Origin of the sequence: Rhodococcus sp. DK176, from assembly GCF_038447315.2 — a bacterium.
In the GTDB taxonomy this organism is placed as follows: Bacteria; Actinomycetota; Actinomycetes; order Mycobacteriales; family Mycobacteriaceae; genus Rhodococcus_F; species Rhodococcus_F jostii_A.
This window is the reverse complement of record NZ_CP118323.2, coordinates 57,672-115,342: the sequence shown is the minus strand read 5'-3', so window position 1 is coordinate 115,342 and position 57,671 is coordinate 57,672. Positions and strand designations below refer to the sequence as shown.

General features: G+C 62.9%; 44 protein-coding genes and 3 pseudogenes (2 of these 47 cut by a window edge). 15 read left to right on the top strand and 32 right to left on the bottom strand.

What is annotated here, in order from left to right; translation table 11 throughout:
• On the bottom strand, positions 1-8,585 hold the 5' portion of the coding sequence (locus tag PSR88_RS39285) for a non-ribosomal peptide synthase/polyketide synthase (RefSeq protein WP_037196450.1). Its footprint begins 16,378 nt before the window's first position; 8,585 of the gene's 24,963 nt are visible here — the first part of the coding sequence; it begins with the start codon at positions 8,583-8,585; its stop codon lies beyond the left edge, outside the window.
• A 234-nt stretch (positions 8,586-8,819) separates the two neighbouring features.
• Here PSR88_RS39285 and PSR88_RS39280 point away from each other — a divergent pair, with 234 nt between their 5' ends.
• Positions 8,820-10,679: a DUF4012 domain-containing protein gene (locus PSR88_RS39280; RefSeq protein ID WP_016881332.1), complete on the top strand. Its 1,860-nt coding sequence runs from the start codon at positions 8,820-8,822 to the stop codon at positions 10,677-10,679.
• 628 nt (positions 10,680-11,307) lie between these two features.
• Positions 11,308-12,702, top strand: a complete 1,395-nt coding sequence (locus PSR88_RS39275; protein WP_342338071.1) for an IS1380 family transposase — start codon at positions 11,308-11,310, stop codon at positions 12,700-12,702.
• A 323-nt stretch (positions 12,703-13,025) separates the two neighbouring features.
• On the opposite strand, the gene PSR88_RS39270 is transcribed toward PSR88_RS39275, so the two are convergent.
• From PSR88_RS39270 to PSR88_RS39240, 7 genes are all read right to left on the bottom strand, one after another.
• Positions 13,026-14,348: a UDP-glucose dehydrogenase family protein gene (locus PSR88_RS39270; protein WP_016881329.1), complete on the bottom strand. Its 1,323-nt coding sequence runs from the start codon at positions 14,346-14,348 to the stop codon at positions 13,026-13,028.
• Between the two features lie 101 nt (positions 14,349-14,449).
• Positions 14,450-15,493 carry a polysaccharide pyruvyl transferase family protein gene (locus PSR88_RS39265; RefSeq protein WP_083853048.1) on the bottom strand — a complete coding sequence of 348 codons (1,044 nt, stop codon included), beginning with the start codon at positions 15,491-15,493 and terminating at the stop codon, positions 14,450-14,452.
• The gene (locus PSR88_RS39260; protein ID WP_083853047.1) at positions 15,493-16,707 is read right to left on the bottom strand and encodes a lipopolysaccharide biosynthesis protein; all 1,215 of its coding nucleotides are present in this window, start codon (positions 16,705-16,707) and stop codon (positions 15,493-15,495) included. Before PSR88_RS39260 ends, PSR88_RS39265 begins: the two co-directional genes overlap by 1 nt.
• Before the next feature lie 856 nt (positions 16,708-17,563).
• On the bottom strand, positions 17,564-18,538 hold the full coding sequence (locus tag PSR88_RS39255) for a GDP-L-fucose synthase family protein (protein WP_016881326.1): 975 nt from the start codon (positions 18,536-18,538) through the stop codon (positions 17,564-17,566).
• Positions 18,535-19,566 (bottom strand): GDP-mannose 4,6-dehydratase, encoded by a 1,032-nt coding sequence (gene gmd / locus PSR88_RS39250; RefSeq protein WP_016881325.1) that lies wholly within the window; start codon positions 19,564-19,566, stop codon positions 18,535-18,537. Before gmd ends, PSR88_RS39255 begins: the two co-directional genes overlap by 4 nt.
• Positions 19,567-19,586: 20 nt before the next feature.
• A complete protein-coding gene (locus PSR88_RS39245; protein WP_237723944.1) occupies positions 19,587-20,843 on the bottom strand; it encodes a WcaI family glycosyltransferase in 1,257 nt (418 codons plus the stop codon).
• Between the two features lie 59 nt (positions 20,844-20,902).
• Complete coding sequence (locus PSR88_RS39240; protein WP_237723947.1) at positions 20,903-21,145, bottom strand: DapH/DapD/GlmU-related protein; 243 nt, start codon at positions 21,143-21,145, stop codon at positions 20,903-20,905.
• A 60-nt stretch (positions 21,146-21,205) separates the two neighbouring features.
• On the opposite strand from PSR88_RS39240, the gene PSR88_RS39235 reads away from it, so the two are divergent.
• Positions 21,206-21,451 carry a hypothetical protein gene (locus tag PSR88_RS39235; RefSeq protein WP_192815055.1) on the top strand — a complete coding sequence of 82 codons (246 nt, stop codon included), beginning with the start codon at positions 21,206-21,208 and terminating at the stop codon, positions 21,449-21,451.
• Position 21,452: 1 nt separating this feature from the next.
• Here the strand turns inward: PSR88_RS39235 and PSR88_RS39230 are convergent, their stop codons facing one another.
• From PSR88_RS39230 to PSR88_RS39190, 9 genes and pseudogenes are all read right to left on the bottom strand, one after another.
• A complete protein-coding gene (locus PSR88_RS39230) occupies positions 21,453-22,580 on the bottom strand; it encodes a glycosyltransferase (protein ID WP_083853045.1) in 1,128 nt (375 codons plus the stop codon).
• 136 nt (positions 22,581-22,716) lie between these two features.
• A complete protein-coding gene (locus PSR88_RS39225) occupies positions 22,717-24,240 on the bottom strand; it encodes a sugar transferase (RefSeq protein ID WP_016881323.1) in 1,524 nt (507 codons plus the stop codon).
• Between the two features lie 393 nt (positions 24,241-24,633).
• Positions 24,634-25,536 (bottom strand): UTP--glucose-1-phosphate uridylyltransferase, encoded by a 903-nt coding sequence (locus tag PSR88_RS39220; RefSeq protein ID WP_029538558.1) that lies wholly within the window; start codon positions 25,534-25,536, stop codon positions 24,634-24,636.
• A 138-nt stretch (positions 25,537-25,674) separates the two neighbouring features.
• A complete protein-coding gene (manA, locus tag PSR88_RS39215; RefSeq protein WP_016881321.1) occupies positions 25,675-26,919 on the bottom strand; it encodes a mannose-6-phosphate isomerase, class I in 1,245 nt (414 codons plus the stop codon).
• Positions 26,920-26,922: 3 nt separating this feature from the next.
• On the bottom strand, positions 26,923-28,002 hold the full coding sequence (locus PSR88_RS39210; RefSeq protein WP_016881320.1) for a sugar phosphate nucleotidyltransferase: 1,080 nt from the start codon (positions 28,000-28,002) through the stop codon (positions 26,923-26,925).
• 186 nt (positions 28,003-28,188) lie between these two features.
• The gene (locus PSR88_RS39205) at positions 28,189-28,359 is read right to left on the bottom strand and encodes a sugar transferase (protein WP_411755688.1); all 171 of its coding nucleotides are present in this window, start codon (positions 28,357-28,359) and stop codon (positions 28,189-28,191) included.
• Between the two features lie 106 nt (positions 28,360-28,465).
• Positions 28,466-28,717, bottom strand: a pseudogene (locus PSR88_RS39200) (sugar transferase); the annotation flags it as partial.
• A 290-nt stretch (positions 28,718-29,007) separates the two neighbouring features.
• Positions 29,008-29,589: a nucleoside-diphosphate sugar epimerase/dehydratase gene (locus PSR88_RS39195; protein ID WP_411755687.1), complete on the bottom strand. Its 582-nt coding sequence runs from the start codon at positions 29,587-29,589 to the stop codon at positions 29,008-29,010.
• A gap of 1,605 nt (positions 29,590-31,194) precedes the next feature.
• Positions 31,195-31,872: a hypothetical protein gene (locus tag PSR88_RS39190; RefSeq protein WP_016881317.1), complete on the bottom strand. Its 678-nt coding sequence runs from the start codon at positions 31,870-31,872 to the stop codon at positions 31,195-31,197.
• Between the two features lie 569 nt (positions 31,873-32,441).
• Between PSR88_RS39190 and PSR88_RS39185 the strand changes: the two genes are divergently transcribed.
• The 5 genes from PSR88_RS39185 (at position 32,442) to PSR88_RS39165 (ending at position 36,780) form a co-directional block, all read left to right on the top strand.
• The gene (locus PSR88_RS39185) at positions 32,442-33,221 is read left to right on the top strand and encodes an SGNH/GDSL hydrolase family protein (RefSeq protein WP_083853044.1); all 780 of its coding nucleotides are present in this window, start codon (positions 32,442-32,444) and stop codon (positions 33,219-33,221) included.
• A gap of 433 nt (positions 33,222-33,654) precedes the next feature.
• A complete protein-coding gene (locus PSR88_RS39180; RefSeq protein WP_157180100.1) occupies positions 33,655-34,014 on the top strand; it encodes a thiol-disulfide oxidoreductase DCC family protein in 360 nt (119 codons plus the stop codon).
• Positions 33,996-34,502, top strand: coding sequence for a hypothetical protein (locus PSR88_RS39175; RefSeq protein ID WP_157180099.1), 507 nt, complete (start codon positions 33,996-33,998; stop codon positions 34,500-34,502). The genes PSR88_RS39180 and PSR88_RS39175 overlap by 19 nt, the downstream gene beginning before the upstream one ends.
• Positions 34,499-35,485 carry an HTTM domain-containing protein gene (locus PSR88_RS39170; RefSeq protein WP_157180098.1) on the top strand — a complete coding sequence of 329 codons (987 nt, stop codon included), beginning with the start codon at positions 34,499-34,501 and terminating at the stop codon, positions 35,483-35,485. Before PSR88_RS39175 ends, PSR88_RS39170 begins: the two co-directional genes overlap by 4 nt.
• Before the next feature lie 89 nt (positions 35,486-35,574).
• Positions 35,575-36,780, top strand: coding sequence for an O-antigen ligase family protein (locus tag PSR88_RS39165; RefSeq protein ID WP_157180097.1), 1,206 nt, complete (start codon positions 35,575-35,577; stop codon positions 36,778-36,780).
• Positions 36,781-37,534: 754 nt separating this feature from the next.
• On the opposite strand, the gene PSR88_RS39160 is transcribed toward PSR88_RS39165, so the two are convergent.
• Positions 37,535-37,792: a hypothetical protein gene (locus PSR88_RS39160; protein ID WP_037196438.1), complete on the bottom strand. Its 258-nt coding sequence runs from the start codon at positions 37,790-37,792 to the stop codon at positions 37,535-37,537.
• A gap of 182 nt (positions 37,793-37,974) precedes the next feature.
• Positions 37,975-38,250 carry a response regulator transcription factor gene (locus PSR88_RS39155; RefSeq protein WP_029538555.1) on the bottom strand — a complete coding sequence of 92 codons (276 nt, stop codon included), beginning with the start codon at positions 38,248-38,250 and terminating at the stop codon, positions 37,975-37,977.
• Positions 38,251-38,509: 259 nt separating this feature from the next.
• Between PSR88_RS39155 and PSR88_RS39150 the strand changes: the two are divergent.
• A pseudogene (locus tag PSR88_RS39150) lies at positions 38,510-39,331 on the top strand (RNB domain-containing ribonuclease); the annotation flags it as partial.
• Positions 39,332-40,470: 1,139 nt separating this feature from the next.
• Positions 40,471-41,532 (top strand): annotated as a pseudogene (locus PSR88_RS39145) (RNB domain-containing ribonuclease); the annotation flags it as partial.
• Positions 41,533-41,788: 256 nt separating this feature from the next.
• On the opposite strand, the gene PSR88_RS39140 reads toward PSR88_RS39145, so the two are convergent.
• The 3 genes from PSR88_RS39140 to PSR88_RS39130 form a co-directional block, all read right to left on the bottom strand.
• Entirely contained in the window at positions 41,789-41,959 is a 171-nt protein-coding gene (locus PSR88_RS39140; RefSeq protein ID WP_016881311.1) for a hypothetical protein, read from the bottom strand.
• 129 nt (positions 41,960-42,088) lie between these two features.
• Entirely contained in the window at positions 42,089-42,316 is a 228-nt protein-coding gene (locus tag PSR88_RS39135; RefSeq protein WP_016881310.1) for a hypothetical protein, read from the bottom strand.
• 599 nt (positions 42,317-42,915) lie between these two features.
• A complete protein-coding gene (locus PSR88_RS39130) occupies positions 42,916-43,263 on the bottom strand; it encodes a histone-like nucleoid-structuring protein Lsr2 (protein ID WP_016881309.1) in 348 nt (115 codons plus the stop codon).
• Positions 43,264-43,763: 500 nt separating this feature from the next.
• Between PSR88_RS39130 and PSR88_RS39125 the strand changes: the two genes are divergently transcribed.
• Together PSR88_RS39125 and PSR88_RS39120 are read left to right on the top strand one after the other, a co-directional pair.
• Complete coding sequence (locus PSR88_RS39125; RefSeq protein ID WP_016881308.1) at positions 43,764-44,708, top strand: phospholipase D family protein; 945 nt, start codon at positions 43,764-43,766, stop codon at positions 44,706-44,708.
• A 361-nt stretch (positions 44,709-45,069) separates the two neighbouring features.
• On the top strand, positions 45,070-45,561 hold the full coding sequence (locus PSR88_RS39120) for a hypothetical protein (RefSeq protein WP_016881307.1): 492 nt from the start codon (positions 45,070-45,072) through the stop codon (positions 45,559-45,561).
• Between the two features lie 104 nt (positions 45,562-45,665).
• Here the strand turns inward: PSR88_RS39120 and PSR88_RS39115 are convergent, their stop codons facing one another.
• On the bottom strand, positions 45,666-45,851 hold the full coding sequence (locus PSR88_RS39115) for a hypothetical protein (RefSeq protein ID WP_037196419.1): 186 nt from the start codon (positions 45,849-45,851) through the stop codon (positions 45,666-45,668).
• Positions 45,852-47,172: 1,321 nt separating this feature from the next.
• Here PSR88_RS39115 and PSR88_RS39110 point away from each other — a divergent pair.
• A complete protein-coding gene (locus PSR88_RS39110) occupies positions 47,173-47,484 on the top strand; it encodes a hypothetical protein (protein WP_016881303.1) in 312 nt (103 codons plus the stop codon).
• A gap of 65 nt (positions 47,485-47,549) precedes the next feature.
• Here PSR88_RS39110 and PSR88_RS39105 read toward each other — a convergent pair whose 3' ends face one another.
• Positions 47,550-47,873 carry a hypothetical protein gene (locus PSR88_RS39105; protein WP_016881302.1) on the bottom strand — a complete coding sequence of 108 codons (324 nt, stop codon included), beginning with the start codon at positions 47,871-47,873 and terminating at the stop codon, positions 47,550-47,552.
• A gap of 204 nt (positions 47,874-48,077) precedes the next feature.
• Between PSR88_RS39105 and PSR88_RS39100 the strand changes: the two genes are divergently transcribed.
• Together PSR88_RS39100 and PSR88_RS39095 are read left to right on the top strand one after the other, a co-directional pair.
• Positions 48,078-48,518, top strand: coding sequence for a MerR family transcriptional regulator (locus PSR88_RS39100; protein ID WP_237723943.1), 441 nt, complete (start codon positions 48,078-48,080; stop codon positions 48,516-48,518).
• Between the two features lie 972 nt (positions 48,519-49,490).
• The gene (locus PSR88_RS39095; protein ID WP_020476760.1) at positions 49,491-49,637 is read left to right on the top strand and encodes a hypothetical protein; all 147 of its coding nucleotides are present in this window, start codon (positions 49,491-49,493) and stop codon (positions 49,635-49,637) included.
• Between the two features lie 226 nt (positions 49,638-49,863).
• Here the strand turns inward: PSR88_RS39095 and PSR88_RS39090 are convergent, their stop codons facing one another.
• From PSR88_RS39090 to PSR88_RS39055, 8 genes are all read right to left on the bottom strand, one after another.
• Positions 49,864-50,157, bottom strand: coding sequence for a hypothetical protein (locus PSR88_RS39090; protein ID WP_016881300.1), 294 nt, complete (start codon positions 50,155-50,157; stop codon positions 49,864-49,866).
• Positions 50,158-50,186: 29 nt separating this feature from the next.
• Positions 50,187-50,978, bottom strand: a complete 792-nt coding sequence (locus PSR88_RS39085; RefSeq protein ID WP_016881299.1) for a membrane protein — start codon at positions 50,976-50,978, stop codon at positions 50,187-50,189.
• A gap of 180 nt (positions 50,979-51,158) precedes the next feature.
• Entirely contained in the window at positions 51,159-52,244 is a 1,086-nt protein-coding gene (locus PSR88_RS39080; RefSeq protein ID WP_016881298.1) for a 5-methylcytosine restriction system specificity protein McrC, read from the bottom strand.
• Positions 52,241-54,004 (bottom strand): McrB family protein, encoded by a 1,764-nt coding sequence (locus PSR88_RS39075; protein ID WP_016881297.1) that lies wholly within the window; start codon positions 54,002-54,004, stop codon positions 52,241-52,243. Before PSR88_RS39075 ends, PSR88_RS39080 begins: the two co-directional genes overlap by 4 nt.
• A gap of 529 nt (positions 54,005-54,533) precedes the next feature.
• A complete protein-coding gene (locus PSR88_RS39070) occupies positions 54,534-54,875 on the bottom strand; it encodes a hypothetical protein (protein ID WP_237723941.1) in 342 nt (113 codons plus the stop codon).
• Between the two features lie 5 nt (positions 54,876-54,880).
• Positions 54,881-55,132 (bottom strand): hypothetical protein, encoded by a 252-nt coding sequence (locus PSR88_RS39065; protein WP_016881295.1) that lies wholly within the window; start codon positions 55,130-55,132, stop codon positions 54,881-54,883.
• Between the two features lie 77 nt (positions 55,133-55,209).
• A complete protein-coding gene (locus PSR88_RS39060; RefSeq protein ID WP_016881294.1) occupies positions 55,210-57,207 on the bottom strand; it encodes a cutinase family protein in 1,998 nt (665 codons plus the stop codon).
• A 202-nt stretch (positions 57,208-57,409) separates the two neighbouring features.
• A protein-coding gene (locus PSR88_RS39055; RefSeq protein WP_016881293.1) for a hypothetical protein crosses the window boundary here: on the bottom strand, positions 57,410-57,671 show its final stretch. It continues 536 nt past the right edge of the window; only the last 262 of its 798 coding nucleotides appear in the window; its start codon lies off the right edge, out of view — the gene reads right to left on this strand; its stop codon occupies positions 57,410-57,412.

Sequence of the window (57,671 nt, the reverse complement as noted above, 5' to 3'; positions counted from 1 at the left end):
CCGCGGATCTTCACCTGGTTGTCGGCGCGCCCGACGATCACGAGTTGGTGCGAGGGTGTCCATCGGGCCAGGTCGCCGGAACGGTACATCCGTGTGCCGTTGCCGGACGGGTAGGCGATGAACCGCTCCGCCGTCAGGCCCGGCCTGCCGTGGTAGCCCCGGCCGAGGCTCTCCCCCGCCAGGTACACCTCGCCGGTGACACCGACCGGAACCGGACGCAGCCGCGAATCCAGCACCAGCACTTCGGTTCCCTCGATGGGGCCGCCGATGGTCAGCGGACCGCCCGGTGTGAGGGGGTCGCTCATGAAGTTGACGATGGTGGTTTCGGTCGGCCCGTACCCGTTGACGACGATGCGTCCGGGCGCCCACCGTTGAGCGAGTTCCCACGGCAGTTCTTCGCCGGCCAGGTCGATCACCCGCAGGTCCGGTACCGACGACGGCTCCAGTGACGCCAGCACGCTCGGTGTCACCATCACGTGGGTGACCTGTTCGCGGCGCAGCACGTCGGCGAGTTCGTCGCCGGCGAGGACCCCGGGCGGCACGATCACCAGGGTCGCACCGGCGGTGAAGGCGAGCAGCATCTCGTTGATGGAGAGGTCGAACGACGGCGACGCTATGTGCGCGACCCGTGCGTCCGAATCGAGCAGTCCGAGCTTGGCGTTGGCGTCGGCGAGTGGCGCCAGTCCCCGGTGGGTGACCGTCGCGCCCTTGGGTTTTCCGGTGGAGCCGGAGGTGTAGAGCACGTATGCGGGATGGTCGACCCGCAGCGGACGGACACGATCTGCGTCGGTCACTGCGGCCGCGTCACCTGGGCCGTCGGCGATGTCGATCCATACGACACCGTCGGGCGCGTGCGCCGCGTCAGCCGCCAGCGCCACCCTGGCACCGGAGTCCTGGAGCATGAAGGCGATCCGCTCCGGCGGATATCCCGGGTCCACCGGGAGGAAGGCGGCGCCGCTGCGGGTGACGGCCCATACGGCGACGATCGACTCGATAGACCGCGGCAGCATCAGGGCCACCAGATCCTCGGGTCCGATCCCGCGCGCGATCAGCCGCCGGGCCAACCTGTTGGCCCGGGCATCCAGCTCGCGGTAGGTGACCTCGACGCCGGCGTATCGCACCGCCACCCCGTCGTGGCTGCCGGCGAGGAGTTCGGGCAGGGTCGCGGCCGGTACGGCGACCGGACCGACGCGCGGGACCAGTGCGGCATGTTCGTCCGGCTCGAGCAGGTCCAGATTCCCGACCGTCACCGACGGATCCGATGTTGCGGCGAGGAGTATTCGCTGCAGCAACGCCATCCACCGGTCGATCGTTTCGGTGTCGAAGAGTTCACGCGGGAAGTTCACGTCCGCGTCCAGCCCGTCCGGGGTGCCGTCCTCCGAGCGTCGCTCTCGGACGGTCAGGTCCAGGTCGAACGGTCGGGCGTGGGTCTGGACGTCCCGGACCCGGGCTGTCAGACCGGGCAGTGTCACCTCGGCTGCGCCGAAGTTCTCGTACGCCAGCATCACCTGGAACAGCGGGTGCTCGAGCTGGCCGGATTCCGTGCCCTGCTGCCGCACAACCTGTTCGAAGGGCACGTCGGCGTTCGCGAAGGCCCCGAGGTCGGCTGTGCGCACCGTCTCGAGGAGTTCTGCGAAGCTCGCGGTGGGGTCGATCGGGGTGCGCAGCGCCAGGGTGCCGACGAACATGCCGACCAGGTCGTCGAGTGCCGGATCCGCGCGACCACCCGTGGACGTGCCGACGGCGATGTCGTCGGTGCCGGTCAGGGCACGCAGCAGAACGGCGAGGGCTGCGTGCAGCACCATGAACGGGGTCACGTCGTGCTCGCGTGCAAACCGGACCAGTGCATGGTGCTGTTCGGCACCGACGGCGAACGTTGTGTGTCCCAGCGTCAGCGCGCCGGCGGGCCGCGGCCGGTCCAGCGGCAACGGCAACACCGCCGGAAGTCCGTCCAATGCCTCTGCCCAATACGCCAGTTGGCGGGCGGCGAGGCTGTCGGGGTCTTCCGCGTCTCCGAGTACTTCTCGCTGCCACAGCACGTAGCTCGCGTACTCCACCGGCAGCGGTGACCAGTCGGGAACGCGGCCGGCGGTGCGCGCGGAGTAGGCGACGGCGAGGTCGCGCAGCAGCGGCCGCAGGGACAGTCCGTCGACGGCGATGTGGTGCAGCAGGATGGCAACGGTGTGCCGGTCGGGGGCGCGCTGCGACAGCGTTACCCGGATCGGAATGTCACGGGTCAGGTCGATACCGCCGATGGCGGCGTCGTCCAGCACGCAGTCCGCCTCGTCGAGCACCAATTGCTCGTGCAAGGAGGGGAACACCGTGCGCAGCATCCGATGCCGGTGCATCAGATCCCGGACAGCGGCCCGCAGTGCCTCCACATCGAGGGTGCCGTCGAGGTCCACCTCGAATCCCATGGCGTACGGATCGGTGGCGGGGTCGCGCTGGTTGACCAGCCACAGTCCCTGCTGCTGCGCCGACAGGGGCACCGGTCCCGACGTTTCGCGTGGGACGAGTGTCGGGCGGTCGGCGGCCCCCGTCACGTGGGCGGCCAGTTCGGCCACGGTGGGGTGGTCGAAGATGTCGCGCACCGAGACCCGGCGTGCCAGCACCGATCCGACACGGGCGGCGAGGCGTGTTGCTCCCAGCGAGTTTCCGCCGAGGTCGAAGAAGCTGTCGTCGAGACCGATGCCGTCGGTCCCGATTTCGGTCGCGAAGGCGGCGGCCACCAGTTCCTGCGTCGCGGTGCGTGCTGTCCGGCTCGATGCTGTCCGGATCGCGGGTTCGGGCAACGCCGCCCGGTCGACCTTCCCGCCGCGCGTCAACGGCAGGTGCTCGAGGACGGTCACGGACTGGGGAATCAGGTGCCGGGGCAGGTGCTGCGTCGCGAAGGCCAGTACGGCGTCGGTGTCCACGTCGGTTCCGTGGACGTAGGAGTGCAGGGCGCCGTCCCGCGCGATCGTTACCGCCGTGTCGACGCCGGGAGCCGCCCCCAGGACCGCATCGATCTCGCCGAGTTCGACGCGGAAACCGCGGATCTTCACCTGATCGTCTGCGCGTCCGGCGAAGTCGAGGTGGTGCGAGGCGGTCCAGCGGACGAGGTCGCCGGTGCGGTACATGCGACCGTCGCCGTGCGGGTTGGCGACAAAGCGTTCCGCCGTCCACCCGGGCTTGCCGACGTATCCGCGGGCGAGGCCCGGTCCGGCGAGGTACAGCTCCCCCACTGTGCCGACGGGGACCGGGCGCAGTGCCGCGTCGAGCACCAGCGCAGACATGCCGTCGATGGGACTGCCGATGGTCACCGGGTCATCTGCGGCCAGTGGTCCGGTGCCGGTGGCCCAGATGGTGGCCTCGGTGGGCCCGTACAGGTTGAGCAGGGTGCGGCCAGGCGCCCACCGCGACACCAGTTCCGGTGGGCACACGTCCCCGGCCACGGCGACGACACGCAGGTGGTCGAGTCCGTCGGGCTTGGTGAGAGCGAGGACGGCCGGGGTGGTGGTCCAGTGGGTGATGCGCTCACGCTGCAGGAGTTCCGTCAGTTCGTCGCCGCCGTAGACGTCGGTGGGCGCGAGGATCAGAGTCGCACCGCACGCCGACAGCAGGTCGTGGACGGAAGCGTCGACGCTCGGCGACGCGAACGCCAGTATCCGCGACCCACTGTCGACGGCGAAGGACTTCTGGAGGGCCGCAGCGTGACTCGACAGGCCTCGATGGGTGACGACGACACCCTTGGGAGTTCCGGTCGATCCGGAGGTGTAGATGACGTACGCGGGATCGTCCACCCGCAGCGGGCGCACCCGGTCGGCGTCGGTGACCGGGGACGGATTGTCGCCGAGGTGCTGCATGTCGTTGTCGGTGAGTACAGCGCGCGCCCCGGAGTCGGCGAGGATGTGCGCCACACGCGCGTCGGGGTAGGTGGGATCGATGGGCACGAATGCCGCACCGGTGCGGCCGACCGCCCACAGTGCGGTCACCCACTTGACGGACCGCGGCAGCAGTACGGCCACCACGTCGCCGGGGCCGAGGCCGCGGTCGATCAGGTGGTGTGCCAGCCGGTTGGCCCGATCGTCGAGTTCCGCGGGGGTGAGCGCGACGGAACCGCTCACGACGGCGATGCCCGTGCCCAGCAGCACGGGCAGGGTGACGGCCGGTGCGGTGGCGGGTCCGTGTTGCGGGACCAGTGCGGCCCGGTCGTCGGGGTCGAGCAGGTCGACCGTTCGCACTGGGGTGTCGGGGCGCGCCACCATGGCCTTCAGCACCCGTTCGAGCAGGCGAGTCCAGCGGTGCACGGTGGTGTCATCGAACAGTGCGCGGGAGTAGGTGACGGTGCCGAGCAGCCCGGCGGCAGAACCGGCCGGTGAATGCTGCTCGGCCAATGCCAGTTCCAGATCGAAGCGTGCGACCGGAGCGGGGACGGCATACGGGCGCACCGTGAGACCGGGGAGGTTCAGTTCGGGTTCGGTGGCGGCGTTCTCGAATGCCAGCGCGACCTGGAACAGCGGATGATGCGGCGCCGACACCCCACCCGTCACGGCGTCGGCCACCTGGTCGAACGGTGTCTCGGAATGCGCGAAGGCGTCCAGGTCGGTGCGGCGAACGTCCGACAGCACGTCGGCAAAGCTCTGGTGCGCGGATACCCGGGTGCGGAGCACGACATTGCTCACGAACATGCCGACCAGCGCGTCGAGCGAGGGATGGGTGCGCCCCGATACCGCTGTCCCGATGGCGATGTCGTCGGTGCCCGCCAGCGCGCTCAAGGTGACGGCCAGTGCGGCGTGCACCACCATGAAGGGCGTCGAATCGTGTGTCCGCGCGAGTTCTTCCACCGATCGGTGCAGGGCGGCGTCGAACGCCAGCGGTACCGTCCCCGCCAGGTGCACCCCGGCCGCGAGGCGGGGGCGGTCGGTGGGCAGCGGCAGCAACTCGGGCGCACCGTCGAGTTGGGTGGTCCAGTAGTCGATGTCGCCGGGGGCGGCGGCGTCCACGATGTCGCGGTGCCATCGGGCGTAGTCGGTGTACTGCACGTCGAGCTCGGGCCAGCTCGGCGCGGTGCCGGAGCGACGTGCCTCGTAGGCGGTGATCACGTCACGGGTGAGCGGCGCGAACGACAAGCCGTCCATCGCGATGTGATGCGCGATCACGACGAGGGCGTGGCGGGTGGGGGCGAGCTGGTAGAGGCGGATGCGCACCGGTGTCTCGGTGGTGACGTCGAAGCCGCGGCCCGCGAGGTCGGCCACGGTGGCATCGAGTGCGTCGGGCTCGAGCCCGACTGGTGTCAGATCCGCGACGGCAGGGGTGACCACCTGCACGGGACCGTTGTCGGTGTCGGGGTAGACGGTGCGCAGCACCGCGTGCCGGTCGAGGACGTCGTGCACCGCCGCAGCCAAAGTCGACGCATCCAGCGCACCGTCGAGTTCGACGACGAACGGCACGTTGTAGGCGGGCGATTCGGGCGCGGCCTGCGCCAGGAGCCACAGTCGCTGTTGCGCCGGCGCGAGTGGCATCGCGCACCCGTCCGCTCCGGCCGGGCGCAGGGGCGGTGTGTCCACCCGGGAATGCGAAGCGCCCATTCTGGCGGCCAGCAGCGCAACGGTGGGTGCCTCGAAGATGTCGCGCACCCCGACCGCGTGTCCCCGGGCCGAGAGCCGGGCAGCGACCTGCGTGGCGGACAGCGAATTTCCGCCCAGCGCGAAGAAGTCGGCGTCGGCTCCGACGGAGTTCAGGCCGAGGACGTCGGCGATCACCGCGGCCAGGAGTTCTTCGACCTCGCCGTGCGGCGCGCGGGACGGCGACACGACCGGTTCGGGGAGGTGTGCGCGGTCGATCTTGCCGCTGGGGGTGAGTGGCATCTGCTCGAGCACGGTCACCGACGCCGGCACCATGTAGTGCGGCAGCCGGGCGGCGGCGAAGTCGAGCACTGCGGCCGGGTCGGCCTGACCGCTGACGTACGACACCACTGTGCCCGAGGACATTCCGGCACCGTGTACCACGGTGACGGCGTGGTCAACGCCGGGCGCGGCGGTGAGGACGGCGTCGATCTCGCCGAGTTCCACTCGGAAGCCGCGGATCTTCACCTGGGTGTCGGTGCGTCCGACGAACTCGAGCTGGTGGTCGGGGGTCCACCTCACCCGGTCACCGGTGCGGTACATCCGCGACCCGGCGCCGTGCGGGTAGGCGACGAATCGCTCGGCTGTCAGTCGGGTGCGCCGGTGGTATCCCCGGGCGAGGCTCTCCCCCGCCAGATACAGCTCCCCGACCACGCCGACGGGGACCGGACGGAGTCGGGTATCGAGCACGAGTGCGTCGGTGCCCGGGACGGGACGGCCGATCGTGATCGGCTCCTCCGGTATCAGCGGTGGGCTGAACAGGGTGGTGACGGTGGCCTCGGTGGGCCCGTAGCCGTTGACCATGATGCGGCGGGGGGCCCACGCCTCGACCAGTGCGCCGGTCAGTGCCTCGCCGCCGACGTCGAGGACGCGGAGGTCGGGTAGCTCCGTCGGCACCAGGGTGGCTACGACCGCGGGGGTGAGGATGGCGTGCGTCACGCGCTCGGTGCGCAGCAGCTCCGTCAGCGTCTCGCCGCCGAAGACGTCGGGCGGCACGATCACCAGCGTGGCTCCGGCGGTGAACGCGAGCAGCAGCTCGTCCAGGGAGATGTCGAACGACGGGGACGCGAAATGCGCGACGCGGGCGGAGCCGTCGACGTCGTAGAGACCGTCACGCGCGTAGGCCAGGCCGGCCAAGCCCTGGTGCGTCACCGACACCCCCTTGGGTGTTCCGGTGGAGCCGGACGTGTAGAGCACGTACGCGGGGTGGTCGACGCGCAGCGGGCGAACCCGATCGGCGTCGGCAACGGGCGACGAGTCGCCGGGTAGGTCTGCCACCTCCATCCAATCGATTCCGGCGGGCACCACCGAGGCGGTTGCGGCCAATGCCACCGTGGCCTCGGAGTCGGCGAGCATGAACGCGATCCGCTCAGCCGGGTAGCTGGGGTCGACGGGCAGGTATGCCGCACCAGCACGGGCGACGCCCCACAGAGCCACCACCGATTCGGGTGAGCGCGGCAGCATCACGGCCACCACGTCTTCGGGGCCGATACCGCGCTCGATCAACCGACGGGCAAGACGATTCGACCACGCGTCCAGCAGTCCGTAGGACAGGTCGACCCCGAGGTGCCGCACCGCGATTGCGTCGAGATCGCGCAGTCCGGCGTCGAACAGTTCGGGCAGCGTCGCCGGCGGAACGGCGGGCGACCCGGCGCAGGGAACGAGTACCGCTTTCTCGGTCTCGTCGAGGATCGGCAGTGCCCCGACCGCGGTGTCGTCCTCCGCGCTAACGAACGTCTCGAGGAAGTTCAGGAACCGGCGGTACTGAATGCGGAGCTCGGCTTCCTCGTAAAGCGTGGGATTGGCCTCGAAGTCGATGCGCGTACCCCGCCCAGTTACCGACGGGTAAAGATTGAGTGCGAGGTCGTCCACCGGACCGCTGGTAAGTGGATGGAAGACGCCGACGACGTCTCCGAGCACGATCTCCTGGTGGTAGATCATCAAGTTCACGGTGGGACCGAAGCCGCCGCGCCGCGCACCGCCGTCGGGGAGATCGCGCCGCATGTCTTCGTAGCGGTAGCGCTGGTGCCGCAGCGCCCCGGTGAGCTCGAGCTGCACCCGTCGCACGAGCTCCGCACCGCTCACGTCGGCGTCCACCTGCACGCGCAGCGGCACGATGTTCGACACCATGCCGGCCGAGCGACGTGTGGCCGCGGTGGTGCGGGCGGAGACGGGCAGGCTCAGCACGATGTCGGTGATGCCGGTCATCCGTGCGAGGTAGGCGGCGAACGCGGCGACGACGACGGGGACGTCGGACGAATTCCAGCGTCGGGCAACGTCGCCGATGCCCTGGGAAATGCCGTCGGCGACGGTACCTCCGACAAGGAGTGACGGTGATACGGGTGGCGCTTCGCGGTCGGTTAGACGGGCGGGGTCGGGCAGGCCGGCGATACGCTCGGCCCAATAGTTTCCGTCCGTCTCGAACCGGCTCGTGGATCGGTAGGCGTCTTCGGCGTCGTACAGCTCGCGCAGGCTCAGCGCCTTGGACGCCGGGGGCTCGGTGCCATCCACGAGGTGGCTGTAGATCTCGGCCACTCGGTTGGTGAGCACCATGCCGCCATGACCGTCGATCACGATGTGGTGGACGCGGGAGAACCAGAAGTAATGGTCCTCGCCGACATGCAGCAATGTGGCGACGATCAGCCGGTCTTTCAGCACGTCGAGCGGGCGGCTGTACTCGGCGGTCATCCAACGGTGTGCCTCAGCGATTGCATCGTCGACGCCGCGTAGGTCGCGGTAGGAGATCGCATCGTCGATCTCGACATCCACCACCTGCAGAACCTCGTCGCCCTTGTCTACGAGGCTGACACAGGCCGACTGAAGCTCGCGACATGCACGATCGGTGGCGTCCACCAGGAACCCCACATCGACATTTCCCCGAATTTCCACATACTGGGCGACGTTGAGGGGCACGCTCGGATCGAGCTGCTGGGCGAACCAGATTCCCTGTTGCGCTCTGGACAGAGGGAACTCACTCACAGTGATTGTCCCCCGTCCATGTTTCCCGATCCGAACAGAAGTCGGGCCCGCACGCCGCTTCGATACTGTGAATTGGCCCGCCTCTGTCCAGATGGGCCTGAACCTCGAGACTCCCGGTTCGCGAAATTCGCTACTCAGACAATAATGAGCAAGCGCGTAGCTCACCACGCGGGGGTCAAACTGCGACGCACGTCACAGCCCTCCACACGACCACGATGACAGGAGCCACGATCCGTGAACGATCATTCCCGCGGTGATGCCGAGAAACCAGATGCGTCTGGCACTTCCGCGGGCGAGCCCTCGGTTCGTCGCATCCGCAAGCGCACCAATATCCGCAGCAAGTCCTACAAACGCAAGCGTGCCCTGATCACGGGGGGTTTTGCGGCCTTGCTGGTGGTGGTGGCACTGGGTCTGTGGCTCGGCTATTCCGCCAGGGAAGCACGCGCAAACCTGTACGAGGCACGCAACCACGCGCAGCTCGCGAAAGACGCGTTACTGGACGGTAATACAGAAGACGCGGAGCGGTCATCCGCCGACGCCGACAAATACGCGAACCAGGCGTACGACTACACCCACAACACCCCATGGAGCGTTGCTTCCGCCATTCCGTGGCTGGGCAGCCCGCTCAAGACGTCGCAGCAGATCTCCGAAGTGGTGCGCGGCCTGACGTCGGACGTGCTCACACCGGCGGTGGCAGCCGGAACCTCACTGGCGCCAAACCAACTCATCGCCTCCGGTGGCAAGGTGAATTTGCAGCCCCTCCAGGACGCAGCACCCGTACTGGATCAGACCGCCGTCGCCGCCTGGCATTGGAATGATCAGGCACAGGCTATCGACGCGCCCACATACCTGGCGTCGGTTTCCGATGCGCGTACCCAGCTGCAAGACCAGCTTTCGGAGCTCTCGAAGCTGTTGGGGAATACCGCAATTGCTGCGAAGCTGGCACCCACGATGTTGGGCGCAGACGGCCCCCGCAACTACTTCATGGCCTTCCAAACCAACGCCGAGGCGCGCGGAACGGGCGGCCTGCTAGGCGGCTACGGTGTCATTCGTGCGAATGATGGTGTCGCACGGGTAGACACGCTAGGGCGGAACTCGGACCTTGTCGGCGCAGCAGCGCCGTTGGACCTGGGACCAGAATTCGCCGCCCAATACGGACAGAGCCGACCAACCACAGACATCCGTAACAGTAACTTAAGTTCACACTTTCCCTATGCCGCCCAGATTTGGAAATCCATGTGGGCCCAGGAATCAGGCGAGCAGGTGGACGGTGCGATTGCCACCGACCCGATCGCCCTCAGCTATGTGTTGGACGCAATCGGTCCGGTCAAGATGCCGGACGGCGAGGTGATCAATGCCGACAACGTCGTGGAGCTGACCGAGTCGACCGCCTACGTCCGGTTCGCGGAGGATAATAACGCTCGCAAGCAGTATCTGCAGACGGTGGCGGCCCGGGTGATCGACAAGATGACCGGCCAGATCCAGTCGCCGCAGAAGCTGCTTGACGCACTCGGGCGCGCTGCCGGCGAACGCCGAATTGCGGTGTGGAGTTCACACCCGGAGGAACAGGCGGTTCTGGCCGAGACCCTGTTGGGCCATACCGTTCCTGATGATGATGCACCATTCGCCGGGGTGGTCATCAACAACCAGGCAGGCGGAAAGCTCGACTACTACACGACGCGCGAGATCGACTACACAGCTCAGAGTTGCGCTGACGAAACCCGTCGCTCGACAGTCACGGTGAAGCTGACGAACAACACTCCAGTCGGCAACTTCCCTGACTATGTCGCGGGCACGTTCATTAATACCCTCAATGTGCCGAAGGGCACCAACGTGTCTGCGGTGTCGCTCCTCGCCACGCAAGGTGCGCAGCTTCGAAAGGTGACAGTAGACGGTAAGCCGACCATCTTCCTTACCGGTCAGGAGTTGGGCCACCCCATGTTCGGCGTACTGGCCCCGGTTCGACAGGGGCAGACGACCGAGATCACGTACGAGTTGACCGAGCCCACCACGCCAGGCGAGGCGCGGGTGCCAGTGCAGCCGCTTGTGGACGATCCAAAGGTGACGGTGAGCGTACCGAACTGCGGCAGCTAGCCGAAGTCCGTCACGCCGCTAATTCCGGTGGCTGTGGTCTTGTGCATCAATGGAGCCAGGACCGATTGTCGCCGAGCAGGCCTCGTCTGACAGAAATGTCTCGGCGAACGGCCACTCGGCGGCCAAGATTCGGCCCAACGACTTCGCGCCGCTTGGTCACCGGGTGATCGAGGCGCGGGTTTAGCTGTGTTTACACTCCCACCGAGGCCGCCGCGAAACAGGATAGGCGGTAGCAGGATCCGTTGTCGGTCGGCGCCGCTGGCACTCTGATATGGTGCGGCGTGCGCTCATTCCCAGATGTGGCAGCGGTCTCCTTGCGTTCGTCGTGGTGTTCCTCCGAGTTCGCTAACCGGAACGATCACCGTAGGTGCATGAAGGCGTAGCCACGGCCCTCCTCTTTGCCTTGAGATTTGCCGATGATCCGCGCGAGTCTTTCTGCCGTCCGGCTTCGGAATACGGCCGACATGTTGATATTTGATGGACCAGATAACCCTGTGCGCCCTGTTAGCCTGAACTTTTCGTGCAGGAGCGCGGATCAGGGTGGGTAGATAAGCGAAAGTGCCTGTCCTGCACGGCATAATGGGACTTCTCTACGGTTCCACAATGCCAACGGGAAGGCACTTCGCAGGTGAAGAGTATCGCAGCGGGTTCACGGGTGAAAGTATCGGCCGACGGACGGGGTGTGGTGTCGCATGCCGGTGTGGGGATGCTGCGGGAAATGGCGGACCTGACTGGGCTGTCCGCGCAGGTCACGGCAGTGCTGGCCGATACCTACCGCGGGCAATGGGCGCATGCCCCGGGTGCGGTGTTCGCCGACCTAGCCGCCGCGGTCGCCGACGGTGCCGACTGTGTGGACGTTGCCGCACGTGGTTGTGGTGGCCGCGAGCATGTGTTCGGTCCGTCGGCGTCGACGACCACGATGTGGCGGCTGGTTGACGAGCGGATCGATGCCGCGCACCTGCCCGGGATACGCGCCGCGCGTGCCCGGGCCCGGGAGCAGGCGTGGGCGGCAGGGGCCGCTCCGAAGGCGGAGTGGCTGCGGATCGACATCGATGCCACCATCACCCTCGACCATTCCGATAACAAGGAGAACGCAGCTGCGACCTGGAAGAAGACCTACGGATTCCACCCGCTGCTGGCCTTTCTGGACCGGCCCGACATCGCCGGCGGTGAGGCGTTGGCCGGGTTGCTCCGTCCGGGGAATGCGGGAAGCAACACCGCAGCCGACCACGTCACCGTCCTCGGGTGGGCACTGGACTCGCTGCCACCGGCGTATCGGCCCGATCCGACCGACCCTGCCGGGCAGAAGATTCTGGTGCGCAGCGACTCGGCCGGGGCGACCCACGGATTCGCCGACGCCTGCCGAACCGCGGGGGTGGGGTTTTCCTTCGGATTCGCCGTCGACGACCGTGTCCGTGCTGCCACCGAAACACTCAACGCGAAGGCCACCTGGGTGCCGGCGATCGACTCCGACGGCGAGGTCCGCGACGGCGCCTGGGTCGCCGAGGCCACCGATCTGGTCGATCTCGACGCCTGGCCGGAGGGAACCCGGTTGGTGCTGCGCAAGGAACGCCCGCACCCGGGGGCGCAGCTACGGTTCACCGATTCCGACGGGCACCGGATCACCGCGTTCATCACCGACACGCCGAAAGGAGTGGTGCCCGGTGGACTGGCCGGACTCGAACTGCGGCATCGGCAGCACGCCCGGGTCGAGGACCGGATCCGGCAGGCCAAGGCGACCGGGCTGCGGAATCTGCCGTGTCAGCGATTCGACGCGAACGCCGCCTGGCTCGAGACCGTCCTGGCCGCCACCGACCTGGTCGCCTGGGCGAAGCTGATCGGCTTCGGCGACCACCCGGACCTGGCCCGCTGCGAGATCGACACCTTCCGCTACCGGGTCTTGCACGTCGCGGCCCGCATCACCCGCGGCGCCCGGGCGGTCCGGGTTCGGATCGATTCGAGTTGGCAATGGGCCCAAGCGATCGCCGCAGCGTGGTATCGCATCCGCGCCGCCTTCACCTGACCGCGGCCTCCTGCTCCTACGACTCACGAAAGCCAACCCGGCCAGTGGAACCGGGCACCACCCGAGCGACATCGGGCGCGCCCTTATACCCACACACCAATATCTGTCCCGCACCAGCACATCCCAGCCGAAATCCACACCTCAGGCACACGGCACGAAAAATTGAGGTTAGTAACAGTGCGCTGGTGGCCGCAGTCCTGGCCTGATCGACTGGGCGAGCCACGGGGGCCGCTACCGCTTCAACCGCAGCGACGATGGATCGGCCTGCATGCAGGCGATGACAGCGCGAGCTTCAAAATGGCCAGAGAAACAAACTACCCTCATCATGGTCTTCCTAGCCCACGGTAGATCCATCCAGCACCACGCCAGTCCTTGGGGTCCAAGCAGTTCCGACCATCAATCAGCACTCGCTTCCGGACTATCCCTTCAAGATCCGACGGGCTGAGTTCCTTGAACTCCTGCCACTCGGTCAATACCAAGACCAGGTCGGCACCGTCACACGCCTCCAAAGCACTTGGGCTATACCCTAGCGTTGGAAATAGAGCCCGGGAATTATCGATTGCTTTCGGGTCGTAGACAGTCACCGCGGCACCTTGTAACTGGATCTGTCCAGCAACATTCAGGGCGGGTGAGTCTCGGACATCGTCGGAGTCAGGTTTGAATGCGGCTCCAAGTACTGCAACGCGAGCCCCCAGAAGGGAGCCGCCGCATGCCTCGCGCGCTAACTCGACCATGCGGGTCCGCCTCCGCATGTTGATGGTATCGACTTCGCGGAGGAAGGTGAGAGCCTGATCGGCTCCCAGTTCTCCAGCTCTAGCCATGAATGCGCGGATATCCTTGGGGAGGCAGCCGCCTCCAAAGCCGATTCCAGCATTTAGGAAGCGCCGACCAATGCGCACATCGTGGCCTATCGCATCAGCCAACTCCGTAACGTCAGCACCCGCTGCTTCACAGACCTCTGCTATCGCGTTGATGAACGAGATCTTTGTCGCCAGAAAGGCATTCGCCGACGTTTTTACTAGTTCTGCGGTAGCGAGGTCTGTAACAAGGAAAGGTATGCCCTCGTCGAGCAACTGCCCGTAAACCTCCCGAGCAACTGCTTCCGCATTTCCGGTCCTAACACGATCCACACCGAGTACCAAGCGATCGGGGTGCAACGTGTCCTGGACAGCGAAGCCCTCCCTTAGAAACTCTGGATTCCAGGCAAGCTCAGCAGCTTCTCCTGCCGGGGCCAACTCCCGAACTCTTCTTCCCAATCGCTCAGCTGTCCCCACCGGAACGGTCGATTTGCCAAAGATCACGGCAGGTTCGGTCAAGAGGGGGGCTAGCGACTCTACTACCTCATCGACAAACCGCAAATCGGCTGCGAATTCGCCCTTCTTCTGAGGTGTGCCTACTCCCAAGAAGTGCACGTTCGCAAAAGCCGCAGCTTCCTCATAGGACGACGAGAATCGCAACCGGCCCGCCGCAATATTTCGCTGGAGGACTTCCTCTAGGCCTGGTTCATAAAAGGGCACCACACCCGCTTGTAACTTGGCCAGCTTTGACTCATCGACATCAATACCGATCACTTCGTGCCCAAGCTCTGCCATACACGCTGCGTGTGTTGCACCAAGGTACCCGGTACCGAAAACAGCAATATGCATATCAATCCATTCAGTAGAGAACTACAGCTGCACTCGATTTGGACGCGAGTGGCCTCGCCTACGCAAGTAGTGGCAATTCAGACTCCTCTTGCCTAATTCCGTTACGAAACCACACGATGAACGTCGGTGAGGGCAGACTCGAGCTTCGCCGACGCTGAGCTCATCGCCGCCTTAATTCGCAAACGCTCCGATTCACTGAGGTCAAGCTCACAACTCGAGCCCTGCGACGACAAAAAGACGCTCTGTGGGGCAAGGATCGCGTCCAGTGAAGTATGCAATTTCTGTTCATTGACGACGTCCACGATCACTGGTATTGCCCCTGACCGAGCAGCCAGAATAAGTACATGTAGCCGGTCACTTACCGCAGCCGTCGAACGGTGATAGCAATCAAACAAGACCGCTTCGTGCTCTCGATGCGTCCTACTCTCCGGCCAATCAACATGCTGAAGCCCCCACTTCTCTGAAATCATCCTGTGGCGGAGTGCATCTTCCTTCACCTGGGTGACCAGAATCGGGTCGTAGCCGGCGGCACGAATTTCGGCCACTAGAGCCTCGAACGCATCGTCGTCCACGAACCGGTCGTGTCGAAGAGAAATTGCCACGAACGGACGTTGGAAATTGTCAGCGCTCGATACAAAGTTCACGAAAGCAAGGTCAGGAACAAATCGGGCTCGATCACCAATCAGGTGAACACTTTGTTCATCTCTGACCAGGTACATGTGCGCGGCGCGCGCCATCATCTGTTCGGCGAACAGGCTCACCCTGTTCGACTCTCGGACCGAACGCCCGAGAACGAGCACTTTTGACCCGCATAAACGGGCAACCGCGAACATTACCGCTACGCCAATGTGTTTCACGATCGCACGCATTGAGTTACCGAGGGCCGCGGGTCCAGGAGACATGGCTATAACCGCACGTCGGAAGCCAATCGCCCACACCATCCGACGCAAGAACCGTCCGGGCGACGAGGTGACGAAACGCTCGGGAGAAATGTGAAAGGCATCGACGTAGCTCGAACGCATTGATCCGACATAGACAAACGGAACGACGCCAGCTTTCGTTATCGCGCGAAGAGCCTCTCGACGAATATAGATGTCGCCAATATTGCCTTCTGCGGCTGCGATACTAATATATAGTTCACGCATTAATCAGCCCTTCGCGAAATCAGATAAAGACAAACGAGCTGGGTTGACATCTGGATTACATAGCTTAACGACAACGCAAGCCCCGCGCCTACCACTCCATACAATGGAGCCATTACAGCAATGGCCGCGAGACACGACAGAGTTGACCCTGTGGATATCGCTGCGACCGTCGTCAGATACCCCCATCCCTGCATCAATGCACTTAGTTGCGAGGCTACGGCAGCAAATATCAAGCCAAAACACACAATCTGGATCACCGGAATCGCCCCGTTGTACGCCGGCCCAAGAATCAGAGGAACCGCGAATGGAAGCGCTACGCCGATTGCAAGGTACAAAGCGCTGCTGAATGCCAGCATGCACAGGGTTGTGCGAATAAGGGCTCCCCGCGCGCCGACCGGGGTCCGTGCCGCGGCTGGCATGAGTACCGACGAGAAAGAAGTGGGCAAGATCCGCAAAGGAGTCGTGAGTCGACTCGCAGCTCCGTAAAATCCAGCTGCGCCCGGTGAAAGTAAGAATGCGACAATTAGCGTGTCCAGGTTCCGAGCCTGCGTACCAATTGAGTTGATCCAGAAGGGCCGCGCCTGTCGCAGAAGCACCCTATCGCTCGTTTCCGCATCCGTTCTTACCGAATCTATATTCCCCCGAACGATGAAGGCTGCGGCAACAAGCGACGAGACCGCTAAGCCAAAGGAATACCCGAAGAAGGGATCCATTCCCATTGCAGCCGAGCCCATGAGAAACAGTAGAGCAGCGGTCCTCCGGAAGACCAGCGATGATGCATTTTGCCAAGTAGCACCGTCGGCCAGGGGGATGCCGAGCCAAGTCTCGACTTGGCGGTCCGCGCCTATCCAAACCGCAAGCGGAATCAGCGGAACGAAACTTCGGTCCCAAATGCTCAGCGCAACACCGACAACCACACCAATGACAACCACAACAAGATTGATGCGCCCTACGAGCCGCAGAATACGGCCAATCGAACCATCGTCGGGGGACTGAGCTCGCAGACGCACGATCAATGTTGCTAGGCCGAAGTCCATCACCGTCTGCGTAATGATCGCAAAACCGTACACACTTGCAAATAGACCGAATTGAGCCGGTCCGATCCAACGCGCAAGCAGAGCCATACTGCCGGCCTGGATGAGAGCACCAGCGAGTCGGCCTATTAGTATCCACGAGAACTGACGACCTATTCTCGTACTAGTGTCTGTGCTCATACCCGGCCACCAAGCATCGACCCCGAGAAACCTGCCCGCGGCCCTGCGCTGCCCACTAGTTTCTCACGCATATGCAACGACACAACTGAACAGTAATCGTCAATACGCCTGAATTCGAAGATCCAGAAACAGTGTGGTGAGGATCGCGCAATCAAAATAGGTCGACCGCCGAATGTTGCACCGATTGCGGTGGTCGTCACCCTGATCAGGGTGACCATCCGTCCCACCTGATTCTTGACGACGAAACGCAATGCTCCTATTCCAGGGAGAAGACTCAGCACGAGCCACACATGGCTATTCATTTATTGCACCTATTTCCGAATGACATTCCCGGGGCTGGCTGTGACCATTTCACCAGCTGAAACGTCGCTCGATACGAGCGCAGTAGCACCAACCACACTATGCGGGCCCACGCGCACACCGCGAAGCACCGTCGCGCGTATGCAAATCCACGCGCCATCATCAATACGAATTGGGGCATTGTCGAACTCGAAACTTGGCGACTGCCTCTGGTGGCTGCCTGTACATAGTGTCACATCTTGTGAAACACATACATTCGCCCCAATCGATACGGGCTCAAGATTTAGAATCCATACACCCTCGCCAATCCAAGAATTTTCTCCGACGTTCAGCTTCCATGGCCAATGAATCCTCACCCGATGCCGTATCAAGACGTTCTCACCAATGTGTGCGCCAAAAGCACGCAATATCGAATTTCGAACCCTTGACGGCACCCACCACTGCATCGTGATGCCTGAGATCGCCATCCAAGCCAGCTGGACGACCTTGTTCCTGCCCTTGTCGTAACCCACGCCTGAAAACGCAGACAATGACAGATCAGGGTGCGTTCCCCGAGTCATTGTCTCACCGCCCCCATGTTCTCGCGGTACCAAGACACCGTTCTTGTGACGCCCTGCTCGAGATCTATCTTCGGCTCCCACCCTGTGGACTTCAGCGTGGACACGTCAAGCAGTTTCCGTGGGGTACCGTCCGGTTTACTCGAATCCCACTTCATGGTCCCGTCATACCCGACTGAGCGAGCTACGATCTCCGCAAGTTCTTTGATGGTTACGTCTGCTCCCGTCCCCACATTCACCTGCGTGTCCCCGTCATAGTTTTCCAAGAGGTGAAGTACTGCGTCCGCCATATCGTCGACATGAAGGAACTCTCTCCGGGGAGTGCCGGTGCCCCAGTTCGTCACACCTTGTACCCCAGAGCGCACAGCCTCGTCGTACCTTCGAATAAGGGCTGGCAGGACGTGTGAGGTATCCGGCGAAAAGTTGTCGCCGGGACCATACAAGTTCGTTGGCATTGCACTGATCCAGGGCAAACCATATTGCCGCCTGACGGACTGCACCTGTACGATTCCGGCGATCTTTGCGATCGCGTATGCCTCGTTTGTTGGCTCCAATTCCCCGGTTAAGAGATATTCTTCTTTGATTGGCTGTGGGGCCATCTTGGGATATATGCACGAACTACCAAGAAACATTACTCGCTCGATACGCTGTTCAAGCGCAGCGTCAAGTAGATTCAGCTGAATTTGCAGGTTGTGCGAAATAAATTCGACGGGAAATGTATTGTTCGCGTAGATACCACCAACTTTGGCAGCAGCGACGATAAGCGTGTCAGGGCGGTGCTTCGCGAAGTACTTAAAGACGGCATCGCGATTGCGCAGGTCGAGCTCCGCGGAGGTTAGGCCCCTTACATCGGTGAAGTTCTCTGCGACAAGCTTTCGCGAGACCGCAGAACCGACCAGCCCTCGGTGTCCAGCGACGTAAATCGGCGCATTCCGGCTGAGGGGGCGGGGAACATAATCGATCGGATGACTCATGACCGCGCCCAATCAATGTGCTTTGCTGTATCAATCCAAGGCCGCCCCTCGTGCTTTAGCGCCTCAACATCTGCGTCAACCATGATCCGTGCTAGTTCGGCACCCTCAGTCTGAGCCTTCCATCCCAATATTCGCTCAGCCTTTGATGCGTCTCCCACCAGCGCATCAACTTCAGTGGGACGCAAATATCTGTCGTCGAATCGTACGTAATCCTCCCAATTCAGACCGACATGCTCGAAGCTGTGGCTGAGAAATTCGCGGACGGTGTATCCGACGCCAGTTGCCAATACAAAATCCTCGGGCTGATCGGCCTGCAACATACGCCACATACCCTCTACATACTCCGGCGCGTAACCCCAGTCGCGTACCGAGTCGAGATTTCCCATGTAGAGTTCACGTTCTAATCCGGCTTTGATTCGCGCAACTGCACGGGTGATCTTTCTCGTTACGAAAGTTGGGCCACGCCGCGGCGATTCGTGATTGAATAGTATTCCGTTCACGGCAAACATATCGTATGCCTCGCGGTAATTCTTCACAATCCAGTATGAGTAAACTTTGGCGGCGCCGTAAGGTGATCGTGGATAAAAAGGCGTATCTTCACCTTGCGGCGGCGGGCTGGCGCCAAACATCTCCGAGGTCGACGCTTGATAAAATCGGCATTGCAGTCCCGTAAGCCTCACTGCTTCGAGGAGACGTACCGTCCCAATGCCAGTTGTGTTCGCCGTGTGCGTGGGCTCGTCGAAACTTACTCGGACGTGTGATTGTGCCGCTAGGTTGTATACCTCATCGGGCCGAATGGAACTGAGCAGCGTGACAAGCCTAGATCCATCGCTGAGGTCACCATAGTGGAGGTGCAGCTGGGCGTCAGGATTGTGAGGGTCCTGATAAAGGTGCTCGATCCTGGCGGTGTTGAAGCTCGACGAACGCCGAATCAATCCGTGAACTTCGTACCCCTTCTTCAGGAGGAGTTCTGCCAGGTACGAACCATCCTGGCCAGTGATTCCTGTAATGAATGCCCGTTTAGTCATTTACTCTGCCCCTTTTTCCCTTAACGGCTTTTTCGTCCGCGGTTAAGCCGAAGAATCCAATCCTCAAAATCATCGACAGCCTTGTTCATCGTCAAATTGTCCGCCCTGAATTTCTGACCAGCTACGCCCAATCGCGTAGCGAGGTCCGGGTTCTCGGCGAGCTTGATGACACCGGATAGCAGAGATTGTGGGTTCTCTGGCTCAACCAGCAAACCGGCCTCCGACGACTCAATCTCTCCTGCCGTTACACTCTTCGCATCAGTGGCGGCGAGCACAGGTCGGCCGCTAGCGAAGTACGACGTGAGTTTGCTCGGAACGGCCATCTCCGATAGCGATGCACGTTCATTTACCAAGAGAACATCCGCGGCTTGAAGGGCCGCAAAGAAGTGGGAGTCTGGAAGCGGGTCGAGGAAGTTGATATTCGATAGTCCAGCAGATTGACGCTCCAGATTTGCCCGCTGATTTCCATCACCCAGTAGGACGAACTTGACCGGGAGACCACGGGATTCTGCCAATCTTGCTGCTCCAACGACGTTTTCCAGCCCCTGCTTGGCACCCATATTTCCGGCGTGCAAAACAACAGTCTCGTTGATCTTCCATCCGAGGGCTTCGCGCACACTCGACTTGTCATCGAGCGGGTCCATTGCAACGTGGCTCCAGTTGCGGATCACGGTTGCCCGGCTCGGACTGACTCCCAGCTTATTAACGACGTGATTGCGGAACCGCTCGTGAATGACGGCCACGCCGTCCGCTTTACGCAACACGCGCGATTCAAGCGCAGAGGTTGCGGCGGCTGCTCGTCCGCCCATAGCTCCGGTTTCAACGACACCCAGTCCGTACAGATCTTGGACCCACACCCCGATGGCTGGCCGGCCACGCGTCGATCGCGCACGTGCTAGCGCCGCCGCCGTCGCGAGAAGGGCCGGGGACACGCTCACGATTACGTCCGGTCGCTCTAGACGGGCCGGAAGCAACCGCGCCGCGAAGCTCGCTTCCATCAGGATCCGCCCGATCGAACTTGTGCGCGATGGAACATAATGTCGATACCGCATCACATCGACGCCGCCGATGTTCTCGGCCATTGACGTGCCCGGGTACCCCTGAAGCACTCTCCACGACGGGTAATGCGGGTAACCTGTCAGAACCCTTACCTGGTAGCCCTTTCCTACCAGGCCGCTCGCGAGGCCGGACGTGTAAGGCGCGATACCGGTCGGCTCCGGCGAGTAGTTGATGCCAAGTATGGCAATGCTAGGTTTAGCCATTTCAATCGCACCCATTCGAAATTATGATATTGGAGGTCAGGCTGTTGCGCATTCGTGCGGGACTGAACTTCGGACTATTTCGACGCACTCAATTTCTTAACGATGGTGAGGTGCTTCCGACGGTCATCTTCATTCGAAAATCTATGTCCAATTACTCGAGCCGGAGATCCTCCGACGATCGCAAAGCTGTCTACATCCTTCGTGACGACAGCCCCTGCTCCAATAACGGCGCCGTCACCGATCTCGATGCCACTAAGCACCGTAGCCCCTCCGCCGATCCACACGTCGCATCCGATTTCGACTGAGTCGCGACCCATTTCCGGCCGCTCACCGACCCACGTCGACAGCAGCATCGGGACCCCGATTTCGTCCAAGGCATGATCTTCGCGCCCTACAATCTGCACTCCCATACCGATCATTACGAAGTCGCCTATCGTGCCGTCGACTTGAATAATCGATCGAGGCCCTACGCTCACGTTGCTTCCGATGACAAGGCTATGTGGCGCGCTAATTATCGCACCTCTGCCCGCACTAAAATTATCCCCGACTTCAACATTCCCAAATACCGCCAGCTTATTAATCAGCCGGCGCAGTCCGGCCCGCAAAGGCGCAGGAAGGCGTGATCTATTCGACATGTTCCACCTCTGTTGATGTGGGCCACCCGTCCGCACCCAACTCTGATCTCTCGCCCTGCAACGCGAGCCAAAGACCTGTGGCCATAGCCTCGGCCGAATAGTAGGTGCTGACGCTTCGTGCCAGATGCTGAGAGTTGACAGGTTCCTCATCAAGCTCTGCGACGAAAGATCTCATTGCAGCAGCGAGACCCTCTGCACTAGTCGGGGTGAAACTCCGCATTCCTCCGAATCGCTTCAGCTCGATTTCAGGGGAATGTGGTGCATCCTCCGCATAAAGCATCGGAACGCCGAACCCGAGACTCTGAGTCAATGTCAAACCCAGGTAGCCGGGCGAAACAGAAAAAGCCGCCTCCGCGTATAGGATAGACAATTCAGTAACCGAGTCTATCCGTCCGTGAATATTCACGGATCCATCGACAGCAAAATGCTTAGTCTGCTTGATTAGTTCAGGCTCGAGAGATCCGAATCCTACTATGTCGAGCGTATAGCCATCAGCCGATAGCCCAGACAACGCAAATGCCTCAACAAGTATCTGGACGTTCTTTGCCTCTTCAAGTCGACCCACATACATGATCCGTCGGCGTTCGTTGTTTTCGGCCGCTGTAATATCCACGGTGCTATACAGCGAATTTGGTGCTACCCAGACTGGCTTACCGGGGAGCTCTGTACGCGCCGGAACGACACTGTCGTAACCGTAGAGAACGGTCCCATCAGTAATTCTTCGAAGGAAGATGCGAACGGGTGCTGATCTCGAGGATGCGCCGGCGCGGGGATGAAGATGGCCCCAAGCTAACGTCCGTCGTCGCAGGATCTTGCGTGCGACCGCCAATCCCCAGGCAGTAACACTGCGGGGATTCAGATCAATGACACATACCTCAGAGCGCATCGCCTCACGCAAGTGACCAAATTGTATCAAGACCCGATTCTGAAGGATCCCAACGTTTCTGACGCGTTCGACCAGGTCCGGAGCTAATCCAGTCTTTACGGTCTTGTCCAGGTGAGCTTCACCCGCGTAGAAGCGGACCTGATCTCCGTGCTGTTTCAGCAATACTCTGACACACGCGTCCCGGTAGACAGGAACCACCGCGAGGTAGAACACGTAACGCGGATTTTCCATTTTCGCCAAGATTTACTCCACCTCTTTAGACAGGGCCTCAAGGACGCAACCCATCGCTGCGCGACCAGAGCAAGGACCGGTGACAGATCGAGCTAGCGTTGGACCTGCGGTTGATCTCGTGCGACTTGATTCGGCCTCAGTACGCGCCCTCACCCGCCAACACCGCCTTCAAAGTCTTCCCGACTATCAACACGTCGCCCATCATCGACCAGTTCTCTACATACGAGAGATCGAGCCGCACAGTCTCTTCCCAAGACAGGTCCGAGCGACCACTGACTTGCCACAACCCGGTAATCCCCGGCTTGACCAATAGTCGGCGACGGACTGCGCCGTCATAAGCTTCTACCTCCCGCCGCAGGGGCGGCCGCGGACCTACAACACTCATTTCGCGGCGCAGCACATTGATGAACTGGGGCAACTCGTCGAGGCTGTACTTGCGGAGGAACTTCCCCACCTTGGTAACTCGAGGATCGTCGCGCATTTTGAACAGCACGCCAGCGCCCTCGTTCGATTTCATCAGCGCCGTCACCTGCTTGTCCGCGTCGACGATCATGCTGCGGAACTTGAGCATCGGGAACGGCTGCCCGTCCAAGCCCATCCGCTCCGATTTGTAGAACACCGGGCCCTTGCTGGTCAGCTTGATCGCAAGAGCCGCCGTCATCATCACAGGGCTGATGAGAATGAGCGCAAGGGCCGCGAACACGTAGTCGAAGGAGAGTTTCGAGAACTTCTGAGCGCCGTGGTACCGCGGCTTCTCCACGTGGATGAGGGGCAGGCCCGCGACCGGCCGCATCGACAGGCGCGGACCGGACACGTCCATCATGCCCGGCGCGACCACCAGATCCACGTGGTGTGGCTCCAGGTCCCACGCAAGGGAGCGCATACCCTCGTGCCCGAGGTGCTCTGTGGCGGTCACTGCGACGGTGTCGGCGTGGCAGAAGCCCAACGCCCGAACCACGTCACGCTCGTCGCCGAACACGGGGATATCGCGGTCCCCTACGACGATCTTGTCGTTGCGCGCGCCGGTGTGCCCGGGGATGCACATGCCAACTACCCGATAGCCGTCGGCCGTGCCGCGCTCGAACGATTCCGCCAAACTGCGCACCGAGCGTTCACCGCCCACCACGAGCACGGAGGTCTGAAACTCGCCGCGGGACCGCTTATGGGCGATCACCCGACGCCACACCCACCGGCTGACCAGAAGACCGGACAATCCCACGGGGAAGGCGATCGCGAGATATAGCCGAGCGAGGTCGAGGCGGAACAGGAGCGACACGATGGCGATGAAGCCGAACAGCCTGACGGTGGAGACAAAGATTCGTCGGTACTCATCTGGGCCGCTACCAATCACGCGAACCGTCCGTGTCCGGAAAATGATGAGCGTGGCAAGCCATGCCACCACGAGCAGCGCAGACACCAACGCATAGCTGAGTGTTTGAGGAAAAACAGTGGTATGTAGGACACCGCTGTCGCCAAACCGCACCCACTGCGCGAGTGCTACTGCGGCGATCACGATCACTGTGTCCGAGACCCACAACCGCCGAATGTACGCGGCCTGCCAGGCGCGCCTGCCGCTGAGTCTGCCTTCTAGACCCGATGCGGGCGTGCTGTCCCCATCGGGGGATGCGGAGTCGAGCGAGACACCGAACGACGTCACCATCTGAGCCTTCCAACTAGGACCAAAGAGTTAGCGAGCGTCACTGTCTCGCGACCTGCGTGGCGGTAGAGGAAGTCCGCCCCCCGGGAGTTTGCTGCCAGCTAATAATCGCACTTGTGGTCGCGTCGTTACACTTGAGACACCCCGGAGTGATGCGACTCACACGCATAATTTTTCCTCGGGGAGAGGGACTTTCGACCCTGGTCAACTGGAGGGTCTCCGCTTAGAGTGGCGCGCTCGGGGACCAGTTCGCAGGCAGACCTTAGACCCGACTGCTGGCACCGTTTCCGATCTTCGAGTATTTTGCGCACTTCGTACTGGACAGTAACCACTCGGTAACGTCACTCTGACCAGGATCAGGTCCGCCGAAACACAAAGGGGACGAACAAAACATCGCTAGCCCTTAACCCTCCGCTCCAGCCACGTTCGGAGGTCGGCCCCATATTCGGGATGACTGAGCGCCAGATCCACGGATGCGCGGAGGAACCCCCCGGGATTGCCTAGGTCGTGCCGGGGCCCGCGATGGACTACTACGTGTACGGGATGCCCCTCCGTGATGAGAAGCGCGATCGCGTCGGTCAACTGCAACTCGCCGCCCGCTCCCGGGCGAATTCGTCGGAGCGCATCAAAGATTGCCCGGTCCAAGAGGTAACGGCCTGCGGCCGCGAGAGTCGACGGCGCGTCTTGGAGTTTCGGCTTCTCCACCATGCCCTTCACCCTCAATACGTTCGGATTCACGGCATCGGGGACCGTCTCGACGTCGAAGACTCCATATGCGCTCACCTCCTCTTTCGGGACGTCGATGGCACACAACACCGTTCCGCCACGCTTGGCTCGCACACGCGACATGACGTCGAGCACGCCATTCGGCAGTACCAAGTCGTCCGGCAGCAGAACCGCGATCGCATCCTCGTCGTCGCCCAGCACAGCTTCAGCGCAACCAACCGCGTGGCCGAGCCCCAGCGGTTGTTGCTGGACTACCGACTCCACCGCAAGGAGGCCCGGCGCCCTGCGGACCTTCTCCAGCAGAGCGTGTTTCCCCCTGTCAGCAAGGTTGTTTTCCAACACCAGGTCTTCGACGAAGTGGGCCACCACACCGTCCTTGCCCGGTGCCGTCACGATGATCAGCCGCTCAGCTCCCGACTCGGCCGCCTCGCCGGCCACCAGCTCGATCCCGGGCGTGTCCACCACAGGAAGCAGCTCCTTGGGGACCGTCTTTGTCGCCGGCAAAAATCGCGTTCCCATTCCCGCGGCGGGCACCACAGCCGTGCGAAATCCAGTCGAATCCAATGCCCCCATGGTTGTGCCTTTCTCGAAGAAGTTGATGAGCAGCGGTGTCATGACTTTTACGCTGGGGCCGACCGTCACACTGGTCAGTTGTCCAGGTTCATCGAATGCACGTGAGCGCAAACTCCGCGGCGGCGTGGAGAGTCCGCATCACCCGGAGCCGATCGTGGCGACGAAGACCTGGGCGCGCTGTTGTGCCGGTGCGAGGGTCACCGCTGGGTTCGATGCAGGCAACCACGCCGACTGCCCCGCACTCAGCTCGAGCGAGTCGCACTGGGACGAGAGGACAGTCGATCCTGCCGTGCAGAGAACGATCCGTGGGACCCCCGCGGCGAGAGTCGCTGCAGATGACGACGCACCATCCCTGCTCGTGTCTAGTTGCAGCCGGGTGAGCTCGAATTCTGCCTCCGGCGTTTCGTACACGCGTGTGTTGCCACGACCATCACCGCCCGCACGCATGACCGGCATTGGTCCCGGCCGAAAATCAAGGACTTTCAGCAGCTCGGGCACATCAACGTGCTTGAGGGTCAAACCGCCACGAAGCACATTGTCCGAGTTGGCCATGATCTCGACGGCCACGCCTCGCAGGTAGGCGTGCAGATTTCCGGCCGCGAGAAGCAGCCCCTCACCTGGTTCGAGCGTGATCCGATTGAGCAGCAGCGAGATCAGCACACCGGGGTCGTTCGGATACCTGCTCCCCAGTTCGAGCGCGGTCTGCGCCTCCAACGCGAACTCCCTCTCGGCTCCGCCTGGCTCCTCCGATAGGTACCGCCGGCAAGCTTCGACCACACCACCGATCAGCGTCGCCGAGCGTTCCTCACCCGTGATCCACTGAGTGAACAGCACGCGCATACCCGACGAGTCGGCCTGAGCTGCCACTTGCTCCGCACACCGGTCCAACTCCGCAACACCGAGTGCGCGCAGTAACGCGACGGTTCGCCGCACCTCGCGGAAACCGGCGAGCGCCTCGAATCTCGTCAGCGCAACCACAAGTTCCGGTTTGTGGTTGTCGTCCTTGTAGTTGCGGGCGGGTGAGTCCAGCGGAACACCGTCTGCGTTTTCGCGTTCGAACCCTTCACGTGCCTGCACGGAGTTCGGGTGCGCCTGCAACGACAGCGGTTCCTTCGCGGCGAGCACCTTGAGCAGAAACGGAAGGCGACTTCGGAATCGCGTAGCGTTGGCCGCCCCCAGTTGCCCCTCCGGGTCGTTCGAAATCACGTCAAGAAGTGAGACACCGGACCCCGCGTCGTCCACGAGAGCCGGGTCGGCCGGATGCGCTCCGAGCCAGAGTTCAGCTTCAGGCTGATCGGACGGCGAGGGTCGACCCGTGAGCTCCGCCAGCACTGTGCGGGAGCCCCACTCATACGGGCGGATTGCTCCAAAAAGGCGTTTCATCGATCAGACGTTCGTCGAGAATCGAATGCCACCATCTGGCAACATCACATCGGGCCAGACCCGGGCTCCGCGCAGTAGCTCGCATCGAGCACCCACGTTCGCGCCGTCCCCCACCACCGAATCGCGCACAAGTGCGCGCGGCCCGATCCGGCAGTCGTATCCGAGAATCGCCCGTTCGATCACCGCGCCGGCTTCCACATGGGCGCCGTCGAGCACCACCGCGCCGTCCAGACGCGCGCCCGCACCGACGGTTACCCGTGCGCCGAGCACCGTGCCGCCGATCAACACCGCGCCCGGGGCTACCGTGGCGCTCGGATCGACGAGCGACTCGCCGCGAGTACCGCTCAGCGCGGGCGACGGCGCGATTCCGCGAACCAGATCTGCCGATCCGGCGACGAAATCGTCCACCGTCCCCATGTCTCGCCAGTAGGCGGAATCGATGTGGCCGAATACCCGCGTCCCGTCGGACAGCAATGCGGGAAACACTTCACGTTCCACCGACACGGGGCGGTCGGGCGGGATCTTCTCGATCCACTCCCGCTGGAAGGCGTAACATCCGGCGTTGATCTGGTCGGTCGGTCGATCCTGCGCCTTCTCGAGGAACGCGGTGACCCAACCATTCGAGTCCGTCTGCACGCAGCCGAACGGGCGCGGATCACTCACCCGCACCAGGTGCAGCGTCACGTCGGCATCGGCCTCCGGGTGCTTCTGCAGGACAGCACGCACATCGGTGCCGCCGAGGACGTCACCGTTGAACACCACCACGGTGTCGGCACGAAGATGGGGCAAGACATTCCGGATAGCGCCTCCGGTACCGAGCGGCTCGTCCTCGGTGACGTACTCGATCTCCAGCCCGAGCTCTTCACCCGTGCCGAAATGCTGTTCGAAGACTTCCGCCTTGAACGACGTCCCGAGCACGACATGCGAGAGTCCCGCGTCTTTGATGCGGGACAGCAGGTGAGTCAGGAAGGGAACTCCCGCAGTCGGCAGCATCGGCTTGGGCACGGACAGCGTCAATGGACGCAGCCGGGTTCCCATACCGCCGACCAGAATGACGGCGTCTGGCACAGTATCGATCCTCATGTCCGAGATCCCCCTCCATGCCCAGATACGGTGAAATGGATTGAAACCCGATCACGGTTCGCCCGCCACTCGACTTCGCGCGGAGTGGCGGCGTAATCATGGGTCAACTGTGACGCACTGGTACGTTGATTTGCGCTCGGCCTCAATGTGTTCGAAGACAAGGTCCGTCACCAGCTTCTCGATGTCCTAGTACGCACCGTCACCCGCCACCACGGCCCGAACCGTTTTGCCGATGATGAGGACATCTCCCATCATCGACCAGTTCTCCACATACGAGAGATCGAGCCGCACGGTCTCTTCCCATGAGAGGTCTGATCTCCCACTCACTTGCCACAGGCCCGTGATGCCCGGCTTCACCAGCAGCCGGCGACGGACGGTGCCGTCGTAGGTCTCGACTTCTCGGCGCAGCGGCGGGGCGCGGGCCTACCACGCTCATCTCCCGCCGGAGAACATTGAGAAACTGTGGAAGCTCGTCGAGGCTGTACTTGCGCAGAACTCCGCCCACTCGTGTGACCCGCGGATACTCACGAATCTTGAAGAGGACGCCGGCGCCCTCGTTCGCCGTCATCAGCGCCGCGACCTGTTTGTCGGCGTCCACCACCATCCTGCGGAAATTGAGCATCGGAAAAGGACGACCGTCCCGGCCCATGCGCTCCGACTTGTCGAACACCGGGCCCTTGCTGGTCAGTTTGATCATGAGCGCAGCCACAATCATCACCGGGCTCGTCAGGACGAGCGCCGATGCCGCAAAGATCGTGTCGAACGCGAGCTTCGAAAACTTCTGCGCGCCGTGATATTGCGGCTTCTCCACATGAATTAGCGGTAGTCCCGCCACCGGCCGCATCGACAGACGTTGACCGGACACATCCATCATTCCGGGTGAAACCACCAGATCGACGTCGTGCGGCTCGAGGTCCCAGGCGAGGGCGCGCATCCCTTCGTGCCCGAGATGCTCGGTGGCCGTGACTGCGACGGTGTCGGCACGACAGAACCCCAGCGAATCGATCACGTCCCCCTCGCTGCCGAGCACGGGAAGGTCGCGACCGGCGACGGTGATCTCGTCGCCATGCTCGCCTGAGTGTCCCGGAATGCAGACGCCACCACGCGATATCCGTCGTCCGTACCTCGGGCGAAGGATTCCGTGAGAATCCGGACGGCGCGTTCGTTGCCCACTACGAGGACCGACGTCTGAAACTCTCCGCGTGACCGCTTGCGAGAAATGACCTGACGCCACACCCAGCGACTCATCATCAGGGCCACCAGTCCGGCGGGAAACACGATGGCGAGGTAGAGCCTAGCCAGATTGAGGCGGAACAACAGCGCCAGCATTGCGATGAACCCGAACAGTCGCACGGTCGAGACGAAGATTCGTCGATACTCGTCCGGCCCACTCCCGATCACCCGCACCGTACGTGTCCGGAAGATCGTCAAGGTCGTCAGCCACGCTACGACCAGCAGAGCGGAGACGAGCGTGTAGCTGAGGTCGTGCCCGATTCCACTCGCGGTCAGAAGGCCGCTGTCGCCGAACCGTACCCACTGCGCGACCGCGACCGCTGCGACCACGATCAGCGTGTCTGAGATAAGCAAACGTCGGATGTAGGCAAGCTGCCACCTGCGGCGACTGTACGGCCCACTCTCTTTCCCTGCGAGCGCCGCTGCGTTCTCCGGAGCCCGAGACGGGTCGGGTGAAACATCGAATGCAGTCACCGTTCGCCTTCCGAGCTCGATCCATCCTGGCTGGCGAGCTCTCGCGTTCTCACGACACTGCGAAGACGACGATCGCCTGATGTTTGCTGCCGCGTCGATGTTCGCACGCGGACCCCCGACTTGAGACATCAAGTGATCAGCTTCACAGCCTCCGACCAAAGGGGGTGAGCAAGCCCTTCTATCGCAGGTCAGCAGGTGTGTATATCGAGCGAATGACACTGCGTGCGGAGCATCTGATACCGGAGGTCACACGAAATGCTGGCGAACTCGTTAGCGAGCAGGTACTGTGCCGGTCACATTTCGCTCGCAGACGGGATCCTGACGATCACCCACCTGCGTTCTCAGCGAGCGACCTGGAAATTCTCAGCATTTTCGCAGGTACGAATCCCCGATACGTTAGGCTTGATGCCCTCTCAGGTGCGGCATACTGGCGTCGTGTGGTGGTGGACAATCGGGATCGTCATTACGTGGGTGGTGTTGTCGATACCACTCGCAATACTGATCGGGAGAGCAGTCCGGCAGAAAGATCGGCGTGAAAAGTTGCCCTACCGGCGCAAGGGCCGGACTGGCGGGCCCCCCGACCAGACCGCCGCGTAGCCCCTGTCACGCAAAGAACCTCGGCCACTCCGTCCACCAATCCGCGCCCACGCGGTGAATCACTCCTCCACGGATCGGGCCACAAATCTGATGACCAGACGGGGTGCCCGACACCGAATGCCATCGCATGAAAACTGGGGCACACAGTGTTCCTGTGTGCCCCAGTTCAGATCGGTGGCGGACTTACACTCCGGTGGATCCACCCTCCGAGCCGAAGGTCAGGAACGAAGCAAAGAAGTTGATCAATTCCGTGATGCTGGCGAAATCTACAGACATATTTCACTCCTGCCGAGGCGATGGTGTCAGAATCTCGATCTGTACCCCTGCCGGGCACTCGTTCTTTCTACACGAATTGAAAGACTTTGCAACAGCAGAGGAGCCGCGGGCACGTTGTTTCGCTCGCGATCCGACCCCTACCTTCGCGATGCAGGCATGACGGCTGATCACATTCGATTTGCTGTTTCGGCTATTCACACCAATCCCGCAGTAGGTCAGCCCAATACAACGAGTTGCCGAAAAGATAACCAGATCCCGGAAAAGTGACCACAATCCGGATCCGCCGTAGCTCGTTCCATCGAACTAACAACTTTCCGCCGCTTCCGAGACGACGAAGCAATACCTCAACTCAGCACTTCCCGATCCGGGACCTTTTCTGCGAATAGGCCAGCCTCAAAAGCTCATTCGACGACCGGCAATCGCGCACGACGAAGTCCACAACCCCCGCGGTCAGATCGACGGCTATGAGGTGGGATCGGTACACATACACACAGGAAGCACAGGATGGTCGATTGGTGGAGCCTCGCCGAACATTCGAACCCTCACCACAGGTAGCGCTTCATGGAGGCAACTGCAGGGCACAACCCGAGGGCGTGTGGTGGAACCATGCGGCTACTGCACCAAAGTGAACCCAGCACCCTCTCTGCCTTTTGCATTAATATCCGCCAGAATCGGCGTGATCGCCCCATAGAACGTCGTCGGCTGGGTTCCGAAGTCCATGCCGATGTTGAGACCGACGAGCTTCTCCCCCACCACGATCGGTCCACCTGAATCGCCTTGCCACATCACCGCCCAGTTCTGGAGGTGAATACCGTCTATCTTGCCGATGATCCCGCAATTCTTGCCGGTGGTCGCCCCGTGGTTGCACCCCATGTTTGACAGCGAGGCATCGCCGACAGTCGAAACGACGACGTCAGTGGTGTCGCTGTACTTGCTCGGCACAACAACATCCGGGTTCAGCCGGATCACCGCATAATCGAGCGCCGTGAACGTACCGTCCGTGTTGCGCGAGTACACGTCGGTCTCCCACCCGATCGGCCCGTTGGCAGCGTCACCAACCTTATAGACGGCTTTTCCCGCGACCTGGTGGCAATGACCGACAGTCAGCGCAACCAAACGGCCCGCGTTGTCGGTTCCGACCGCGCCGATCGTGCAGTACCCTTCATCGTCTGGAAACGGGGTGTACGCGGTACCAGGCCCGACATGGACGGTCGGTCCCGCCTGCGCCACCGGGGCGACACCGAGCGTCACCGCGAGCGCGGCAAGAACCACGACCAAAGTCATCTTCATCCCTGTCTCCTGTTCCTCCTACTTGGGGAGCATTCTCCTGTTCCTCGTACTGGAACGCCTACCCATGGGGGTTGTTGGCACCGAAAGCCCCTTCGTCCCGAGAGACGCGACGGACATGCTGAGCAACTCTGGGTGGAAGCGGTTCACACCCTTGTCATTCGGAGGATATACACGGCCCATTTGACTGGCCAGCAATCGAGTTCTCCATTTATGATCGGCCCGTGTGGGCGGACCCATCCGATTGCCGGCGCAGAAACCTTCTTCCGACGTAGAGCGTGGGTTCGTCCTACCTATCCGCGGATGGGAACCGGCTGGCAGATATAGCGGATCGCGGGTTTCCGCGACCTCAGCGGGGGGATTCTGAGCAATTAGGAGAGGGCGGATGGAATGACACTGCTCCCAGCCTCCACCTCGTCAGGGTCGCACAGCCAAGCGGTTCGGTGGGGAAGGTCTACCGATGGTCTTCGATCCAACCTACCCTGGTGGCGGGAACAGTACAGGATGTGACAGCACATCCATCTTCATTGGCAATTCCGGCAGCGATCCTCAACTGCAGCCGCTGACTCAGAATGTCTTCGGGTCATTCCATCCTCGGATTTGCGCAGGCCGGGCTGTGCAGGAGAATGCCGGTCATGAACCTTCGATCGCGTAACGTGTGGGTACTCAGCAGCATCGTCGGAATCTTCGCTGCAGTTCTGTTAGTGGGCGCCGCCAGCGTGTACTCGGCCAACCGCCCCCCTCCGGACTACACGAGCACCTACGTTCCACAGCCACCGCCGCCGCGGCCTGCACGTCTCGCAGTTATTGGGGATTCGTACTCCGCTGGCGCCGCGGACTCTGTTGCATGGCCGGAACTACTGAGCGAAAGGCGCGGCTGGTACCTGCACAACATAAGCGTCGACGGCACCGGGTACGTAGCTGGAAGAGAGATGGCGTTCCCAAACCGCTTTGGGTATTTGCTGTCTCAAAGGCCGGACGTAGTCGTGGTGGCGGGTAGTCGCAACGACGAAAACAGCCCCCCTAGTCAAGTTGAGGCTGCGGCGACTGCATTGTTCACAGAATTAAAGACGAAAGCACCGAAAGCGGTAGTCCTCGTCATCGGCCCGATATGGGATTCATCGCCGCCAACCGGAGGAGCAAGGGCCGCGAATGATGCGACACGCCGTGCCACGGAGTCTGCTGGGTTCACTTTCGTAGATGCCTTGTCCGCGAACTGGTTGTCTGACCCAGCGCTCTTGCAAGCCGACCGCGTCCATCCCACAGACGCGGGACAGAATGTCCTCACCGACCGAATCAACGAGATCGCCCCCGACATTGCCCCCGTCCCACAGCCGCGCCCGGACAGATAACCGATACGCAATCGTGGTCGGTTGAGCGCTTCTGTCCGGGTCACGGCAGGATGGTCTAATGCTCTCGCAATTCTTCTACTCACTCGTGTGCATGAATGTGCTTTTCGCGACTGCAACATGGTGCCTCTCACGGCCTACGCGACTTTCTGCAACTGCCACCGCGATCGCGGCGCTACTTTGGCTCGTCGGCAATGGGAAGCTTGAGGGTCAAGTGCTGTTAGAGGTCAGCCAGACGCGTGGGGTGACGGTCTCGGACCTCCTATCCGTTGTTGCATTCGGGGTCTCGGTCTGGGGGTTCAGGGCGGCCCAGAACGATCGCGTGGCCGGGTGATTGCCAGTCTCGGGGTGGGTAGCGGGTGAACTTCCAGCTATGGGGGTGTCCCTCACTCACTCCCAGCGCGACTCCTCCGGGAGTCTCACATATGCTCCCCCAATGGGCACACTAATCTTCGACGCGGACTGTGGCTTCTGTACACGGTCCGCGTCGTGGCTACAACGTAGTGAAGCATTCGACCTGCAGGCGGGACAGTTCGTTGACGACCTCGCCGTACTTGGATTGAACGAAGTGATGGTAAGCGAAGCCGCCCACTGGTGCGAGAACGGCTTCCTCGTGGCGAGCGGTTCCGACGCCATAGGCCACGCGTTAATCGCCCGCGGCGGCCCATGCAAGGTGCTAGGGCACTTCACGCTCTTCCCGGCAGTCCGCCCATTGGCGGCAGCGGTCTACAAGGTAATCGCGAAGAATCGTCACAAGATGCCCGGAGGGACAACGGCATGCCGGATCCCGCAGTAGCGAAGCGGGACGACGCTCGACGCAAACGACGACAGGCGATCGCCGTTGTCGCCTTCGGCGCCTTCCTGCTCGGCCAGGGCCTGTACTCGTTCGTGACTCGTCCAGAGCCATATCCGACTATTCGGATGCCCGGATTCGGCGATGCGCCTACACGTGATGGACAATTCGCCGGGAGCGGCCTTGAGATCACCGTCCGATTTGAGGACGGGAGGGAGCTTCATCCAGGTCCAGCAGATCTCGCCAGCGATGCCCGCTACTCCTCGGCGCGCGCTTCGTTGGATTACGCATTCCGGCCAAGCCGGAGCGGCGAGCCGAACCCGCGGTCAACCGATCCTGAGGTTGTCGATTGGCTTATTACCCGCACGACAGACCTGGGTGGTCGCCCCGCCCACGAAGTTGAGTTCTGCTGGCGGAAGGCCATCATCGACATTGGCGATGCTAGCGTCACAACACCCGATGAATGCGAGATAGCGATGGTGACGCTATGAACATCATCGGAGGCAAGAGCGCGACCCAGCTGATCGAGTGCGTCGACCGACTATCCGACGCGTACCGTGCTGGGCCAACTTACCTCGGCGTTGTCCGAATCCTGTTCGCGTTGTATGTGATCGCTCGTCCTGTTGACTACGAGTGGGCAGGAAAAGTACCTGCGGCATTCTTCCAGCCCGCACCCGGGCCCTTTTCTTGGCTCGATCACGCGCCGGCCCCGGCCTTTCTGCTGGGACTCGAAATCACCCGACTCGTTCTGGCGGTGGCCCTTCTCATCGGATACCGGACTGTCGGAGTTTCCTTCGCCATGGCCATTGTCCTGGTTACAGGCTCGGGAATTGCCAACTCGTTCGGCAAGGTTGACCACTTCATTCTTTTCGAGATTTTGCCGTTCGCAATGGCAGCTGCTGGTTGGGGCGCCGCCTTGTCGCTTGACGCTCATCGCGCGAAGAATTCCCACCGCGCACGTCCAATCAGTCGAGGGCTCCCGATACTGATGTGGGCTATGACGGTCGCATTCGCCCTTTTCACCGCCGCTTTACCTAAAGCTATTTCTGGGTGGCTCGACCCATCTCGCGAAGCTACCCGCGGGTTCGTAGCCCGGGACATCGTTGACCCTACGAAGGTAGGTCCACTCACGAGTCGGGTGTTCCAGATCGATTCCGAATGGTTCTGGAAGCTGCTGGACTATGCCACGATTGTCGCCGAAGGCTGGTTAATCGTGCTCGTCTTGTTCCCTGTGCTTTTCAGAATCGGGATCGCCATAATCCTGGTGTTCCACCTCGGGGTCTATTTGACCTTAGGGATCGAGTTCGACAGCTACCTGTTCGTATACCTGCCATTCTTCTCCGCGCCGGCGATGTGGTTGGTCAATCGCATCACCGGGTCACTTCTGCGTGGAGCCCCCGAGTCAACCAGTGTTGCGGCGGTCGACAGGCGGTCGAGCAACCCTCCCGGTAGTCAGGAGTCATACTCGATATGAGGTCAGCTGATCGGATTATGCCGAAGCCACTTGTGGGACCGCGCCGTTGGACATTCATTACCGCCATATGGACATGTATCGCGCTCCTCTTGCCGGCCTACCGGATCCTGGGCTCGCTAAAGATCGTCTGGTTCGCCACCGCTCTGGGACTGATTGTGCTGTCCTTTGCTCTCGGCAAGGTCGGGCGGCCGCTCTATCCAGTCGTTTGGTGCGTTGCGGGATACGGTGCACTGATTGCGGTCGTCACCGCAACTGTTGAAGGCACCGTAACTGAGAACCTCTTCACCGGGGCGCAGCTCTTCATCTTGCTTGGTCTCGGAGTATTTGCGCTTACCGCGAACGTACGTGATGACTCAAATTTCCTTCGGTCGGTCACGATCGCGTTCCTCATCGGGCAGACAATTTCTTCCCTGGCGGGTATTGCGCAGGTCGCGGGATCATCCGTCGCCGGTTTCAGTACAACCCAAGGGCGCGCTCCCGGCCTGGCGGCGCATCCGAACGTGCTTGGCATGCTGTCCTGTCTGGCGATCCTGATTTGTGTTCACCTCCTCGTGCACATACGCCGCCGTCGACTCATAGTCACCGTGTTCGCACTCGTGAACTTGGGAGGGCTCCTTGCCACTGGAAGTCTCAGTTCGCTGTTCGCTGGGGCACTAGGAATCCTTATTGCGGCAATTTGCATGCGAGACAATATCAAGCACCTAATCAAAATTATCGCGGGCATCGCTGTGGTGTCGTGGCTCGTGCTGACGTTTACTGATTTTGCCGATAGCGTACGCACCCCGGCCGATCGCTACATGCAGGTTACGGGGCAAACGGCCGCTGAAAGTACGTGGGCGATTCGTGAACGAACATACTCGTTTGCCTGGACTGCCATCAAAGAGCACCCTTTCGTCGGAAACGGCTTGGCTGCCGAACATGGCGTCACGTTCGATGGTGTGACTGTCACCCACAATATCTTCCTGCGAGCGTGGTTCCAGGGCGGAATCATGCTCGCAATTGCAGTCGCTCTCATTGTGGCGGGCGTCATAATCGTGGCGTTCCTCTCGATGATCCGACAGGAAAATGGACTTGCAGCCGGTGTTCTAGTAACGGTGATGGGATTCGCATTAACGTCGGCCTTCTTCGAGCAACCTGACTATTGGCTGCCCGCCCTCGTTGCCTGGGCAGCGATCTCGCAGGCAGCCAACAGGGCTGAGACCGATTCACAACCACGTCACGGCGACGTTAGATTCCATAGCAGTACAGATACCGTCAGCAGTACAGATACTGTCGCTACATCCGTGGGAGCATAAGACGACCATCTACCCCGACGAGTCGTGTACGTGGTCGGCTATCCAATCGTCTTGACATCCACGGGATCGCAAGGTGTCGCGGGAACGAATGATGGTCACTCGGCGCGGCGACGGCGCGGTGTCTGTGCCGGATGTCCAGGCTTCGCCGATCAGGTATTCGACGCATCTCCGACATCCTGAACCCGAGGTCGTCCAACCGTGCCAGGATGCTGCGCATCGCGATTCGATCGGGCCACCCTACCGACGAGGCTCATCGTGGCGTGGTCTGCGTCGACGGCGAAATCCAACTCTAGAGATTCTGCCAACGCCCGTTCTGACATGACTGCGTCCACAAGGAACTGATAGCACTATGGGGCGACCATCAACTGTTCGTCCGCGCCTATGGTGGCTCGATGATCACGCATGGTGCGTGGCGACCGAAATCGACCTCATGACGACGTACCTCGGTTCGTCACGGGATGTGTGTCGATGCCTTCACCGACCGCTGAATTACGCCCAACGACCCCGACCAGGTAATCATCTGGGACGCTGACACCGTCAACCCGTTTCCCGGGAGCTCATCATCAGGATTCTGACCTATGGCGTGGTGGGCACCGATCCAAAAAGGGACGACCTGACGACTGTTCACGGTGTCGTGGGGCCGTGGCCGGGAACTCTCAGCAGAGCTCGGGCGGCCGCGTCGCGACGACCGCGGACAACGAAGTTCCACCTGTTCGTCGTGCGGATCTGCTGGCGTTAGCAGGCACTCGGGTCGTCAGGGTCTATCGGATTGCCGGGGCACGCTCTGGTCGTTGAGCCGTGCTGACCGGGCATTCTCGTGGGCGACTATCGCTTCCTGCCAGTCATGATCGGTCACGGCGGCGTCGCCGCGGGCGACTGGGGGTGGTGCGCCGAGCTGCGCGGCGATCTGCGCCCACGACATACCCGCCGCGAGTGCCTCGGCCACCGCCCTGGTGAGGAGGTCGTCGGTCCGATCGCCACCGGAGACGGCAGCGTGACTATCAGAGTCCACCGGAATGCCCGACCTGGCCCACTTGATGGGCGCGAATTGATTCTTCCATCCCCATGGAATTGATTCTTCCATCTCCATGGCTGTTTCGGACGTCGAGGGATCGATGATCGGTCACCAATCGATGTCGATCCACATGCGGGTGTTGCGCTCTGCCCCGTTGGGGCGTGCAGGGATCAGCCGTGTCAGAGCTCGGCGAGGGACACCAGCCCGTCCTGCAGTGCCCGGATCAACAGGCCGGACTTGTCGGCGACGGGGCGCCCGGCGGCAGCGTACTTCGCTCGGATCCGGATCAGGTGGGTGTTGATCGTGCCCAGGCTGATTCCGAGGTCTGTTGCGGCAACAGTCTTCGACTCACTACGCAGCCAGAGGCGGAGGATCTCCAGCTCGCGCGGTGTCAGCGTCGGCCGCTGTTCCGTTTCCCCGACGGAGTCGGGCGTGGGGTCAGGAACAGAAGTCATCGCGATCTCACCTTCTCGAGCCGTAGCGCTGCCGCAGGACGCACACTGCGTGATTCGGTGCGGCACGCCACCCGGATGGGTCAATACGCGGGCCCGCGACACCGAGACATGTCCGTTTTGTCGGCTGTCACCGCGTGAACAAACCGTACCTGACACCGGTTTAATGACTCGCAAGTGATGATCCAGTGGCGCGTCGCTGACGCGCGCTGGTGAAATTGGTTATCGTCGGTGGCCTGTAGAACCAAGGGGGGCGGCGACCATGAGATCTTCGACAGTCACCGACGTGTCGACGCTGCTGATGATCGACTCGGCGTCTGCGCGGGACCGAGACGACGCGTTCTCCGTCCTCCCCCTCCCCGGCAGCCGCGGGTGGGCGATCGAAGTTCATATCGCCGGCGTCGCCGACGTCGTACAACTGGGGTCGGTCGCCGACGAGCAGGCGTTCCTGCGTGCGGAGACCCGGTATCTGCGCAGCCGCACCATTCCGATGCTCGGCGAGACGGCCGAGCAGGCTGCCACCCTGACCTCCGAAACCCGGCGCACCAGTCTGCAGGTTAACGGCACTATCACCCCCGATGGTCGGCTGGTCGATGTCACCGTCGCCCGCGGAGAGATTCCGTCGGGCCGGTGTGTGGCGGTCGATCACACCGAGGTGCCCGCCATCCTGACCGACCCGCAGCATCCTTTGCACCCCCAGTTGGCCGCGGCGGATGCTGCCGCACAGGTCCTGCTCGGCGCCCGCCGCGACGGCGGGGCGCTGGCGTTCTACGACCTCACCCGCGGCTGGGCGGCCAATGAGGACGGGGCCATCGTGGCGATCGCCGCCGAACTGCGGACCGTCGCCTACGTCATCGTGCAGGAACTGATGATCGCCACCAACGAGGCGGTCGCCCTCTGGTGTGTGGAGCAAGGACTGCCGATCCTCTTCCGCAACCACCGCACCAACCCGGTCGCCGGCAGCACCGACGACCTGATGCACGAGATCGCCGCCGCGGCCGGGGACCCGGACCTGTTCGCGAAACTTCGCGGACGACTGCTCTCGACGCTGCGGGCCGCGACCTACGATCCGACGGTACACGGCCTTAGCGACTGACTGTTGCGTGTTCTCGACGTTCGCGGTGTGTCATCAACTGCTGTGTCGCGTACACGTGCTAGATGTGATGTACGGGAAATGAGGAGCCGCCCGTGGAGAGCGATGGCCAGCGGTACGCGTTCGGCAGGTTCGCCACCGGGGTGGGCAAATCTCCTACTGGATCTTTAGTTCGGATGGGGAGCTCCATCACGACTCGATGCGTGTGCTGGCGTCGTATGGCACTGCAAGCCAGCAGACTTATGCCTTCAGTCTGGTAGACCACCTGAATTGGTTGCACATCAACGGCATCCAGACGAAGTCGGTAACCTTTGACGACTTGCGTCGGTACATGAATGCGCTCACCAACGAGGGCGCGGAGATCTTTGTGCCGTGGAGACGTGCTGATCAGCGACCACTTGGTGCCTCGTCCGCGTGCAACGTGGCAACTGTCGTGAAGGCTTTCTACATGTCGCTGCTCAAATCGGGCACGGTGAACGAAGACCTGGTATGCAAGCTCAACGCACCAGCGTCCCGCACGCAACGGGGCACCTTCGTACAGAGGAATCCCCTAGCCCCGAAGCGAACTTCGCGAAGACCTCGGGTAGTTACGGACGCCACTGTGCAGGCCCTGTTTGAAACCGGGCATCCTGAGAAGCGCTCGCGATGTCATGATCGTGACCTGGCTGCACGACACCGGCATCCGGGTCGGAGGCCTTTGCGGACTGAGGTTTACCGACCTTCATCTCGTTGCGGATCATCCCTGCGGGCAACACCGATACCCGCATATCCACGTGGTGGGGCGCAACGACAATCCGAACGGTGCTCGCGCCAAGATCCCAGGTGAGTTGAGCCGGGTTCAGCTGAATTCCGAAGGGTATGTCACGACTGCGCGAGCTGATCAGGAATCTCACCCGAAGCCTGGCGGAGTCGGAGAAGGAACGAACCAGACTCACGAGATCCCTCGACGGCGCACGGGCCAACGTGAAGCGCGAAAGGGAACGCAACGTCACGCAGCTCTTCGGCGACAACCCATAACGCAAAGGCGATGGTTTCGCTGTTCGAAACCGGTTGCGAGGACTGTCGAGAGCATGTTCGCGATACCGTGACCTGCAAAAATAGTGGCAGCTGACTCCGGATCAGTCGCTAAGCACGGACACTACGGATTACGGCTCAGCGCCTACACCCACGTCACCTCACCGCTGCGCCGGGTGGCCGACCTGATCAACCAGCGGATCATCTTCGCCCACCTCGACCACTCCCCCACCCCCTACACCCCGGATCAGTTGGCCGCCCTCGGCGCCGATTTGAACCGGCGCACCCGCGCCGCCCGGGAGGCGAAGAAGAATCACTTCAAACACGTAGACCAACGCATCGTCGCCCAAGAGGCCGCACGCGATCTCACCATGCTCGATGCCCGCACCTTCCACAAGGTCCTCAAATCTGCAGCCGCCGTGCCGCTTCCGACCGAACTCGCCTCCGAGCTCGCCCGCCGTGTCGACGCCGACCTGCTGACCGCCCCGGACGTCGCGGTCCTGATCGACGCCGCCGACCCCACCTGGCTTCCGATCCAACTCCGCGTCCTGGACACCCTCGCCGACACCCATCCGGAGATGGGGCCCAGCGTGGCGTCGGTGTGGCGGCAATCCCATCCCGACCAACCGTCCACCGATCTCGAGATCCGGCGCAACGGCGCCGACCACAACCCGCTCTTCGCCGCCCGCGCCACCCACCTCGGCATCCGCGGAACCTGGGCCACTGCGGCCGCGAAGAAGCCGGCCGAACAAGCCGCCCTCTGGGCGGCAGTGCGTGCGCAGCTGACCGGCACCGACCACCCCGACACGGAACCGGACTGGCCTGCCACCGCGCCATCCCCGCAGTCAACGACTCCCCGGCCGGAGCCCAAGGATTCCGGTCCCGCCCTCTCCGCGGAACCGCACCGGACGATCGCCCCGGCCGCCCTGAACCTGGACGGGGCGAAGAAGTCCAAGGCACTGTCCAACCCCATCGCCTGGCTGATGAGTCTCGCCCAGAACAACAATCAGGCCCCGCCCGAGTGGGAGTTCTGCACCGACGGGCCCGCGCACGCACCCCGATTCACGGCCACCGTGCGCCTCGCCGGCCACACCGCCACTGCCGATGCGACCACGAAGACGGCGGCGAAGACCGCATCGGCCACAGCGTTCGTGGAGGCGCTCTTCGTGCAGCGTTGAGACTTTGATGTCGGTTTGATCCGTCGTTTACCGCAGTTCTTTGCGCGCAGAATTTGGTGCGGCAGTTGCGGCCGATGGCGGTGGCACCATTGGTGGCGACATCACCGGACACACCTCGACATGTGGTGGCTCGCCGCGGGAAGACCGACTGCGGCGTCTCGGCGTCGTTCCCGATCGGTGCACTCACTGTGCAGACTCGACAACCAGGTGCTGACTCTGCGCGCCCTGGCGATAATGACGAATCCGGCCGCACTCGTCATTCCACCAGGGTGATGGGCACCCCGGGCGTGATGTACAGGTGGTGTCGAGCGCCGCCGTGGGTGAGGGACATGGCCACTCCTGTGGTGTGTCCCTCGGCGAACCGTGCGAGCAGCTCGCGGGTGGCCTCGAATCTGGTGTGGCTGATGTCGTAGGTGACACCGCCCAAATATGAGGCTGGCCGCCATACCCTCCTTCTGCTGACGGTGGATCGTTGCCGAAAGTCTCGCTGACATCGCGTCCTCGGCGAGGACGGACACACCGTCGCGGCTCGGGGAGGTATCGGCTGTGGGCGGGGCTACCAGTGGTAGACGGTGCTCGGGTTCGGCTCGTCACTGCCTCGAATCGCGACCGGCGTCGCCGGCGTAATCAGGAGGCGCACCGTGGAATTCTGGCTGACGAAGCCGACGAATCCGCCGTTGCCGTTGTCTTCGAAGATGCCCCTGATGGCTTCCTCGAGGCCGTGGGCGGCGGCTGCATCGGCGAGCGGATAGCGGACCCCGTCGTAGATCGCTTCGTAACTCATGATCCCTCTCTCGCTGGTGTCGTGGTGTTCACAGCGTAAGAGCGCCGGGCCGACGGTTGTGGTGGTCGCCTCGATGGCCGTCGCGAGATCTGCCGCAATACATTCTGCCGGGTTGACCCGCGTCCGCGTGAGAGTCGGCCCGAGGTCGACGGCGCCACCGGGATACTAGGAATGCCTCGGCAGACCGAGCGCGGCGGGCGACGGGATGAAGGGGTGAAGGGGTTCCTCATGAAGCAGGAAGCAACCAGCACCTTGAGCTTCTTTCAGCGTTTTTAGTCTCTTGTAGCTTCTGTAGGGTTGGGTAGCGTTTCCGATCCCGCTCCGGCCCACCCGCGCGCGGTGAACTCGGCGTCCTCGACCATCGGCCCAGGTCCCCGGCACTATCGCGTGCATCACCTCGAACATGGCGCCATCCCCGACGGGGGGCGCGCAGCCGGCCGGTGGCGGCACTCGGATCCGAGAGCCCACGACGCCGAAGGGCGACCCGTCATCAGCCGGACGGTCAGGTCAAGTCACTCTCGATGCGCCGGCGGCGGGGAGTTTCACCGCCCCTGCGACCGCGACAACGTCCTCGTTACCGCCGGGCCGGACGAGGCATGTCAGTGAGCGTCGCGGAAGGCTTGCACGATCTCCCCTGGGATGCGGCCGCGGGAGGCGAGCTCGTAGCCCTGCTCGATCGCCCAGGCGCGGATCTTCTTCATTTCACCCGGCTGCCGCTTCGCGCCCCCGGGGTTGACCGCCCGGTCCGAGCGGTGTTTGCGGCCGCCGACGCGAGTGGAGTGGGCGATGTAGTACTCGAGCGTCTCGCGGAACTCCTTGGCGTGCTCGTCTTTCAGATCGATCTGGTACTCGACTCCATCGAATGTGTAGCCGATGCTCTCGCCGTCCGCACCGAACTCGGTCCCGTCGATGTCGTCGACCAGCTCCACCACGACCTTGCGTGCCACAGATTCCACTCCTCGATGTTCTCGGTACAGACAGGGTACTGGTTTGCGCCCGGCACCCACCGCACCCACCGCACGCTCCGCGGCGACGCGGGCGCCCCAGAGCCCAGGTCTCGCCAGCAGGCTTGGCGACGGGGTGGTGCTGACGTCGGCACCGCGGTCCAGCGGGGTCGCCCGGCGCGGCCGGGTTGATGGTGTCCGCAAACCCCGATCGGATTTCCCGACTCGGCCCCACAGAGGAGCCCTAGTGACCCCTCTGCCACGCCCGGACCCACTCACGGATGGGTACCACCGCGACCGTGCATCCTCTGGTGACCAAACCGTCAACACATTCGGCGTGCATGCTGCCCGCGTCTCCAACCGGGCAAACGTCACTCTACTGAGCTGCTGCACAGCATCGGCCTCCGATCTGGAGCGGGCATCGGCCAGGGGTCAGGGGTCAGGGGTCAGGGGTCAGGGACCATTGCCCACCCGGGCCGGGCGGGCGGTTACCGTCTGTCGGTATGGGGACCACCTTCCACGGGCCGAGCCCGTGGCCACACATCACCCGCGCCATCCGCACCCGAGGCGCCCGGTACGCCGCGATCGGCTACCTCGGACAGGACGCACCCGAGCTGCTGCCGCTGCGCGCCGGGGACCTCCTGGTTGTCAACGCCTCCAAAGCCGCTATCCGGGCGCACGCCACCTCCCCCGCCGCCCTCGCGTACTACGTGAACAAGGGGGTACGGGTGCTGTCGTCGCCGACCCTGCACGCCAAGGTGATCGCCACCAACCGGCGAGCGGTGATCGGGTCGGCGAACGCGTCCGAAAACTCCACCCTCGCCGACGACGCTGTGGTCATCACCGACGACCCCGACATCATCGCCTCGGTGCGGAAGTTCATCGACAGCCTCGACGAGATCACCGAGGTCGATGAGGTGTTCCTCGACGACGCACTCCGGGAATGGGAGATCGGCCGTGCCGTCCCGCTGCCCGGGGTCACCGGCCGCGTCCGCACCGAGACAGACTTCCTGCCCGCACCGGTGACCCGGATGTTCGTCAAACACGCCGTCGACTACGAACCCACCCACACCGAACAACAGGTCCTCGACCACCAGCGGGGCCGGCACAGCGCTGCCGGTGGGCCGGCGGTGAAGTACCAGCTCGAATCGCTCCGCCTCGACAAACCCAGCGCCGTTCGGCGCGGCGACGTGATCGTCTTCGTCTCCGCGGACGACGAGTGGATTTATCCGCCGGCCGTGGTGATCTCCGATCCGATGCGGATCCCGCGGTCGGGCGGAGCGGTGTTGTTCTTCCTGCGCACCCGCACCGACCTGCCACCCCTGCTCCTCACCGATGCCGAGAAGGCGCTCACCGATCTCGGGCACCCTGGTTCACGGCTGCGGACCGACCACTACGTCCGCTCCCCCAGCCTCCGGACCGCGCTGCTGGGACTGTGGGACCTCTGAGCCCTCCCCAAGCCTGTGTCAGGGTGGGGAGTCAGCTGCACAGAACCGACGAACCCGACAGTTCAAACGCTAGACGGCCCTCGATATCGCGACACTTGCGCGACTCGAGAGTGGCCTGATCACCGCCGCCCCGCGCTGGCGTGTGTGTTCCGGTGGCGGCGGGTGCCCCGTCCTGCGTTGGTCGTGCCTCGGTGAACCCCGAGCAGCCACAGCTCCCTTTCGACGACAGCACACTGCCGAGGGGGCCGGCACCCTGATCTCGGTTACCGGACTGTAGGTCTCATACTCGAATCGTTCTCGCGGGGAGGGACTCTCAGCAGATTCACAGACACCGCGGGGCCGAGTGATGCGACGATGAAGCATGCGCCGCCATCGCTGGCCGGCCCTCGCGCCGCCCCCCACCGGAGGGATCACCGTGCACGCGGGCATGCCGATCGCGGCTGAGAACGACCTCACCCTCGAACTGTCCGCCGCGACCGCGTTCGCGTCCGGGCTTCTGCTGCGGTTCGCGCTGTCCGTCACCGGTGTCCGCGCCGACTTCGCGCGCTACGAAACCCGGCCCCTGACCGACCCCGACGACTGGTCGGCGCAGTGGTCCTATCTGGCGGTGCGCATCATTGCCGACGACCTGGGCGGGCTCGCCGATCCGTTCCGCCCGGTCCCCGATACCGGCCTGGAGGGATCCGGGCCGTACCGAACCACGCCGCAGTACTGGATCGGCACCTACCCGACCACCGGATCACTGACCGTCACCACCAGTTGGCCTCAGGTCGGACTCCACCCCACGTCAGTCACTCTCACGCTCGGTCCCAGCCCATTCCCCACCACCTTCGGGTCCGATGCCCGTCGGTGACGGTGCCCGGCTGCCTTTGGCGAGCTGAATGCCCAAGCCACTGTTGTCGATTCTTGGGGGCGGAACTTACCGGTTCCCCGAACCGCACACAGGATGTCTGGCGCTCAGCCGATGTGGGCGGTCGCGCACATCGGGCATCGGGTGGTCTCGCCGACGACCCACCCATTGATGCGGGCGAAGGCCACCGCCGCTGCTTGTCCGGCGACCGCGGCATCGAATCGGTGCTCACACAGATCACACCGAACCGCCCACCCGTTGTGTCCACTGGATTGGATTACCTGCACAGTCATGTCACCCTCGCGACGTCACCGAATCCGAACCGTGGCACCAGCATCGCACAGCCCACCGACGAAGCAGAGCCCCGGAGTCCGGTCCTGACGACATTCATGCACCCGAACACTGGCGCGGCACCGACCAGGACAGACCTCAGTCGGCGCCGCTCGGTCCGTCACCGAACACATCATTGCTAGCTATGCTAGCTTCGCTCGCTAGGATTGCGTCACGCCAAATTCCGACGATCAGGTTCGCGCACAGCACCCTGTTGCGGAGCCGCCGCCGGAATCCTTTGGGGAACCTCATCAATGGCGCGAACTGGGTTTTCACCAGACGATCCCAACGCACGCCACACCTCCCTTCAGTTTCGTCACAGTGATGTAACTCAAGCGCCGGTCGCCGTACCGCTCCGTCGGTCACCCACGACCGACGTCCGCCGATGAAGCTGCGGAAGCACTCTCGACCTACAGGTGCGGCAGCAATGAAATCTGTCGAGCCGGATCCACGTAGGGCATGTACCCACCTGCTGCGCCTGTGTCCCACCGCCACTCCCCCGGCGCCGAGGCTCCGCTGGCGTAGTGCGGTCCGGCCGTCAGGTGCATGCGGGCGCAAATTCCCGCGGAACGTCGAGACCGACAGCTCGGTACCGGTTTCCTCCTTGATCAGGTCGACGACCGGATCGGTGTCAGTCGATGTGGGTTGGCCATCTGGTGAGAGTCGTTCCTGTTCATCGCCGTCGGCGATGTGAGTGGGAGGTCGGTGTAGTCCGGTAGATGATCGACCACGGCCCCCGATTCCGGCAAGCAAGAGTTCACGAAGTCCCTCGATTGCCGCGCATTTCCGCGGTTCCGAGGAGGCGGGTGAACGCCGGGCACATCGACTCGCTGATGGTGACGATCAGGCTTTACGCCATCTCGGTGAGGATTTCTTCGTTGTCCTCGACGTGGTAGTGCACCACTCCGAGCGAGACGCCCGCGACCTCGCCACGCGTCGGATGGTCAGCGCGGTGCCACCCTATTGCGCGGCGAGCACGAGCTCGGCCTCGATGAGCTGTCCATGGCGTACATCCGTGGGGCGCTTCTGCATCCGCGGGGTCGTAGGCGCTCGCGCGTCCGACCAGCAGAAGAATCGGACGGCCCGGCGCCGTCAGCAGTCGCCGGAGAGGTTGCCGCATACTCGAGATTCGACCCGTTCCGTCGTTTCACCTGATGTTTATCGGGGCAATCCTGACGTGTTCACAAGAACGGGTGCCCGAATCGGCGCCCAAAGGTGCTGTGGGGCTGTTTTCGCCACCCGTTCGCTGCAAGAGTCGGGGACTCTCAGAATGAGGTGAGCATCATGAAGAAAAAGATCGCGGTACGCACCGCCATCGCGTCGGCGGTCATCGCGCCCGCGATGGTCGTCGCGGGCGGTACCGCCGCCGCCGTACCGGCGCTGAGCGCCGGGGCGACCGGTGAAGTGGTGGTGACGGTACCCGCCGGAGAGAACTGGACCTGCTTCGGATTCGACTCGGGCTTCAACTTCAAGACCGGTGCGTTCGGACCCGGGGCTGCGGGAAAGCTCAGTGGTTTCGCGAAGGGAAACGCGACCGTCTTCTGCTTCGGCGGCACGGCGCCGTTCTTCTTCACCGGCAGCGTGGCAGTGAAGTAACCCAAGTCAATCAGTCGCCCGGGAGGCAAGGTCTCTGACTGGTCCTTCCACCGGCCAGGGTCGGTCTACCCGGCGGATTCTCGCGTGCTCGGGTCCGCGGTCAGGTCGTCGGTGTCGGCGAAGACCAGACGTCCGTCGTCGAGGGCGACAGCCCACCGATGCACCGGCGCGCCGGCATGCCCGCGCTCCTCGGTGTCCGTCAGCTCGGCGTAGTCCTCGACGATCCGACCGGTCTGCGCCGGCTCGGACGGCCGGCGCACCAGCACCCGTCCTCGATCACCGAAAGCCGATCCGTCGAGCGACGGCTCGGCGATGTCGGCAGAGCAGACTCGCCCCTGACGCGGGTGAAATCCCTGGTCAACCGACTCCAGAATTTCTTTAGTGGCCACTGTAGACATTGAGGTGTTGTCGTTGTAGAGTTCCTCTCGTCGCAAGGAAAGAGTTCACTTAGTGCGGGAGAGGATGAACTGCCCGCAGAGAAGTACCGCTAGACCAGGATGTGCCGGGTAAGGGTTGATGTGAGTGTGTAAGGCCCCGGCACTTTCCGGCCGGCGGCCGGGCGGCACGAAGGCCCGGCAGCCGGAAGAAGTGCAGTGAGCAAGGAAGTGAAACCCGCTCCGGCCCCCGGTGCCTCACGGCGCCGGGGGCCCTGTCCGTTGGAAAGGTGTCACCCCATTCCGGAAGATTCGCCCGACCGTGACCCGGCCGGGAAGTTCGACGACGAGGACTACCCGGCCTACAGCATGGGTCACGCCGCCGAGATCCTCGGCGTGACACAGGCATTTCTGCGCAGCCTCGACGCCGCGAAGCTGCTCACCCCCGGGCGCTCGGAGGGCGGCCACCGCCGCTACTCCCGGTACCAGCTGCGTCTCGCCGCCCGAGCCCGCGAACTGGTCGACCAGGGCACCGCGCTCGATTCCGCGTGCCGCATCATCATCTTGGAAGATCAACTCGCCGAGGCCCGACGCATCAACGCTGAACTCCAGCACACCCACCGCCTCGAGTCGGATCAGCCTGGCCCCGTATCCGGCTGAAACATCGCCGCCTGATGCGCTGCGGCGAATCGTGGCAGCAGAGCCTCAATCGAACCCGGTGGATATCGGCAGTTTGCACACCCGAACCCGTCGGGTTAGACATGCCGCCGTCGAGGTGCACGTGAACAGGATCAAGATGCTCAAACGGCAGATGTACGGGCGAGCCAACTTCGACCTACTTCGCAAACGCGTCATACACGCCGGATAGTCAAGCGCCCCATAGTAATCACGCAAATTGCGCCAGACCAATTCCGTGAATGTCGACATTCAGTGCTCACCCTCATCCGGCCGATGACACCCGTGGACGAGACGCACCCTATTGCGGCGGCGATCGCACCGAGAATCATCAGGCGCCATGCCAAGGGAGCGAGAAAGTTCGTCATGGCCGCGAACGGTAGCCAAACCTCGAGAGCCCCGGAGAAGGTTTTTGCTTTCCTTGACCAGCAGCGATGCCGTACGGCATCGCTGCGCCTAACAAAGTCGACAAAAGGTCGGGTGTGTCGTGACGCTGATGCTCCCAGTAATGTCATCCTCGATCGGCTCCCCGAGCAGGTGCACGTTCGGTCTGCACCGGAGGACCTGTCCGCGCCCGGCACAGGTGTTTTCTGCGCGCGGACACCCTCAGCGGATCCGTCCGCAGCTAGGCTCGGTTCGACGCCTTGCAGGAGGTGGACCCATGTTCCGAACCGCTTTGATGCCCCACAGCCTGACTATTCTCGCCGGATTGCACTCGCAGCACTGCTGCTCGCCGCCCCGCCGGTGAGCGCAGCCCCGACCGACACGGTCCTGGCGATCCCATTCGCGGGAATGACCAACGGATCGACTGGATTGACTAACCCGCCGTCCAGCACGTACATCACTGTCCGGACAGACCCAGCCGAGCCGGGGATCACTCGATTCCGCTGCGGCGCGTACCCCTCCTGCGATCTTGTCGTCCACTGGCGCAACCTATCGACCGGAGCGAGCGGCGCTGTGGACCTCTTTTACGGACCTTCCCTGGGGGTCGCCCAGACCAGATCCGGCACGGTGATCGCCGCCTTCAACGCGGGCGGCATGCCCGGCTACCTGGGCACCCCCACCACGCTGCTACCGGGCGCCGGCGTTTGGGCAGTTCCTTGACCTGGACTAACGCTTCCGACGACATCCGTCATGTTCTATCGACTGTTGGAGACGGCAGGAAGGGCCTCGGCTGCCGGTCGGGGCGGATCGCTGTCGCAGCCAGGTCCAGCACCCACTGCTCAGACGGGCAACCCAGGCTCTTCTCGAGCTCAACCTTCAGCCGCGCTGCCATCACTCGCGAATCTCGCACGCCACCACCTCCGAGCTGTCCATCACCATTTGTCGGCTATGTAGTCCCCGCACCAAGCCCGTACCGGCGGTCGAACTCCTGTGTGGACATCACGAGCACGGACACCACCTGGCCCGGCATCGGCCCATCACGGCGCAACAACTCTTCGACCATTCTCACGGCCAACTGCATCGCCGAGGTGTACGTCTCCTGCGACACGGTCAGCACAATGTCGGTGCCTCCGATTTCACTGGCACCCATGGCCGGGGAGAAGCCCTGCAAGCCGGACAACAGGTAATCGACCTGGGCCTCGTCGATCATCTGGAACGGGGCGTCGATCTCGACTGTCACGTCTCATCATAGGGGACACGCCACGTGTACTACTCCGCGATGAGCGTGCGTCCGAACGACTGCGGGTCGCTCACATGGCTTGGCTTGGTCAACGGCAGACTCGCGAGGTGCTTCCGGAGCCGCTTGGACATGGGCAAAAATGTGGCGAACGTGAGACTGCCCGAGACGACTGCCCCTACCAGCGGAACGATCTTGGCAGCGCTTTTGGCGAAGATCTGCTTGGTCATCTGGACGCCAAGGACAGTCGCGACCTTCTTGACTATCGGGTAAACCGTGCCCTTGGTCAGCGCTTGCTGTGGGAGTTTCTTCGCCACCTGCTTCGCGATCAGCGCCGACACTTGCGCCACGCCAGCCTGCGCCGCATTCACCCCAAACATGACACCGATGAATAGTGTGAGCATGCTCTCGGTCGCGGCGTCCATTCCGTCCCCATCGTCATCAAACAGGTCCGGCCAGCTGTAGATGTAGGCGAGTTTCTGGACGACGCGTAGGAGGTGGCCATAGTACTGCGCGATATCGGCCGGGATCGTGCCGAACGCCACGAATCCACCGGGAATGCCCGCCACAGCCGAGATTGTCGTCACTTTGCCTGTCTCGTAATTAATCACACTGTTAGCGATCTGGTCGATCACGCTCAGCGGCACGCCCGCTTCGGCGGGGGTCGTGGCGATTGCGCGCCCAATCTGGTCGTCGGAGCAGAACCGCTTCAACTCACTGCGGAGGAACGCCTTCCTATCGATCCGTACCCCGGGCATCTGGGCCGACGCCCGCAGCGTCTGCTCGAACTTCGTTGTTGGCGCGATCTGGTTGTCGTTGACCATTGCGACAACCTACTGCACCCGTCCGACACCGCCGACCCATTCGGTCTACCGCCAACGGCGGTCGTCAGCAGGATTGGAGTACGACAGCTTCGTTGCGCGGGACCTGCCGCAAGCTATACAGCACGACCGTTACTGACCTTACTATCGATCGGGCGTCAGCGACGAGGCGAATACGCCCTGTCAGCTCACGCATCGCAGCCACTGTTCACGGATCTCGGGTGGAGTGCCGGAGAGGTCGACTGACAGCACCCGGACACGGTGTGACTGGATCTCCACCTCGCTCTCCACCGGTGGCTGCCCCTCGGTGAGCGCGAAGAGGAGCACTCCCTCGGCTCTGTCCGCGGCTGGATCACCTGCCCCAGTCTGCGACATCAGGTACGCGTACAGCTGAAACATGTACCCGGGCTTGACCTTTGTTGATCCATAGTGGACCGTGAGGGCGTTAGTGAATTTCGTTTCTACCACGATCCTCCTCGTGGAGGACTTTTGGTCCAGGACTGTATCTGTCTTGAGCTGAGGAAGCAGGGCGAGGGAGGTCGCATCACCAGCGGCTTTCCAGACCAGCGTAGATCGAGACACCCTCCACTCGTTGCGGTCGAGGCTGTACGTGAAGAAGCCGCGAACTGCGTCCTCGAAAAGGTCTCGAAGGACGCGATCGTCGTGCTCGAGGGTTGGCAGCACACGGTTCCCGGCAGCGTGGACTGGCAGCGCCATATCGTGGATCAGTTTCGCGGCGTCGAGCATCCGTCGGTCTGCAGCATCGTGGTGGCTGAGCCGGTCCTGGGACATCTCCGATCGGGTCGGGGCGCGGTCCGTCACGCCGAGTCGCTCCATTCGGAATGCAGCTGTCCGACAACGAGATGCAAGTGGCGTGGATTGCACGATCCGGCTCGCCCAGCGCAACGCCCGGCAGACGAACTGGTTCCGGACGGTATCCGCTGTGAGTTCGTCGAAACGGCACGCGACCTGGCCTCGGTCCATAAGTCGCGCTGAGCTGGTCCGGAGGTGGTCGATTCTCCCTCTCACCCTGGTGAGGTCATCGACTCTGGTTCGATACTTCACGGTCAGGTTGTGCCGGAGTCGACGTTCGACTTCCACCACGAGTACTTCGGCGATCGCATCGGCGAGGTCCGCGTCTCGTGACCCCGCGAGAAGCGCTTGGCGCTCGTCTGTCCGGAGGTCTTCAAGCATGTCGGATGCGTAGATCAACAGCAGCCAGAGACTTCTTACTGGGATCCGTGTCTTGCCTTTTCCGACCGTGATCATGCGAGCAGAGCCGTAACCGCCGCGTCGGCTGTGTCAGGGCTGTCGAACCAGTACTCGGTGAGGAGCGGCGCGATCTCGCTCTCCACCACTCCTGTGAACCACTCAGCGCCGTTCGACTCCGTCTCAGCAGGTGTGAGAAAGCTGTGCCCAATTCGGAACGCGACCCCCAGCGTTGGATCTTCGGAAATCTGCGTGTTGAGCGCGTCGATCTTCGTCTTGATGCTGTTCACAAGATTGGAATTGTTCGGGAGGCGCTTGCTCAACAGCTCCGCCCACTGCGGTGTGAAGGCGGGTTCGAGGGTTTCGAAGCAGAACCGTCGGCGGAGTGCGAAGTCGACCAGAGCCAACGACCGGTCCGCGATGTTCATCGTGCCGATGATGAACAGGTTCTCGGGGAGGTTGTACTGTTCCGTCTCTGACCGTGGGTAGGCCAGTGTGAGTCCATCTTTCGGGCTCCGTTTCGTGCTCTCGATCAGGGTCAGCATCTCGCCGAAAGCCTGGGCTGGGTTGCCTCGGTTGACCTCCTCGATCACGATCACGTGCGGGATGTCCGGCTGGAGACGTGCTCGCTCTGCGTGTTGAAGGAGCGGACCATCGTTGAGAACGAGCTGGCCAGCACCGTCAGAACCCGCGGTTGGTCTCCAGCCCCGAACGAAGTCCTCATAGGACGTATTCGGGTGGAACTGGACGGCCCGAACCGCCTCTGGGGTTGCGGATCCGATCAGGGCGTAGGCGAGCCGCTTCGCCAGCCAAGTCTTACCGGTCCCGGGCGCACCTTGGAGGACTAGGTTCTTCTTCTTCTCCCACCGCTTCAAAATCTGCTGGAGACGGTCGGCCGGGTGGAACGCGCCGTCCGAGACGATGTCCGCGACGGAGTACGGCTGCGCCTCGGATGTGTCGTCTTCGTCGCCCGATTCATCAACGGTCCCCGCTGGCGCGACGCCGCTCGTCGCGTCCTTCTTCGCCTTCGGCTTCCAACGAGAGACCCAGGGCTCTGTGTAGTAGTCCACTGCTCCGCCCGTCTCGGCGACGACTGCATCATCGATTGCACGCAGGTCAGCGTCGAGGTCGTCGCTTGCCCCGGTCGGGAGGTAGTCCGCCGCCAGCTTGTCACGGAGTAGCTGTCTCTGCGCTGTGCTGACAATCGGCAGAAAGTACTCGGGGTGGAACATGTACAACAGGGCCTGTCGCTGTGCCGGTTCGCGGTGGCCGGGTGCTTCGAAGACGAGCTGCTTCATCGCGTTCGGATGATCCGCAGCTTCTCTTCGAATCGCAATGGACTGCGACTTGAAGTACTCGGCAAACTCGACCAAGAATGACAGCTGCGCCCACCGCCGACTGCTGAATGCCCTCCCTCCGTTGAACACGCCGCCGCTGAACGCATGTGCGATGTCGTCGGGTATGTCGACCGGGGTTTTCAACTCGTCGAGCACGCCTTGGATGTACCCGACCTTCGTTGTCTGGAGGAAATTGTAGAGCGGGAGCACGTTGAGGATGTACAGCTCCGCGAATAATTGACGGGCCAGGTCTGAGGTGTCTGCGAGCTGGCTGGCGAGCTTCTCCCCGAAGTTCTTTGCCGACACATCTGGGGCATCGACATACTCGCGGTGAAGCTCTCGCAGGTTCACCGCGGTCCACACCCCGCGATCAGGGGTGAGGATGGAGCCGTCTTCGATCAGACAGTGTTGAAGGATGCGAGCGGCGATCTCCTCGACCGGGACTGATCCTATTCTGGCAAGTGTGGGGCTGGTCCGAGACATGACTCCATACTGCCAACCATTGACTCTTCGAAGGCCTGCTCACCGTCCGCGACATCGATGCTAGCGGGTGGTACTCCGACAGGTTCTCGGATCAAAACTGAGCTGAGCTGGCGTTTCAGACTGGATGGATGCTGCGGGAAGAATACGTTCAGCCCGTCGGCAACCCTTTCCTTTTCCCGAGGCGCCAACCCGACCCACGTCGTATGCTCTTGCCAAACGGCGCACGACACTACGCCCGCTGCTCCAGTCGAATGCCCAGCTCAGCGACCGTCTCCTTCAGGTTCAATGGTGTCATTTTCGGTGTGGCAACCCATGCCTAATGAAGCCGGCGGTGCGGCGGTATCGATGTTGGCTCGGCGACGGCGACGGCGACGGCGTCGCAGCTTGCACGTCATCTCAGGTACGGAACATCTGACCATGGGCGCCCCAATGATGTTACGCATTATTGCCTCACGGTGACCGTCGGGCGGGGGCCGGAGGACCGGGACCAGATCCGTGGCGCGATAAGTTCTCTCGTGTGTGAGCGCGGTCAGGGCTTGCCTCCATCGAGGATGTCGAGTTGGACGCGGTTGCGGTGGCTGATTTCCCACCGGCCGGCTTCGAGGTCGTGAAGGAGGTCGCGGCACCGCTCATCGGTGCTCACGTCCATGCTGTGCCCGATCACGTTGATCGGGCCGCGGATTCCGTTCCGCCAGTCGATGACCGTGTAGACGAAGTCACCTGTGGTGGCGAAGTCGCGTTGGCGGGTGCAGATAACGAAGTGCTCTGAGAGTGCGCGGACGGTGTAGGGGCGGCGGGGTTCGAGGCCGAAGCGGATCCGGTCGCCGGGGTCGAGTGGGATCGGGGTGGTCGGTGATCCCGTGGCGTTCATCAGTGTCACCGCGCACCCCCGGCTGCGAACCTGCCTTCGGAGAGCGCCCTCCGCTGATTGGCCGCGAGCGTGTCGCGGTCGATGGCGCCGCGGCCCAACCCTTCTGGCCGGAGTCCGACGTGGTAGCGGTCGCCGCCCCCTTGTTGGTGTGGGCAGGGGTAGATCGACAGGCCGCGGCGCTTTTCGTGATGGGTGCGGGCGGCGCGGGCATCCTTGCGTGTGAAGTAGGTGCGTTTGTCGCAGTGCGGGCAGGTCACCCAACAGGAGGTCGGGCGGTGTACTCGAGCGGCCAATTTTCCGGTGCTCCTATTCGACTTCGGACGCGGTCGGATCGTCAGACGGCGCGGGTGATCTGCAGGTTCAGCCAATCCGAGACCCACTGGATGGCGTTGCGGCCGGCGTTGTCGACGACCAGGTTCTGGTAGCTCTGGTGTGCCCCGGAGGCGAAGAAGCTGGCCGCGGTCAGGCCCTCGCCGACTACCGCGGCGAGATCCTCGGCCCCCTGCGAGCGCGCCATCGTCGATACCGATGAAGCGAGTCCTGCGAGGTCGAGGCTCTGCGCCTGCGTGGTGATCGCGTTGCCCACGGGATTGGCCTGCTTGCCGAGCAGCGCGGGGTCGGTCTTGCCGGCTTTGCCGGTGAGCATGTTCGCGGCCACCGAGGCGAGGTCGAGTCCGAGTGGGATCAACGCCGTGGTCTGCGCGGCAGCACCCACCGGGTCGGGTTGCACCCCGGGCGGGGGAAAGAGTTTGTCCGCGGCGGCCCACGCAATTTCCTGGGCCTGGCCGGCGATGTTGGCCAGCTTGATCACGTCGACGTTGCCGAGGATGCTGGTGACCAGCGCCGCGATCTGGGTGTAGCCGGAGGGGTCCGGGATGATCGCGAGGATGTGGGAGACCCACTTCAGGTCGACACCGGCGACCATCTTCACCAGCGGTTCGAACTGCACGTTCAGCGCTCGGGCGGTATCGCGGGCGGCGCGGACATCGCCTGCGGCGATCGTCTGCGGGAGCACGATCAGGTTGTGCAGGATCTTCGGTATATCGAGGGCAGTGACGCCGGTCACGACGTTCAGGGCCTGGTCGACGACGACTTTCGGTTTGAGGACCGACAGCACACTCGACGCGGAGGAGAGAGCATCTGCCGGGGTGGCGGCGACGGGTGCGATCTGGTCACCGAGGGTCGCGGCGGTACCCGCGAGTTGAGAGATCTCGGGGGCGGCGGCGGGCAGGATGGTGGTGCCATTGTTCGCGAGCTTGGCTGCGGTGTTCGCGATCGTGGCCACCGAGTCGAGTGCACCGGTCAGGTCCGCGTGGCCGGCCGTGGTGAGGACCTGTGCGGCCGCGTGTTCCGGTGTGCCCACCGGTGCTGCGGCCAAGGTGCTGGTGGCGGCGGTGTTCGCGGCCCCGGACTGCAACAGGTCGACCAGTGGACTGAGCGTCTTGGACAGCGAGGTCGCGGTGTCGGCGACCTGGTGCACATCCACCGTCCCGCCGGTGCCGGTGCCGGACAGTTGCCTTCCGAGCGCGTCGACATTCGATCCGAGACCGGGCAGGTCGGCGCCACTGAAATCCGAAGTCAGCGCGTGGGCGACCGCCGCATTACCACCCCCACCCTGATCGGCACCGGTGGTGCCGGGGGTCTTCGACAGGATCGACCCGAGCGATCCGAGGAACGGGTTGGCGCCCTTGCGGATCGAGCAGTACAGGTCTTTCGGATCGCAGATCGAGGCGACCCGCCCCGACAGTGTGCCCATGCCCTGCGACCGGGGACCGGCGATCCCCTCCCCGGAGGTCTTCGGCCCCACCGGTGCGGCGCCCTTCGTGCCGGCACCCGGGTCGGCGATCAGCGCCACACCGAGGACCTGGTCCGCCTCGACCGGCCCTCGAGCGTTTCCGATCGCCGACGCGAGATCGCCTGCAGCGTCAGCCCCCTGGGAGTATCCGGTGATCGTGATCTTCGCGCCCCGACACTTGTCGGCGTAGGACTCCAGCACGGCGGTGGCCTTGCTGACCGCGTCGGTCTTGCTGTCGGCGTAGGTGTGGCCGTTGTCGAACGCGCGCGCCATGTACGGCAGCGAGTAAATCTGCGCCCGAGCACCATTCTGTGCCTTAATCGACTCCGCGACCGGGGCGAGCATGCCCACGGGCTGGTTCGGGTCGGCGTTCTCGTTGGTCTCCCACGTTCCGGGGATGAACAGGTTGAACGTCGCCGCGCAGCCCACCGGGGCGGCGTTGGCGAACGCGGGTGCGGTAAGAGCGACGCCGACGACGACGGTCACAGTGGCGATCAGTGCGACCGTGCGACGGGTTCTCGAACGTCTGGCGGGCATTGGCACCTCGATTACCGGAAGGGACACTCATGCCTACCTTCACCCATTTCGGCGTTTCCCCTCAACGGGGTGTCGGGGCGCTCCCGCTCCTTTGAGGGCACTGACCGGCGAGAATGGGCCGGAATCGGGGGTTTTCACATGCGATGCGACACGGGGCCACCCGACCCGTGCCGCGGCGGGCTGGTGGGGAGTCCCCAGCGTTTTAGATCCAGTCGATATGGACCGAATCGATGTGGTCGAAGTGGAACCCGAACTGGTCGCTGTACTTGTCGAAACCCTTATTCTCCGGGTAGTCCAGGGTGGCGTGCCGTTCGAGCAGTGCAACGACTCGGGCGTGATCGTCGTTGGCCAGTGCGGCGGCCAGTTCGCGGGACTCCTCACTGGTGAACGGTGTGTCCGAGTTCGCGAAATCCAGTGTCCGGACCCGGTAGTCGTAGCCCTCGTCGGCGCCGTTGCGGACCATG

Excerpts from the sequence above, each read along its gene's own strand:
- PSR88_RS39270 (WP_016881329.1), bottom strand. The coding sequence starts at position 14,348 with ATGCATATTGCTGTTTTCGGTACCGGGTACCTTGGTGCAACACACGCA.
- PSR88_RS39265 (WP_083853048.1), bottom strand. The coding sequence starts at position 15,493 with ATGCGTGAACTATATATTAGTATCGCAGCCGCAGAAGGCAATATTGGC.
- PSR88_RS39260 (WP_083853047.1), bottom strand. The coding sequence starts at position 16,707 with ATGAGCACAGACACTAGTACGAGAATAGGTCGTCAGTTCTCGTGGATA.
- PSR88_RS39255 (WP_016881326.1), bottom strand. The coding sequence starts at position 18,538 with ATGAGTCATCCGATCGATTATGTTCCCCGCCCCCTCAGCCGGAATGCG.
- gmd (WP_016881325.1), bottom strand. The coding sequence starts at position 19,566 with ATGACTAAACGGGCATTCATTACAGGAATCACTGGCCAGGATGGTTCG.
- PSR88_RS39245 (WP_237723944.1), bottom strand. The coding sequence starts at position 20,843 with ATGGGTGCGATTGAAATGGCTAAACCTAGCATTGCCATACTTGGCATC.
- PSR88_RS39240 (WP_237723947.1), bottom strand. The coding sequence starts at position 21,145 with ATGGGTCGCGACTCAGTCGAAATCGGATGCGACGTGTGGATCGGCGGA.
- PSR88_RS39235 (WP_192815055.1), top strand. The coding sequence starts at position 21,206 with ATGATCTTCGCGCCCTACAATCTGCACTCCCATACCGATCATTACGAA.
- PSR88_RS39230 (WP_083853045.1), bottom strand. The coding sequence starts at position 22,580 with ATGGAAAATCCGCGTTACGTGTTCTACCTCGCGGTGGTTCCTGTCTAC.
- PSR88_RS39225 (WP_016881323.1), bottom strand. The coding sequence starts at position 24,240 with ATGGTGACGTCGTTCGGTGTCTCGCTCGACTCCGCATCCCCCGATGGG.
- PSR88_RS39220 (WP_029538558.1), bottom strand. The coding sequence starts at position 25,536 with ATGGGGGCATTGGATTCGACTGGATTTCGCACGGCTGTGGTGCCCGCC.
- manA (WP_016881321.1), bottom strand. The coding sequence starts at position 26,919 with ATGAAACGCCTTTTTGGAGCAATCCGCCCGTATGAGTGGGGCTCCCGC.
- PSR88_RS39210 (WP_016881320.1), bottom strand. The coding sequence starts at position 28,002 with ATGAGGATCGATACTGTGCCAGACGCCGTCATTCTGGTCGGCGGTATG.
- PSR88_RS39190 (WP_016881317.1), bottom strand. The coding sequence starts at position 31,872 with ATGAAGATGACTTTGGTCGTGGTTCTTGCCGCGCTCGCGGTGACGCTC.
- PSR88_RS39185 (WP_083853044.1), top strand. The coding sequence starts at position 32,442 with ATGTCTTCGGGTCATTCCATCCTCGGATTTGCGCAGGCCGGGCTGTGC.
- PSR88_RS39180 (WP_157180100.1), top strand. The coding sequence starts at position 33,655 with ATGGGCACACTAATCTTCGACGCGGACTGTGGCTTCTGTACACGGTCC.
- PSR88_RS39175 (WP_157180099.1), top strand. The coding sequence starts at position 33,996 with ATGCCGGATCCCGCAGTAGCGAAGCGGGACGACGCTCGACGCAAACGA.
- PSR88_RS39170 (WP_157180098.1), top strand. The coding sequence starts at position 34,499 with ATGAACATCATCGGAGGCAAGAGCGCGACCCAGCTGATCGAGTGCGTC.
- PSR88_RS39155 (WP_029538555.1), bottom strand. The coding sequence starts at position 38,250 with ATGACTTCTGTTCCTGACCCCACGCCCGACTCCGTCGGGGAAACGGAA.
- PSR88_RS39135 (WP_016881310.1), bottom strand. The coding sequence starts at position 42,316 with ATGAGTTACGAAGCGATCTACGACGGGGTCCGCTATCCGCTCGCCGAT.
- PSR88_RS39125 (WP_016881308.1), top strand. The coding sequence starts at position 43,764 with ATGGGGACCACCTTCCACGGGCCGAGCCCGTGGCCACACATCACCCGC.
- PSR88_RS39120 (WP_016881307.1), top strand. The coding sequence starts at position 45,070 with ATGCGCCGCCATCGCTGGCCGGCCCTCGCGCCGCCCCCCACCGGAGGG.
- PSR88_RS39115 (WP_037196419.1), bottom strand. The coding sequence starts at position 45,851 with ATGACTGTGCAGGTAATCCAATCCAGTGGACACAACGGGTGGGCGGTT.
- PSR88_RS39110 (WP_016881303.1), top strand. The coding sequence starts at position 47,173 with ATGAAGAAAAAGATCGCGGTACGCACCGCCATCGCGTCGGCGGTCATC.
- PSR88_RS39085 (WP_016881299.1), bottom strand. The coding sequence starts at position 50,978 with ATGGTCAACGACAACCAGATCGCGCCAACAACGAAGTTCGAGCAGACG.
- PSR88_RS39080 (WP_016881298.1), bottom strand. The coding sequence starts at position 52,244 with ATGATCACGGTCGGAAAAGGCAAGACACGGATCCCAGTAAGAAGTCTC.
- PSR88_RS39075 (WP_016881297.1), bottom strand. The coding sequence starts at position 54,004 with ATGTCTCGGACCAGCCCCACACTTGCCAGAATAGGATCAGTCCCGGTC.
- PSR88_RS39070 (WP_237723941.1), bottom strand. The coding sequence starts at position 54,875 with ATGAACGCCACGGGATCACCGACCACCCCGATCCCACTCGACCCCGGC.
- PSR88_RS39060 (WP_016881294.1), bottom strand. The coding sequence starts at position 57,207 with ATGCCCGCCAGACGTTCGAGAACCCGTCGCACGGTCGCACTGATCGCC.